Origin of the sequence: Halomonas sp. C22 (genome assembly GCF_007655045.1) — a bacterium.
GTDB lineage: Bacteria > Pseudomonadota > Gammaproteobacteria > Pseudomonadales > Halomonadaceae > Vreelandella > Vreelandella hamiltonii.
The window spans coordinates 228,925-285,839 of the sequence record NZ_VBVC01000002.1 but is presented as its reverse complement, the minus strand read 5'-3'; the positions used below and the strand labels follow the sequence as shown (position 1 = coordinate 285,839).

The following is a 56,915-nucleotide window of genomic DNA, read 5'->3' as shown; positions in this document are numbered from 1 at the left end:
CCATATGTTCAGGAACAGCATCAATACCGCGAGGGAGAGAAAGCCTTGGGCAATGAGAACATCGACGATATCTGCCTGCTGGTAAATCATCGTGCCCAAGGCACCGGTCAGCACCATCAATCCATTGCCAATGAAAAAAGCGGCCAGCGTTGCGATCACCGCAACTTTCGGCGTCCTGGCAAAGCGACTCCAGTTGGTCGCCTGGGTGCCACCGCTGATGAAGGTACCGATAATCACGGTGATCGCCGCTGCGACACTCATACTTTCCGTTGGCGTTTGCTGGCTTAATCCTGCAAAGCCGCGCACATCGACCAGCCCGGTGAACAGGCTGATCAAGATGAAGAGCATCATGGCGGGTACGGCGAAGCGCGACAGCCAGTCCATGCCTCGATAGCCGATCATGGCGGTCACGCAGAATCCAAAGCCAAACAGCACCATCAAGGGGATTTCCAGCCATTCAGGCATCCCCGTGGTGCGTACCAGTACCAGAGCTATCGTGGCGGTTCCCCAGGCGTACCAGCCAATCTGCGTGAAGCCGAGGATAATGTCAGAGAGTTTGCTGCCTTTTTCGCCGAAGCAGAACCGTCCCATCAGGACGGCATTCAGGCCGCTCTGGCAGGCGATATAAGCCAGCGTTGCTGCGTAGATACCCAGTAGCAGGTTGCCTGCCACGATAATCCACAGTAACTGGCCAATCGGGAAGGCTTGGCCCAGGGAGCCACCCGCCCACATGGTGGCGGTGAAAAAGGTAAAGCCAAGCAGTACCGCTGAGGTAGAGAGTAGCCCTTTCCGAGCCTGGAGGGGTACTTCGCTAAGTGGGTAGTCTGAATGGTGCATCTTTTTCCCCTTCGATACGTCGTCGCGTGTCATGGTCAAGAAAGATGCAGCAAGCCGCATGCCAATCAGGCGTGGTCAGGTAACAAGAAACGTTTAAATTTTTAGCTACTCGTGCGCGTCTTTAATGGTAGTTTGCGAAAAGAAGACAGGAATAACGAGCGCGCACGCGCACCACAAGGTAACGAGCGCTCTGAATGGCGTGGCGCTAACGTGCCATTGACAGGATCGATGATCAGCAATGGGCGATGTGGCAAGACGTGGCTGAGGGGGAGTCGGCCAATATGAAACCATCAAGCTCGGAAGAGCCACCGTCGCCAGCCGTCCGGTTGCCCTGGTACCGGACGCTGGTCGGTAAAGTGGCGGTATTCATGGTGCTGGGGGTAGTCTTTGCCTACTCCATGGGGGCCTTGCTGGGCTTTGCCATCGTGGAGCGCAGTGCACGCGAACAGTGGGCCCGGGAAGCGCTGGTGAATGCCCAGATCGTGAGCGCCACGATTCGGCGTATCTACACGAATGTCGCGGTACGCACGGACCTCTCAGGCCAAGTGACGCACCTGGTGTCCGAACAGCCCATTGGGGATGAAGACTCGGTGCTCAGTACGGGGTTCAGCCCTGTGGATGTGTTGGCGCTGGCGAGTGCGCAAACGCGCCACAACGTCTGGCTGTTTTCACGTTTGCCAGATGGCGGCTTCGCCATGGTCGCCGATGCCCACCACGGTGAAGAGACCACGCTCGAACTCCCCCACGTCCCAGAGCTGTCGCTGGCTGCTTCTGGCAGTGAGCTGTACGTGGGCTTTGCCCGGCTTGGCGAGCAGGAGCACTTCATCAGCGCATTGCCCATTGTGTCTCCTCAGGGGGAGTTATGGGGGGTGTCGGTTGCCACCATTGGCACCAAGGCGACGCTGTATCAGGTGCACCGCGAGCTACTGCTGAAAGTCGTCGCCTCACTGGGCATCGTGCTGTTGGCCACGCCCTTGCTGCTGAGCCTGCTGATGCATCAGCTGTTCAAGCCCGTGCCGCGTCTGATCAAGGCGTTGACGCATATTTCTCATAATCGAACCGAGCAGACAACGCCCTACACACAGCGCCAGGATGAGATTGGCTGTATGGCCCAGGCCATTGAAGCGTTACGCAAAAAAGTCGTCGAGCGCGAGCTGCTGCTGGAGGTCAAGGAGGAGGCGCTCAAGTTCCAGCACCTGGCGCACCACGATGCGCTGACCAAGCTGCCTAACCGTGTTCAGTTCAACGAGGCCTTGCAGGTCGCCGTCGCGCAGCTGTCGGGAGGCGAGCGCTTCAATGTGATGATTTTTGACCTGGATCGCTTCAAGGCCGTCAACGATACGTTAGGGCATGCCGCCGGGGATGAACTGCTGATCCAGGCCAGCCGACGGGTACAGCGGCTGTTGGCCGAGCGTGAGATGGTGGCGCGCCTGGGGGGCGATGAGTTCGCGATTCTCCAGCCTGTTCACCACCATGCGCTGGACGAAGCCAGTGTACGGGCAGGGCGGCTGGTCGCTGCGCTGCGCGAACCCTTTGACCTGCAGGGAGAGCGCGTCCAGATCGGGGTCAGCATCGGGATTGCCCTGGCCCCACGGGATGGCGAAAGCAGCCATACGCTGTTGCGCAGTGCCGATGTGGCGCTTTACGCTGCCAAGGCCATGGGGCGAGGGCGTTATCAGGTGTTCAGTAGCGGCATGACCATGGGAACCAGCCATGATGTGTAGCGTGATCGGGCGGTATATCGCGTTGATGGGCTTGCTGCTGCTGGCCATGGGCATGGCCAGCGCCCAGACAGGCTCGACGCTTGCGCGCATTCAGCAGGATCACACCATTCTGATTGGGCACCGAGAACACGAGGAGCCGTTCTCCTACGTGGTGGAAGGGCGGCCCATCGGCTACTCCATCGATATTTGCCAAGCAGTGGTCGACAGCATCAGCGCTCGGCTGGGTGGGCCTGCGCTGGCAGTTACCTTCGTGCCGGTGACGCCCGCCAACCGCTTCATCCTGCTGAGCAAGGGCGATATCGACCTTGAGTGTGGGGTGACGACCAATACCGCAGAGCGGCGTCGGCAGGCAGCATTTTCCTACCCCCATTACTTCAGTACTACCCGCTATGTGTCGCTGACGAAGAATGCGCTGGATCGCATCGAAGACCTGACAGGACGCAGCGTCGTATCGACCACAGGGACGCTCAATATCGAGCAGCTCAATGCCATGAACCGGGAGCAAGGCCTCAATATCTCGGTCATGCTGAGTCGCTCCCACGACGAAGCGTTCACCATGGTAGCTGCCGAGCAGGCGTCTGCGTTCGTGATGGACGATATCTTGCTGGCGGGCCTGGTGGCGTCCGATGCCTCTCCCGAGCGCTTTCATATCTCGTCGGAAGCGCTGAGTGACCCCGAACCGTATGGCCTGATGTTGCGCCGTGACGACCCCGAGTTTTTAGCCTGGGTCAATGAAGCGTTACGCGCGCTCTATCAGAGTGGCGACATGCTGGCGCTTTATGAGAAGTGGTTCTTGTCTCCCATTCCGCCCGACCAGCAGGTGGTGGGGCTGCCCATGAGCCCTCAGCTGGAGGCCGTTCTGACACACCCGGAAGCATTCGCTGAGTAAGGAGTGAGTCATGTCACGAAGATACAGGCGCTGGTGGGTGGGGTTGATGGCCTCCTTGGGCGCCAGTGCGTTGGCGTTCGCTGCCGAGATCGACACCTTGGAACGCCTCCGGGAAACCGGCACGCTGCGAGTTGGCTATGGCGATACGGCGCCTTTTTCCTATGCGGATGATCAGGGCCGCGTGGTGGGGTATTCCATCGAGCTGTGTCAGCGGGTGGCCGAGCATTTACAGCAGCAACTGGCACTTCCCCACCTGGAGATCGAATACGTCTTCCGTACCCCGGGTAACCGAGTTCAATTATTGAACAGTGGTGTGATCGATATCGAATGCAATGCCAGTACGAATACGGCAGAGCGCCGCCGTAGTGCGGATTTTTCGCTGAGCCACTTTTTCGTCTCCGTGCGCTATGTTGCGCTGGCCAAACATGGGTTTGCCACGCTGCAGGATCTGGCGGGGCGCAGCGTCAGTGTGGCGCGGGGAACGGTGAACGTGGGGCAGATCAATCTGGCCAACCGCGAGCAGCGTTTGAACCTGTCGGTAGTGCCGGTGGAAACGCTTCAGGAGGCTTTTGACCTGGTCACCCATGAGCGGGTGGCGGCGTTTGCCATGGATGACATTCTGCTTAGCACGATGATGGCAGAAACCGGCAACCCCGCGGCCTATCGCCTGTCGGAAGAGGCGATAACGGCGGAGGAGCCGCTGGGGCTGCTGATGCGCCGAGGCGATGACGCTTTTGTCGAGCAGGTGAACCAGGCGCTGCGCCAGATCTATCAAAGCGATGAGATGCTGGCGCTTTACGAGCGGTGGTTCCTGCAGCCGTTGCCCGGCAAGGAACTTACTCTGAACGTGCCGCTGAGCGAAACGCTGAAAAACCACTTTGCCAATCCCCAGGCCTCCCCTCAGATCACCCCTCAGGCTGTTTTACAGGACTAGGCGCGGGCTTTTTTAGCCGTGGCAGTACTGGGGGCTTTCTCGCGTCGTTCGGCCAGGTGCTCTACCTTGCGCTGCTTTTCGTACAGGAAGCGCAGCACTTCCTGGCGGTAGCGGTTGTAGCGGGGGTCGTCGGCCAGCGTGATACGGTTGCGGGGGCGCGGCAGGTCGATGTCGAGAATTTCGCCAATGCGCGCCGAGGGGCCGTTGGTCAGCATCACGATACGATCAGACAGCAGCACGGCCTCATCCACATCGTGGGTGATCATGATGACGGTATTCCCCAGCTCGTCCTGAATGCGCATCACCTCTTCTTGCAGGTGGGCGCGTGTCAGCGCATCCAGGGCGCCAAACGGCTCATCCAGCAGCAGTACCTTGGGCTCCATGGCCAGAGCGCGGGCGATCCCTACCCGCTGCTTCATGCCGCCGGAAATCTCTGAAGGGCGTTTGTCGAGGGCATGGGACATACCGACCATGTCCAGATTCTTGAGGATCCAGGCGTGGCGTTCGGCCTTGGTCTTGCGGCGGGCAAAGGTCTTGTTCACTGCCAGCGCCACGTTTTCGTACACCGTGAGCCAGGGCAGTAACGAGTGGTTTTGGAAGACCACGCTGCGGTCGGGGCCTGGCGCATTGACCTCCTTGCCATCCAGGATGACCGCGCCAGAGGTCGAGGAGGTGAGCCCGGCGATGATGTTGAGCAGGGTCGACTTGCCGCAGCCCGAATGGCCAATGATCGAGATGTACTCACCCTTGGCGACGCCCAGGTCGATCTCCTTGAGCACGTTGGTAGTGGCACCTTTGGTGGCAAAGGTCATGTCCACCTGCTCGACGCTTAAATAGTGTGAAGCCATGATCCAATCTCCTGGGTTAGCTTTGGGTGGTGCCACGGGTCACGCACTGGCCGATGAAGGCCACGATGCGGTCAAGAATGAAGCCCACGATGCCCACATAGATGAGTGCCAGCACGATGTCGCTGAGCATGGAGGCATTCCAGGCGTCCCAGATGAAAAAGCCGATGCCCACGCCGCCAATCAGCATCTCGGCGGCCACGATGGCCAGCCAGGAAAGCCCTACCCCAATGCGCAGGCCCGAGAAAATATAGGGTGCGGCGGCGGGCAGCATGATGCGGGTGAAATACTCCATGCCGTTGAGGCGAATCACGCGGGCCACGTTGCGGTAATCCTCGGGGATATTACGCACCCCCACTGAGGTGTTGATGATGATGGGCCAGATGGCGGTGATGAAGATCACGAAGATGGCCGAAGGGGTGCTGTCCTGAAACCCGGCCAGTGAAATCGGCAGCCAGGCCAGCGGAGGCACGGTGCGCAGCACCTGAAACACGGGGTCGAGGCCACGCAGGGCCCAGGTCGATTGGCCCACCAGCACGCCCAGGCTGATACCTACCACCACCGCCAGCAGGTAGCCATAGGCCACGCGTTCCAGGCTGGCCAGAATCTGCCAGCCCATGCCCTTGTCGTTGCCGCCGTAGTCGTAGAAGGGATGAATGATCAGCTCCCAGGTATCGTTGAGCACCTGCGAGGGCGGCGGCAGCGCCGCGCCAGGATGGGAGCACAGCGCTTCCCACAGGCCGATCAGAATGGCCAGCACGACCACCGGCGGCAGCACGTTCTTGACCAGGGTATCGCGCAGGCGTAGCAGTACAGGGTGCACGCCTGGCATGGGGGTAGACAGCGTATTGGCTCTTGATGAAGTCGTCATGAGGCTCTCCCAGGCTGCCTGGCTCAGGCCAGCGCCTTGATCTCCAGGCTATCGAGGTAGGCTTGCGGGTTTTCCGGATCGAAGACCTTGCCGTCGAACAGCGTTTCGACGCCGCGAGAGGTGGAGTCCGGAATGTCTGCCGAGGCCACGCCGAGGGCGTGAGCGGCTTCTCGCCACAGGTCTTCGCGGTTGACCTGCTCGATCAAGGCCGCGCTGTCGAAGTCCTGCGGCAAGTAGCCCCAGCGCTTGTTCTCGGTCAGGAACCACAGGTCGTGGCTCTTGAAGGGGTAGGAGGCGTGCTTGTCCCAGTAGCGCATCATGTGCGGATGGTTTTCCACGACGCGCCCGGTGCCGTAATCGAAGTTGCCCTGAATACGGTCGATGAGGTCGGCATAAGGCGCATGAATCCAGCGGCGGCGTGAGCAGATCTGGGCCATCTCCTCGTGGTTGGCCGGGTCTTCGCACCACATTTGCGCTTCCATGATGGCCATTAGCAGCGCTTTGGTGGCGTTGGGGTGGGCTTCGACGTAGTCGCTGCGCATGGCGAAGGCTTTTTCCGGGTGATCGTTCCACAGCTCGCCGGTGGTATTGGCGGTGTAGCCGATGCCCTGGTTGATCAACTGCTGGTTCCAGGGCTCGCACACGCAGAAGGTGTCCATACTGCCCACCCGCATGTTGGCCACCATCTGGGCCGGCGGGATGGTAATGGTGGAGATGTCGCGGTTGGGGTCGATGCCCCCGGCGGCCATCCAGTAGCGAATCCACATGTCGTGGGTGCCGCCGGGGAAGGTCATGGCAGCGCTGACTTCGCTGCCTCCACTGCGCTTTTCCGCCAGGGCCTGGGCAAACTCACGGGTATCCAACGCGACCTTGAGGTCGGCGTACTCATCGCCCACCGAGATGCACTGCCCGTTGAGATTGAGGCGCGCCAGAATGCTCATCGGCACGGGAATGTTGTTGGGGGTCATGGCACCGCTGGCGATCAGGTAAGGCATGGGCGTCAGGATGTGTGCGCCATCGATCCCGTTACGCTGTGAACCCAGCACCAGGTTGTCTCGGGTGGTACCCCAGGAAGACTGCTTGAGGACCTCCACATCGGTCATGCCGTGCTTGGCAAAAAATCCTTTTTCATCGGCCACGAACAGCGGCGCTGCATCCGTCAGCGCAATGAAGCCGAGTTTGGCCGACGTGGTTTCCAAAGCGCCGTTGGCAAAAGCCCAGCTCATGGGCAGGCTGCTGAGCACGGCAGAGCCTCCCACCACGGCAGCGGAGCTTTTGAGAAAGTGGCGACGTTCCGGTGAGTGGGACGAAGAGATTTTTTTGCGCATGACACGGTTCCTGCCCTTTGGAGACAAAAACGGCGCCTGCAATCAGCCCCGTTGAGGAGCTGTTGCAGACGCCGTTGTCTGTTGATCATCTTTTTTTATCGCCGGGCCCACGTTGACCCAGTTTGCTATCCCCTTGTCTTGTGCAGCTAACATGCCAAATGGCGGAGTCGTTTTTGCGAAACATCAGCTTTTCAAAAGGTTAGTCATAATAGTCGAAGAGCTGTCTGGTTATCGAAGGAGGCAGGGATGGTGCGGTGCAGCGTAGAAATGGTGCAGTTTTGGCGAAGTTGCACGAAAAAGAAGCAAGATTGTTAGCAAGTTATCAATAACGTCAAATAATGTGAACTCTATTGTCTCATCGGTTACCTTCCATAGAATGCCAGCCACACATTGAGGCTTGCGTAGCGAGCACTATATTAAAGAAAAGACGTTTCTCTAATTGACTGGCAAACGACGCTTTGTCGGCAGGGGGTGGCATGAAGCGATTACTGGCAAATATCTCGATAAAAACAAGTCTGACGTTCACGTTGGTCATTTTTGCTTTGTTGATCATGACTATTGCTGCTCTTGGTCATTGGGCGGGGACGAAAGGCGGGAACTCATTAGAAGCCATGGACGAGCTGTCGATGCATCAGATGTTGCCCCTGGCGCGTACTCAGCGCTCAGTAGGTTTTGCCCAGTTGGCGTATTTGAACAGTGTCGTGGCTTCGGAAGATGGTCAGCATCAGCAGGCGCAAACCTATCTGGCCGAGGCTGAAACGTTTCAGCAATCTGCTCAGAGTTACTTCTCCGAATTTGAAGCCTCCGACCCACGTGGTATGAACAACGAGTTGGCCGAGGCCGTGATTACCGCCTTTTATGCGGTGATGCAGGAAGGCTTGATTCCCATGGAGGCGGCGGTAAAGTCGGGTGATAGTGCTCAGTTAAACGCGGTGCGTTTAGCCATTATTCCACTTAATCAATCGTTTGTTACGACTAGCATGGCCTTTAACGGCTATCTGGCCGAGTATGCGGATCAGTTGGTCGACCGCTACGATCGCGATATGCAAGTATTTGGTTACATCGATATTGCCGTGATCGTGGCTGCGCTGTTCATTATTGTGCTGGTGCGCATGGCGATGGTGAGGTCCATCGTCAAGCCCCTGGATGAAGCCGTGGTGCATTTCGAGCGCATTGCCGAAAACGATCTGTCATCCCGCGTGGACCTGCGCGGAAGCAATGAAATTGGCAAGCTGTTCAGCGCCATGCAGCGCATGCAGAGTGGCCTGGCGGCCACGGTAGCGACCGTGCGCGACAGCAGCGGCTCGATCTACATCGGCGCACGAGAAATTGCCGGGGGCAACGCGGATTTATCGTCGCGCACCGAGCAGCAGGCAGCCTCCCTGCAGGAAACCGCCGCCAGCATGGAGCAGTTGACCCAAACCGTGAAGCAGAACGCCGATAACGCACGTCAGGCCAGCACGCTGGCCAACGATGCTTCGGGTAAGGCGGTAGAGGGCGGCGACGTGGTCGAGCAGGTCATCTCGACCATGCACGGGATTTCCTCGAGCTCCCAGCAGGTGGCCGATATCATCAACGTGATCGACTCGATTGCCTTCCAGACCAATATTCTGGCGCTCAATGCCTCGGTCGAGGCTGCCCGGGCAGGCGAGCAGGGACGCGGTTTCGCGGTTGTCGCCAGCGAAGTACGCAACCTGGCCAGCCGCAGTGCCGAGGCGGCCAAGGAGATCAAGCGATTGATCGATGCTTCCACGGCGCAGGTCAATGAAGGCTCTCAACTGGTAGAAAAAGCCGGTGCCACCATGCGGGAAGTCGTCGGATCGGTACGCCGGGTCACCGACATCATGGATGAAATATCGGCAGCCTCCCAGGAGCAGAGCGCGGGCATCGAGCAGGTCAATCAGGCCGTCGCTCAGATGGATGAGGTCACCCAACAGAACGCGGCGCTGGTGCAAGAGGCGTCTGCGGCGGCCAGCTCTCTGGAGGAGCAGGCCGAGCGGTTGGAGGGCGTGGTGGCGGCATTCCGCCTGGAGCAGGGGGCTGAAAGTCGTCAGCCCGCGCTGGCTACCCCGCCGCCCCGCGGCGAGCTGCTGCGCCCCCAGCTTACGAGTAAGCCAAAGTCCAAAGCGGCCGCCAGTGCCGAGCAGGAGTGGGAAGCGTTTTGATAAGCTGAGGTTATCTCTATGAGCCACAGAGCCCCGCCACCGTAAACCGGTGGCGGGGCTCTGTGTTTTGCGCCTGTATGGTCAAGCAGCAAGCCGACTTTTCAGACAGCGCCTAGTTGAGCGCGCTGGCCACTTCCTCGATTTGCAAGGTCAGGCTCTGCAGGCCGCCGCCAGAGAGGTACCAAAGCGCAGGGGTGAGCATCACCAGCTGGGCGTCCGTGCCCGCTTCTGCCCACTGCTGGCGAAGCTGCTCGGCGTCTGCGGGCTCGTCGCCAATGGCCGCACTGCGGTCGATCACCAGCACGATCTCAGGGTCGATCTCGGCAATGGCGTCAGCGGAAAGCGGCGTAAAGGTGCGTTCGCCGCGTACTTCGGGGGTCACGCTCTCGGGCATCTCCAGGGCAGCAATGCCCAATACTTCATGAACCACCGGGTGCTGATTGAGCATCAGGTTGCCACCATTATGGGTGACCACCAGCGTCGTCGGGGCATCCTGCAGGGCTTCCCGCTGGCGCTCGATTTCGCTATTCAGCATCTGCAGGGCCTCTTCGGCCGCGTTTTCCACATCCAGCTGGCTGGCCAGTTCACGCACGTTGCGCTCGACGGAGTCAAGATACGCCTCACCGGTCACGCTGGCATCGAACAGCGGGGCGATCTCGCCCAGCGCGTCGGCCCACTCTGCCTGGCGGCCGGTGTGTACGATCAGCGTTGGGTTGGCCTCTGCCAGTGCCTCCATGTCGGGGGAGCGCAGGCCCCCAATGTCGGTGTAGCGGTCGGCGGCATACTGCTCAAGGTAGTTCGGCAAGTTGGCTTTGGGCACGCCCACCACCTGCTCACTCACCCCCAGGGCGTCCAGCGTATCCAGGCTGCCTAGATCAAACGTGGCAATGCGCTGGTCGGCGCTCGCGGCGGCGCTGGTCAGCAGTAGTGCAGTGGTGATGGCGGTGACTTTCATGAGAGGCCCTTTTTTGAGGAACACAGCTTTGAGAAACACAGCTGTTCTTTGAGAAATATAGCTATATGCAATAATTTCTCATCATCGCAGCAAGCAGCGGCGTTGTAGCGTGTTGAAAAGGGAACGGCACGTTGCAGAAAATGCGACCGCCTCCGTAGAGGCGGTCGTGGTGGCGCATAGTGATCAAGCAACCAGGCGACTAAGAGGCGACGCGGAAGGGGTTGCGCGGGTCGTCATCCCAGGCGAGGAAGGGCTTGCCGGTTTCCTGAGGCACCATGGTGATGCAGTTTTCCACCGGGCAGGTGATCTGGCACAGGTTGCAGCCCACGCACTCGTCTTCGATGACCTCGTAGCGGCGCGCGCCGTCCTGCTCGGTGAGCTTGGCAATCGACTGGTGAGAGGTGTCCTCGCAGGCGATATAGCAGCGGCCACACTCGATGCACAGATCCTGGTCGATATGGGCGATGGTCTTGAAGTTGATGTCCAGGTGCTTCCAGTCGGTGGTTTGTGGCACCGCCTTGCGGGAAAACGCTTCGATGGAGTCGTGGCCTTTTTCCGCCATCCAGCGGGAGAGGCCATCTTTCATCTCTTCAACAATACGAAAACCGTTGAGCATGGCAGCGGTGCAGACCTGCACGCTGCCCGCGCCCAGGGCGATGAATTCCGCCGCATCCCGCCAGGTGGAAATCCCGCCAATACCGGAAATGGGCAGCGTGGGCGTGGCTGGGTCACGGGCAATTTCCGCCACCATGTTCAGGGCGATGGGTTTCACCGCGCTGCCGCAGTAGCCGCCGTGGGTGCTCTGATGGCCCACGGTGGGTTTGGCGACCATGTTGTCCAGGTCGATGCTGGTAATGGAGTTGATGGTGTTGATCAACGAGACTGCATCCGCGCCGCCTCGCAGTGCCGCCTGGGCGCCCACGCGAATATCGGTGATGTTGGGGGTGAGCTTGACGATGACCGGCTTGGAGTAGTGCTTTTTACACCAGTAGGTGACTTTTTCGATCAAATCCGGGTTTTGGCCCACCGCCGCGCCCATGCCGCGTTCCGGCATGCCGTGGGGGCAGCCCAGGTTGAGCTCGATGCCGTCTGCGCCGGTGGCTTCCACCCGCGGCAGGATATACGCCCAGGCCTCCTCGTTGCAGGGCACCATGATGGAGACGATCAGCGCCCGGTCCGGCCAATCCTTCTTCACCTGGGTGATCTCTTGAAGGTTGATCTCCAGTGAACGGTCGGTAATCAGCTCGATATTGTTGAAACCGATCACCTCGCGGTTTTTGCCGTAGTGGGCCGAGTAGCGGGAGGAGACGTTCACGGCTGGCGGCTCTTCGCCAAGGGTTTTCCATACCACGCCGCCCCAGCCCGCCTCATAGGCGCGCACCACGTTGTAGGCTTTGTCGGTGGGCGGGGCCGAGGCCAGCCAGAAGGGGTTGGGGGCTTTGATGCCGGCAAAGTTCACCGATAGATCGACGCCGTTCACCACGCTGTCGCCGCTGTGTTTCTTGCCTGGAAAAGAGAGGGTGTTGAAAGGTGTGGTGTTCATGCGGCCTCCTGCTGGGCGGCGAGCGCTTGATGGATGGCGTGGGCGGCCAGCTTGCCGTGCTGCACGGCCTGCACGGTGAGGTCCTGGCCGGGTTTGACGCAGTCGCCGCCGGCATAAACGTTGGGCAATGAGGTCTGGAACAGCTCATTGACGTGGATGCGCTCCCCATCCCGGGCCAGTTCGGAGGCGGTGGCATCGCGTAGGCTGTCGCCCTCGAAGCCCTGGCCGATGGCGGTGAAAATGGCATCCGCCGCGATCTCGAAGGTCTCACCCGTGGTGGAGAGGCTGCCTTGCTGCTCTGCGGTGTGGGCAAAACGCATGCCTGCCACTCGTCCTTGGGCGTCCAGCAGAATCTCGTCCGGCTGGGCCCAGGTCACCATGCGCACGCCGTTGGCCTTGGCAATCTCCTGTTCGTGGTCGGTGGCGGACATCGCCTCAGTGCCACGGCGATACACCAGAGTGACCTCTTTGGCCCCCAAACGCGCCATTTGCGTGGCCATGTCGATGGCGGTATTGCCTGCGCCAATCACGATGCAGCGCTTGGCCACGGCCAGGCTGCCCAGGTCATCGGCTTGGCGCAGGGTATTGATGTAGTCCACTGCGGGCATCAGGCCCGGTGCATCTTCGCCGGTCAGCCCTAGCGTGCGGCTGGCTCCCAGCCCCAAACCCAGAAACACGCTGTCGTACTGCTGGCGCAGGGTGTCGAGAGTGAGGTTGTCGCCCAGGCGTTGGCCGTATTGGAGGTCGATGCCGCCAATGTCCAGCAGGAACTCGACTTCCTTGCGGGCAAAATCGTCGGTCATCTTGTAGCGGGCAATGCCGTACTCGTTGAGCCCGCCAGGCTTTTGCTCGGCCTCGAAGATGGTGACCTGATGGCCCAGCATGGCCAAGCGATGAGCGCAGGAGAGGCCCGCAGGCCCGGCACCTACCACGGCAACATGGCGGCCAGTGCTGGCGGCCCGCTTGAAGGGGTGGCTGTCGAACTGCATGTGATCGGTAGCGTGACGCTGGAGCAAACCGATCAGCACCGGCTGGCACTCGGCGTCGTGGTTACGCACGCAGCTGCGTTCGCAAAGGATTTCCGTGGGGCACACCCGTGCGCAGCTGCCGCCGAGGATATTGGCTTCCAGAATGGTTTCTGCTGCGCCATTAATGTTGTTATCACTGATTTGGCGGATGAAGCTGGGAATGTCGATGTCCGACGGGCAGGCCTCGACGCAGGGCGCGTCATAGCAGTACAGGCAGCGCTGGCTTTCGATGATGGCCTGGCGCGGCGTCAGCGGCGGATGCAGGTCGCTGAAGTTGCTTGCCAGCGTCGCTGGGTCGTAGGTGCCGACCTCTTTTGCGCTGGGCAGATGATCAAGTGAATGGGTCACGGTCGTTTCTCCCTGGTCCTTCTGGATCGTTCTGTTCTTCGTGGGGCGTCTGTTCTTTGTGGGGCTAGGCTCAGCGAGTGACCGCCACGGGGGCATTCAGCTCGGCACGCTTGGCCAGCAGTTCGAACACACCGGGGTAGGCGGGGCGCTTCAGGTAACGGCCCGCACCGCGCTCGGCGTGCAGCTCGCCATCCCGCCAGGTCCATTTGCCCTGGCTGATGGTGTGGCGGGCAATGCCGCGCACCGTCTTGCCCTCGAAAATATTGAAATCGACGTTCTGATGATGGGTCTTGGCGGAAATCGTGCGGGTGCCGTTGGGGTCCCAGACCACGAGGTCGGCATCGGCACCCACCTGAATCGCCCCTTTGCGCGGGTAGAGGTTGAAGATCTTGGCGGTGTTGGTGGAGGTGACCGCCACGAACTCCTGGGGCGAGAGCTTGCCGGTATTGACCCCTTCGTCCCACAGCACGGCCAGGCGGTCTTCCACACCCGCAGTGCCGTTGGGGATCTTGGTGAAGTCATCTTTACCGGCGGCTTTCTGCTCTTCGCAGAAACAGCAGTGGTCGGTGGCGGTGGTTTGCAGATTGCCAGATTGCAGGCCGTGCCAGAGCGCTTCCTGGTGGCCTTTGGGCCGGAATGGCGGGCTCATCACGTGGGCGGCGGCAGTGGCCCAGTCGGGGTGCTGGTAAACACTGTCATCGATTACCAGGTGGCCCGCCAGGCACTCGCCAAACACCGGGTAACCCTGTTGGCGGGCGTAGGCGATTTCATCCACCGCGTCTTTGGTGGAGACGTGCACCAGGTAGACCGGAGCGCCCAGGGTGGAAGCAATGCGAATGGCACGGCTGGCGGCTTCGCCTTCCACCTGCGGTGGGCGGGAAAGCGGGTGGGCTTCCGGCCCGGTGATGCCCTGGGCCAGCAGCTTCTGCTGCATGTGGTAGACCAGTTCGCCGTTTTCGGCATGCACGGTGGGCACCGCGCCCAGCTCCAGGCAGCGGGAAAAGCTCTCCACCAGAATGTCATCGGTGGCCATGATGGCGCCCTTGTAGGCCATGAAGTGCTTGAAGCTGTTGACCCCGTGGTCGCGTACCAGGGTGCCCATTTCCTCTTTGACGCTCTCATCCCACCAGGTGATCGCCACGTGGAAGGCGAAGTCGGTGGCGGCTTTTTCCGCCCAGCCCTGCCAGGTCTCGAAGGCCTCCAGCAGCGATTGGCCGGGGCTGGGGATCACGAAATCGATAATGGTGGTGGTGCCGCCCGCCATGGCGGCGGCGGTGCCGGTGTAGAAGTCTTCGCTGGCCACCGCGCCCATGAAGGGCATCTGCATGTGGGTGTGTGGGTCGATGCCGCCAGGCATCACCAATTGGTTGCTGGCATCGACGATCTCGCAGCCTTCCGGCACGCCCAGGTCGGTGCCAATGGCGTGGATTTTGCCATCGACACACAGCACATCGGCGCGGTAAGTATCGGCGTGGGTGACCACCGTGCCGCCCTTGATCAATAAGCTCATGGTTCGCTCCTGTCGTTGTGTTTAGCCAGCAGAATCATTCACCGTCGGTGAGGCGGGTGTAGGTCTCGGGGCGTCGGTCGCGGAAGAACTGCCAGTTGTTGCGCACCTCGCGCACCATATCCAGGTCGATCTCATGCACCAGCAGCTCGTCTTCCGTGGCGCTGGCCTGGGCTTCGATCTTGCCGCGTGGGTTGACGATGTAGCTGGAGCCGTAGAAGTCGCCGATATTCCAGGGCGCCTCGGTGCCAACCCGGTTGATAGCGGCGATGAAGCAGCCGTTGGCAGCCGCAGAGGCGGGTTGCTCAAGCTCCCAGAGGTATTGGGAAAGACCGGCCACCGTGGCCGAAGGGTTGAAAATCACGTCGGCGCCGTTGAGCGCCAATGCCCGCCAGCCTTCCGGGAAGTGGCGGTCGTAGCAGATATACACGCCGATCTTGCCGTAGGCGGTATCGAAAACCGGCCAGTTGGATTTGCCTGGTTTGAAGAAGAATTTCTCCCAAAAGCCAGCCACCTGGGGAATGTGTGTCTTGTGGTATTTGCCCAGGTAGCTGCCGTCGGCATCGAACACGGCGGCGGTGTTGTAGTAAACGCCGGTCTCGGTCTCTTCATAGATAGGGACGATGATCACCATGCGGTGCTCGGCCGCGAGCTTTTGCATCATCTGGCAGGTGGGGCCCTCCGGCACTCGCTCGGCGGCGGCGTACCATTTGCTGTCCTGGCTGGGGCAAAAATAGGGCTGATTGAACACTTCCTGGAAGCACAGCACCTGCACGCCTTGCTCGGCGGCTTGCTGAATCATGGGCAGGTGCGCTTCGTTCATCGCGTCACGAATGACGCCGGGTTCCTGATCGGTGCTGGTATTCAGGGCCATCTGGATCAGGCCAATCTTCATTTTCTGCATGGACTACCCCTCTTTTGTCATAACGCGCCGACCTCCGAATGGATGGGAGGCCAGCTATGGGTGGCTTTTCTGCCGGTATCGATGAGTGGCGGAAAAGATCGCTAGGCGTGTCATGACATCGACTCATGGTCGAAACTTATAATTGTTAGCAAAGCTGTCAAGATAGACAGCTTTTTGAACATAGCGCTGGTTGAAGACGTTTTGCAAGAAGTTTTTATGAAAATCCTGGTTGTCTTTCAAGTGACTGTTTTTGCTGTTTTTTAGGTTTTTTATTGTCCGTTTTTATCAATTTGGTGAGGTGCTGCACTATTATGGCGTTTCATTTTTATTTTTTTAAATCAATGATTTGTGTTTTATTTTTTGGTTTTTATATTGGTTTTTTGCATTCTTGTGGTGCGTTTTATGAATATGTCGCTACCCTGTTTAGGAGGATTTAATACCCGTGACTATAACAACAATGATACAGAGGGCTTCGTCTTTATATATGTCTGCTTAGTCAGCTTTGTGTTCAATGAGTTAGCGGTGAGCGCGTGGTTTTGGGCACGCTTATTGCTGCGCAACCTGTTGAACCTTTGAAGATAAAAAGGCAATGGCGAGGCTGAGGAGACAACGATGACGGCAGCTAAATCTCGAATGATCGATCAGCAGGGGTTGGTCGAACTGGCAGTGGAAGACGATGTGCGTGAAAGCCCACGCTTCAACGACGATATTGCGCCTACCGAAGCAAAAGAGCGTACCTGGAGCAAATGGAACATTGCGGCGCTGTGGGTCGGTATGTCGATCTGCGTGCCCACCTACACCCTGGGCGGCGTGCTCACGGCCTACTTTGGGCTGAGCGTTGGCGAGGCGCTGCTGGCCATTCTGCTGGCCAACGTGATCGTGCTGATTCCGCTGACGCTGAACGCTTTTCCCGGCACCAAATTCGGCATTCCCTTTCCGGTGGTGCTGCGCTCTTCGTTTGGCATCCTGGGTTCCAACGTGCCCTGCCTGGTCAGGGCGCTGGTGGGCTGCGGCTGGTTTGGCATTCAAACCATGTTTGGCGGGCTGGCCATTCACCTGCTGCTGTCGGCGCTGTTTCCCGCCTGGGCGGCGCTGGGAGGCGTCGGCGAGGTGATTGGTTTCTTCGTGTTTGGCGCCATGAACCTGTACGTGGTGATTCGCGGGGCCGAGTCGATCAAGTGGCTGGAAACCCTGGCGGCACCGCTGCTGTTGGCCGTGGGGATCGGGCTGATGATTTGGGCGTGGCCGCACATGTCGATGACCGAACTGCTGGCCCAGCCGCCGTCGCGCCCGGAAGGGGCTTCGGTATATGGCTATTTTTTTGCTGGCCTGACGGCCATGGTGGGCTTCTGGGCGACGCTGTCACTGAACATTCCTGATTTCAGCCGCTTCGCCAAGAGCCAGAAGGACCAGATCGTCGGGCAGATCCTGGGCTTGCCGTTGACCATGTTCTTCTTTGCTGCCTTGGGCGTGGTATTGACCGCCGCCTCGGAAACGCTGGTAGGCCAAACCGTGGCCGACCCGGTGCGCCTGATCGGCTATATCGACAGCCCTTTCTGGGTCATCATGGCCATGCTGCTGATCATCGTGGCGACCATCTCGACCAACACCGCTTCCAATATCGTCTCACCCACCAATGACTTTCAGAACATTGCCCCCAAGCTGATCAATCAAACCCGTGGCGTGCTGATGACCGGCGCCGTGGGGGTGCTGCTGATGGGCTACGACCTGCTGCAAAAGGCGGGGGTGGTGAGCCAGGGCGTTTCACTGGAGCAGATGTACTCCAACTGGCTGCTGGGCTACTCCAGCCTGCTGGGCCCGATTGCAGGCATCATGGCGGTGGATTATTTCCTGATCAAACGCCAGCGCCTGGATGTGCCTAGCCTGTACATGGACCACCAGGCTTACCCCGCGGTCAATATCGCCGGATTCATTGCCTTCGGCATTCCGGTGAGCCTGACCCTGCTGTCGCTGCTGACCGGTACCATGAACTGGTTCTATGACTACGGCTGGTTCACGGGCTCGGCGCTGGGGGCGGTGGTGTACTACGTCGCCAGCCGTACCCTGGCGTCGTCTCCCCAGGCAGGCCCTGTGCCGCTGATGGCCAGCGAGGCGGCTCGCCAGCCTTGATGCGGTAGCGCATGGCGCAGCCAGCTGTCGGGCAGAGCCTGGCGGGCTGCGCCGCTGGGCTTTGTACGAAAATTGCCTATGCTCGCCCATACGGCGTTAAAAATCGGCTCAAAGTACTCATTTACACCTTGTAAACTCCGTCTTTTCGCCGATTTTTGCCTTGTCTGGCCATCGCTCGCCGACTTTTCGTACAAAGCCTAGTTGGCTTCCTTCACCAGCCCCAGGAAGGCATCCACCACGCGGTTGGGGCGGCGGTCGTGGCGGGTAATCAGCACGAACGGGATGCGATACGCGTAGTGCTGGGGCAGCAGGGCGCGCATCTTGCCTGCGCTGACCCACTGGGCGGCCACGTGTTCGGGTAGAAAGCCAATGAAGCGCCCGGTCAGGATCAGGAAGGCGCCGCCTTCCCGGTCTGACGCAGAGGCTCGACGGTTGAGTGCTTCGTGGGCCTGGCGGGCTTTTTCCGGTAGCGGGTAGCGGGGCTGTATGGCGGGGTACTGGGCAATGTCGCCTGCTTCGAGCCTCTCATCGGCCTGTGGAAACAAGGGGTGCTCTGCCGAGCAGTACAGGTATGACGGCTCGTCGTAAAGCCAGCGCGTCTCCAGGCTGGTCGGCAGGTTCACGGCAGGCACCACCCCGACGTGCAGGTGCCCATCCATGACGCCCCGGATCACCGCGTCAGAGGGTTCCATATGAATATTCACGGTCACCGCATGGTTGGGTGCCGTCAGCGCCGCCAGGGCGTGGGTAACGTTCATGGCGGGTAGCGTCACCAGGTTATCGGTGATGCCGATATTCAGCTCGCCCTTGATGGTGTGATGCAGTGCATTGACATCGCTTTTGAAGGTTTCGAGGGCGGACAGCAGGGTCAGGCCTGCCTGATAAATCTCCTTGCCTTCTTCGGTCAGGCTGAACCCACCGCGACCTCGCTGGCAAAGCGAAAACCCCAGGCGGCTCTCCAGGTCGCTCATGTGCTGGCTGATGGCCGAGCGGCTGATGCCCAGCGTCGTTTCTGCTGCGGTGAAGCCACCGCACTCCACCACGGTCTTGAAGATACGCACCAGGCGTATTTCGTAATCGCTCATTTGTCCCAGAGATGCCATGGCTGCCTCGTTGCCCTGCCGGTCATACCGATATGAGGATTTTGATGACGGTTTTTGCCAAAAATTGATATACATCAAAAAAACATCGCGCCACACTTCAACAGTCCCACCCATGTCTCGGGCTGGTGTATCTTCCTCTGTCTTTTTTCACTCTATCAGGTGCGCCCACGGGATGCCTGACTAAGGTATGCATGATGTCGCTCCCGCCGAGTGATGGACTCTCCCGACACCTTGATACGCTGCCTCGCCATCGTCGTTACCGCCATCGCGTCATTGCCATTTACATCGTGTCGCTGTGCGTGATGCTGGCACTGTTTGGCTGGCTGTTGAAAGGGCAGTACGAGCAAGAGCTGCAGGCCGCAGAAGCGCGGGCTGCTGCCCGCGCCAGCGTGGTGGCTGAATGGGCGAATGGCGTACTGGGGCAGAGCGCGCAGGCGCTGTTTGGGCTCGAAGAGCTGCTCGAACGTCAGACGGCAGGCGTGCCTGACCGTGAGGTGCAGGTTCAGGTAGCGCTAGAGAACCTGACGCGCTATCTGCCGTTGATCGATGAGCTTGGCGTGTTGAATACAGACGGGCGCGCCTGGGTAAGCAGTGGCGACAACCGTCATGCGGGCAGGGACCTGAGCCAGACGGCACTGTTTCGAGGTTTCAGCCAGTCAGCGTATGACGAAGTGGTCACGCCGCTTTATTGGTCGGCCCTGGATCAGCGCTTCTATCTGTACCATGCGCGGCGGCTAGGCCCTGCCGAGGGGGCGTTCAATGGTGTGGTGGTTGCTCGGCTGTTGCCCGAGATGTTCAGCGCTGCGTTGAGCCACATGGGGGTCGAGGAGGGCGAGAGTGTTGCGCTGGTCGATGCCAGCCTGAAACTGATTGCGCGCCATCCGGAGCCTGCCCAAGGCGTGGCGCTGGGGCGTGAGATCGATGCAACGGCCTATCGGGACTGGCTGGTCAGCGATGATCGTCTGCACGTCTTCACCATGCAGTCACCGCTGGATGACAAAGAGCGCTTGTTTCACGTCAAACGTGTGGCCGACTACCCTGTTATGGTAGTGGTGGGGGTCGATGTTCAGCGCCTGTTGGCCAGCTGGCGCCAGCGTGCCTGGTTGCTGTCGGGTGTCATGGCTTTGCTGGGGGCGTTGGGGGCGTGGGTGGCTCGGCATTACCTGCACCGCTTGGCGCTGGGCTATCAGCTTCAGGCTCGACAGGTTCGCCTGGATGCGTTGATTCATTCCGTCCAGGATATGATTTTCGTCTTCGATGGCCAGGGGCGGTTTACCTATATCCACGCCCTGGATGCCGATAAGCTGCTGCTGGACAGTGCCCAGGCCTTGGGTAAATCCTACGCCGAGGTACTGCCCATGCCGTTGGCACAGGCCTTTGATGATGTGTTCCAGCAGGTGCAGCGCACTCGTCAGGTGGCCACGTTCGAGTATTCGCTGCCATTGGGCCAGCAGTCGCGCGATTTTCATGCCACCTTGAGCCCTCTGGTGAGCAGTACCCAACAACCGGACGAATTGGAAGGAGTGCTTTCCGTGACCCGTGAGGTAACTGACGCAAAACGCGCCGAAGTGGAGCTGCAAATTGCTGCCGCTGCATTTCAGGCACATTTGGGCATCATGGTGACCGATGCGCGGGGCACGATCCTGAAAGTGAACGACACTTTCAAGCGCATCACCGGCTACAGTGATGCGGAAGTCGTGGGCAGGAACCCACGCATGTTCAGCTCTGGGCACCACAATGCCGCCTTCTACCGACGCTTATGGCGCAGCGTACTCTCCACGGGAAGCTGGGAGGGAGAAATCTGGAACCAGCGCAAGAACGGCGAGCTGTTTCCCGAGTGGCTGACCATCAGTGCCGTGTATGACCGCAACGGCAGCTTGACCCACTATGTGGCTACCATGAGTGACATCAGCGAACGCAAGGCGGCCGAGCAGGAAATTCATCAGCTGGCGTTCTACGATCCGCTGACCGGCTTTGCCAACCGTCGCCTGTTCATCGACCGAATCGGCGTGGCCCTCAAGGAGCTGAATCGCCACCAGCGCTGCGGAGCGCTGATTCTGCTGGACCTGGATAGCTTCAATCATGTCAACGATACCCTGGGGCATCATATCGGTGATCGGCTGTTGCAGAACGTGGCACGCCGTTTTGGCCAGATGCTGCGCGACACGGACACTCTGGCGCGACTGGGCGGCGACGAGTTTGCCGTGTTGGTCGAGGGAGTGGACGGCAGCCCGCGTAAAACGCAGGCGCTGGCCGAGCACATTGCCAACAAGCTGATGGCAGCGCTGGATATCCCGATCCAGGTGGGGGATGAGCAGGCGTCGGTCACGGCCAGCGTGGGCATCACCGTCATGGCCGACAGCCAGCGCAGTGCCGATGATTATCTGCAGCAGGCGGACATGGCGCTTTCCCAGGCCAAGGCCAGTGGTCGACGCACGTTACGCTTTTTCGACCCCTCCATGCAGGCCGCGCTGCTGGCACGGGTCAAACTGGAGTCTGACCTGCGTCTGGCGCTGGATCATCAGCAGTGGCTGTTGCACTATCAGCCCCAGGTGGATGGACAGGGGCGCATCGTGGGCGTCGAAGCGCTGTTACGCTGGCACCATCCTGAACGCGGGCTGGTGTCGCCCGGTGAGTTCATTCCGCTACTGGAAAGCACCGGCTTGATCAACGACGTAGGCGAGTGGGTGCTGGCGGCGGCCTGCCATCAGTTGGCTGCGTGGCAGCGCCAGCCGGGGTTCGAGCAGCTGACCATTTCAGTCAACATCAGCCCTCTGCAGTTCCGCGAGAGCGATTTTCTACATCGAGTGGAGCAAGTGTTCCAGCGCACCCGAGCCCCGCTCGAGCGGTTGAAGCTGGAAGTCACCGAAACGCTGTTCGTCGACGCCCGAGACGATGCCCGTGACAAGATGCTAAGCCTGAAGGCGCGCGGCGTTCGCTTCTCGCTGGACGACTTCGGCACCGGCTACTCGTCGCTGGCGTATCTGGCACAGCTCCCGCTGGATCAGTTGAAGATCGACCAGTCCTTCGTCCAGCAGGTGCTCGAGAGCAGTGCCAATGCCGCCATCGTCGAAAGTACCATTGCCCTGGCCAAGAGCCTGAATCTGGATGTCATCGCCGAGGGGGTCGAAACCCCGGCGCATCAGGCATGGCTCATGGCCCACGGGTGCCATGCGTTTCAGGGGTACTTGTTCGGGCGACCCATGCCGGTGGAGGAAATGGAGCAGGCCGTACGCGCGCAACGTCCCTTACCGCCAGGCCCCCAAAGCGCGTAGCTGATCAGGAAGCGTCTTATCAGCCAGGGGCAGCGTGCCCTCAGGGATAATCACCTCCAGCCGGGAGTCTTGTCGCCAGGCACTGGCGGCCACGCTCTGGGTGCCTTCGGCGCGGTTGAGCTGCTTCCAGCCATCGTCTGTATGAAAGACGCCCTTCACCCTGGCGGTGGCGGGTAGCTCGCTCATCCATAGCGCCAAACGGTCCAGGTCGAAACGTTCGGCGGGGTGCCAGCGCACCCCAGTGCTGGTGTAGCCCAGGGCGCTGGCGGCCTGCTGCTGCGCTTTGCCTGGGGGCGGTGGGAAGTCGAAGAACGCCCCTTCGAGGCTGGGCCCCTGAGCAACCAGTGCCTGGTGCGCGGCAGGCATGGCGGCTGGCGCCGCAGACCGAGGGGCCGAGGGGCTCAGCAGGCGGGCGATGGGCAAGGGGCCTTGCTGAGTGCTATGCACCCATTTGCGCGGCGGCCAGAGCGTGCCGATGAACTGCTCGGCCCGTGCATGCTGTTCGTCGCTGGCCATGTCGGCCAGAGTGATGACCACGGCATCGGCCATGGTCAACTGGTCTTGAAAAGTCTCATGCGCTCGCACGCGGGCTTCGTCCAGCCGACGCGGGTCGAGGGTGGCGATGATGTCCTGCACCGCCACCACGTCCTGAAAAGCCTCACCCTGCAGCAAATCCATCAGCCCGGCGGGGTGCCCAAGCCCCGAGGGCTCGATGATCACCCGGTCGGGTCTCTGGCGTGCCAGCAGATTGACCAGCGCCGCCTGCAGCACGAATGCCAACTGGCAGCACAGGCAGCCGCCAGGCAGGCCCTTGACCACCACGTCATCACGGGCAGCGAACATCGTCTGGTCGATGCCGATCTGACCGAACTCGTTGACCAGAATGGCCCATTTTTCATGGGCGGGTTTCTGCTCGATCAGCTGATGAATCAGCGTGGTTTTCCCGCTGCCCAAAAAGCCGGTCACGATATGCACGGGTACGAGTGCCTCAAGCGCCAACGGCTCAACCTCCGGTCATGTTCATGAAGCGCACCACCTGAATATCACCATCGGTGGTGAAGTGGTGGCGCTCGGGCTTCAATGGCAGAGCGTCGATGATGGCCTGCTTGAGCGGTGCGATCTCGCCGGGATGACGGCGCAGCACCGCACGCAGGTCCACCGAGTGTTCATTGCCCAGGCACAGCAGCAGGCGGCCCTCCACGGTGACGCGTACCCGGTTGCAGCTGTCGCAGAAGTTATGGCTGTGGGGGGAGATGAAGCCCACGCGGCTGTCGCTGTCGGCCATCCTGAAGTAGCGCGAGGGCCCCGGCGTGCTTTCGGTGGTGGGGGTCAGCGGGTAGCGGGTTTCGATCAGCGCCTGCACGTCATCGCTGGAGTAGAAGGTCTCTGCTCGAGAGTGGTCCGATACATCCCCCAGCGGCATCTCCTCGATGAAGCTGATGTCCAGCTGCTCGCGGCGGGCAAAGCTCACCAGGTCGAGCACCTCGTCTTCGTTGCGCCCTTTCAGGATCACCGCGTTGAGCTTGATCCGAGTGAAACCAGCCTCTTTGGCTGCCTGAATGCCGTCCAGCACGCGGGCCAGCTCGCCCGTGCGGGTCAACTGCTTGAAGCGTTCGGGGTGCAGCGAGTCGAGGCTGATGTTGAGCCTGCGCAAGCCGCCCGCGTAAAGCCGCTTGGCATGCTTGCGCAGGCTCGCGCCGTTGGTGGTCATGGTGAAGTCATCCAGACCCGGCAGCGCGCCAATGTCGTCCACCAGCTGTTCGATGCCCTTGCGCACCAGCGGCTCACCGCCTGTCAGGCGAATTTTCTCCACGCCCAGTTCGGTAAACGCACGGGCCACCAGGGCCAGCTCCTCCAGAGTGAGCACCTGGGCGCGAGGCAGAAAGGTCATCTCTTCGCTCATGCAGTAGACACAGCGAAAATCACAGCGGTCGGTCACCGATAGCCGCACGTAGCGAACTCGGCGGCCAAAATCGTCGATCAGTTGTTCGGTCATTGCCAGCTCGTTATCGGTTGTATGCAGACCACCTCGCCTGGCTGGGCGCCTGCCTGGTCATCGCCAAGTTCGATCAGGCAGTTGGCGGCCACCATGGAGGTCAGAATCCCCGAGCCCTGGGCTCCGGTACTGCGCACATGCAGCGTACCCTGGTCATCGCAGTGGTAAACGCCGCGAATGAAATCAGTGCGCTGCAAGCGGCTTTTCAACGTGGTTTGGGCAATTGCCTTGAGCCGGGGCGGCGGCGCTGGGGGCAGGCCCTGCAACTGCCGCAGCAGCGGTACCACGAATTGCAGGAATGTCACCATGACCGCTACCGGGTTGCCCGGCAGGCCGATCAGGGGCGTTTGTGTAGCGCCCAGCTGTCCGCAGGCCATGGGCCGTCCGGGGCGTAGCGCTACCCGCCAGAAGGCCAGGCGGCCAAGCTTTTCCAGCGCCGCCCGAGTGTAGTCGGCATTGCCCACGGAAACCCCACCGCTGGTGATCACCAGATCGCTCTGGGTGGCGGCGCTGGCCAGTGCGGTTTCGATGGCGTCGAGGTCGTCGGGGAGAATGCCCAGATCCAGCACCTCGGCCCCCTGCTCGGCGAGCAGGCCCATCAGGGTAAATCGGTTGGTGTCGTAGACGCCTGCGCTGGGGAGTGGGTCGCCTGGTGGCGTCACCTCGTTACCGGTGGAAAAAATCGCCACCCGAGGGCGCCGATACACCGTGACGACGGCATGGCCCAGCGAGGCCACCAGCCCCATGCGAGCGGCGTCCAGTCGCGCGCCTGCGGCAAGGGCTACGCTGCCTTTGGCAATGTCTTCCCCGGCCTGTCGCACGTGCTGCCCGGCCGTCACCCGTTCGGGCGCATCGACGGTGGCACTGGCGCCATCGTCGATCAGCTGTTCACGCATGATCACCGTATCGGTACCCCGGGGGATCGGCGCACCGGTGGTGATGCGCACGCACTGGCCCGCAGGCACCTCGCCGGCAAACGCCTGCCCGGCGAAGGCGTCTCCCACGATAGGGAAATGGGTGGCGTAGGGAGGCGCTTTGGGCCATGCCAGGGCCACGCCATCCATGGCGGCGTTGGTGTTTTGCGGTACATCGATGGGCGCAATGATGTCCTCTGCCAGCCGACGGCCAAAAGCGCTGCTCAAGGCGACCTGCTCGGTGGCCACCGGCGACGCCACCAGCGTCATCAGCGCCTCGCGGGCGGCATCGACGCTGAGCATCTGCTCGCCTAGCTCAAAACACGACAGGCTCATGGGGTCTCCCGTGAGGACGTTACCAGCGCCTGTTCCAGACGGGCTTTCTCCTCTTCGGTATTGAGGTTGGCAAACGCCTCAGGGCAGTCGGACATATCCACTTGGCACCAGGCGTGGCGCGCGTACCAGCGGTCGATTTTGCGTTCGCCTTCGGCCAGGGTGGCCGCTAAGTCGTCAGCCAGCGACGTACGCAGCAGCGCCACCACGGGGTGCAGGCGCTCGCCGTCGAAGGCCACGGCGATATCGTGCTCGACACCCGCCTGGGTAATACCGGCGACCATGCGCGCCACCAGGTCATGGGGCAGCGCAGGGGAGTCGCAGGGGGCGACCAGCAGCCACGGCGTTTGAGCCGCCCGCAGGCCGCTGTAAATACCCATCAGCGGGCCCTTGAAGCCGCCTTCGGCATCTTCAATCACACGGTCGGCAAACAGCGCATACGCATCGCTATTACGGTTGGCGTTGATCATCAGCTCATGGACGTGGCCGTCGAAGCGCTTGACGGTATGCGCCACCAGCGGCAGGCCTGCGAAGGGCTCAAGGCCCTTGTCACGGCCGCCCATGCGGCGGCCTTCACCCCCCGCGAGAATCATGCCAGTCAGATCATGCTTGGCGATCATATGCCTGCCTCCTTGGACGAGCGAGCGCTCGGCGGTTTGGGGGGAATGTCATCCAGCGTCAAGCGCCCCTCGGCGTTGATGGCCTGGAAGCTTTTGCCCTTGGCGCGGGCAATCAGCATCACGCCGAAGCGTTCGGCCAGCTCGACACCCTTCTGGGTCACCCCCGAGCGTGAGACCAGCACGCTGATGCCCATTTGTGCCACTTTCAGCACCATCTCGGAGGTCAGCCTGCCGGTGGTGTAGAAGATGTCGGCCTGCTGGCTGTTGGCCTGGTTCAACCACTGGCGACCTGCCAGGGTATCCACGGCGTTGTGCCGCCCTACGTCCTCGACGAAATCGAGCACTTGGGCCTGCTGGCACAGCGCGCAGCCGTGCACGGCGCCTGCGCTACGATACGTCTCGTTATAGTGGTTCAGGTTGGTCAGCAACTGATAGAGGGTCGACTGGGCCAGCGGCGTGGCGGGCAGTGCCGTGAGCGATGTCTGCTCCAGCAGCTTGCCAAACACCGTGCCCTGCCCGCATCCCGTGGTCACCGTGCGGGTCCCCAGGCGTGCTTCCAGGTCGTCGGGCAGGTGGCGCGTGACCACGGCGGCAGCCTCTACCTCCCAATCCACCTGCACCGCTGTGAGGTCTTCTGCCCGGTACAACAGCCCCTGGTTACGCAGGTAGCCGACCACCAGCGCTTCGGGGTCGTCGCCCAGGGTCATCAGCGTCACGATTTCACGCTTGTTGAGGTAGACCGTCAGGGCGCGTTCGGCGGCAATGGCCTGTTGGCAGGTCGCCCCGTAGGCATCCATCACGCTGATGGTGGTGGTGGCTGGCAGCCGGGCACGGCTTAACTGAAGGGCGGGCATGCGCAATCCTCACTGCTCCGCGTCACTGCCTCGCCCGATGGGCGCGGCGTTTAACGTAATAGTTGAGTAAAATAGTCTGAGTTGACGATGATGGCGCTCAAAAGGCTTACTTGTCTACCCGTTCAAGGTCTAAAGGGGCAACTCATGAGTGATAATCTGCGTGCCATTAGTGCCACCCTGGTGGCCGAACGAAAGACCATGGGGGCGTTTACCGTCACCCAGTGGCGTATCACCGAGCTGGTGCCCGGTGATCAGGGCGACCATGTGCTGCGTCTGCAGCTCTCCATGACCGAACGCGCGGCTTACCGCTTCAATCTGACCTCCGCTACCCCGCGGCTCTTCGTGCGCGCCGGGTTTACCGGGCAGCCAGCCAGGCCGGATGCCATTACCGCGAGCCAGGATGTGGCGGCGGGCTGGCTGGATGGCGAACAGCAAGTGCTGGAGGCGCCCATGCCGCTGGCCATTCAGGTATGGATCGAACGCTATCTGGCCCGTCATGGAGAAGCCCCCGTGGAGCAGCGCAAGAAAAAACGCAAAGGGGCAGGCCGCGCCCAGACGCTGCCCGACAAGGAGTGATCCAATGAGCCGATTAGAGCGTTGGTCGCGCAAAAAGCGTGGCCTCGAGAGCGATGCCGTCATGGCACCCGAGCCTGCCCAGGCAAGCGAGGAAACGTCTGTGCTGCCTGAAGCACACCAGCAGCAGGAAGCCCCGGCCGACCCCGCTGAGCCCCCGGTACCTGCGCCCGGCAGCCTGGACGATACGCTCCCCGACCCTGATACCTTGCCCGCAGGAAGCGACTTCAGTGTCTTCATGGCGGCGGGGGTCAGTTCGACGCTGCGCCGCCGTGCCCTGCGCCGACTATGGGCCACCGGCAACTACAACGTGCGTGACGGGCTGGATGATTACGATGCCGACTACACGCAGCAGTTGAAACCCATGGCCAGCGAGTTGGCAGGCAAGCTCAGGCGGTGGGCTCACCAGGCGGAAGAGGCTATCGAGGCGCCCCAGGAAGACGAGGCGCGCGCAGCAGGACCGCAAGAAACGCAGGCGACGTCCCTTGCCCAGGAGGAGACGACTTGCACAAGTGATGACAGTTTTGTACAAAGACCCGATCTAGACGACCAGTCTGATTTGCCTCATCACGCTCACAGTGAGCGTCCTGAACGATAGTTGTCTTGTTTATCATTGAGTTAGCGTTGGTCTGGCGGGCCACCGTTGACAGTGATACGACCAATGAAAGTGGCAAAAGGCGGCATAGCACCATACGCTGAAGGCATAAGGGAGGTGGCGTTACACCGCACTTGTGTCAAAATGCCCATTAAAACGACCATTCAAATAATAAGAACGACCCATTGACCGTGAGCGTGCATGAATCAACGAATCCAACTGGCGTCGATTGACGACCAGCGCAACGCGGCCGCTCGTGAAGCGGTGCGTCGGCGTATCTCTTGGCCAGTCAATCTGACCCCCGCCAACGTTACCTACCATAGTCGTGGACACGTGGTGCTGATCGGTGCCGTTCAACCTGTGATAGCCGCCGCTCGCGCGCTGCAGCATCAGGGGCTGGCATCGCTGACGCTACTGACCCTGAACGACGCCGCCGAGCTGCCGGCGGGCAGTGAGCCCGTCATCGAGCAGCCCTTGAGTGCCGAGCAGCTGGCGCAGCTCACTATCACCGGGCATCTGGGCGCGTTTCATCTTCAGGTGCCGTTTTCACAGGGTGAAACGCTGGATCTGGCACAAGTGCTGGTCGAGCGTGACGCCTTCGATGTCGTGCTGGACCTGACGGCCCCCGGCATGCTGCCCGCGATGCCATGGGAACTGCCGCCGCCTGGCTATTTACGACTCGCTCCCGAGGCTGCCGATGAGCAGCGCCAGCAAGTGCTGGAGAGTGCCGTCGAGCTGGTAGGCGAGTTCGACAAGCCCCGTTACTTCCAGGTCAATACCGACCTGTGCGCGCATTCGGCCAGTGGCAACGTCGGGTGTACCCGCTGCCTGGACGTCTGCCCGGCGGATGCCATCACCAGCATCAAGGGGCGTATCGAGTCCCGCATCGAGATAGATCCCTTTCTGTGCCAGGGCGTCGGTAGTTGCACCAGCGCCTGCCCCACCGGTGCCATCGAGTTCAGGCTGCCCGAAACGCGCCGTCAGCAGGATACGCTGGCAGCGTGGCTCGAGGCCTACCGCGAAGCGGGGGGCGAAGTGCCCGTGCTGCGCTTCGTTACTCACGATACTCTGGAGCAAGAGCGCCAGGCGGGCGTGGTCACGCCAGGCCATCTCATCGATGTGCCGCTGGAAGAGTTGGGCGCGGCTGGCCACGACCAGTGGCTGACGGCCTTGGCCAGCGGCGCCTCTGAAGTACGTATTCAGCTTCACGAGGGCATGCCGCCCCGTTTGAGCACCTTTCTGAACCATCAGGTAGCGCTGGCCCATGGGTTGCTGGCAGCGCTTGGCCACGCCGTCGAACGTATCCAGCTGGTGGCGGCCAACGCCACTGACGCGCGCGATGCTCTGCCCAGCCTGCTGCCGTTGAGTGACACTGCCGTCAGCTTCCGCGAGCCCAACAAGCGCACGCGATTGAATCAGGTACTGGCACGCCTGGCCGCGCTGGGAACCCCCAGCGGCGAGCGTCAAGCGCTGCCGGAGGGCGCGGCCTACGGCGGCATTGATGTGGATAGCAGCGCCTGCACGTTGTGCTATGCCTGCGTCAGCAACTGCCCGACACCCGCGTTGCAGGCAGGCGGCGATACGCCGGTGCTCAGCTTCCTGGAAGCCGACTGCGTGCAGTGTGGCCTGTGCGAACAGGCGTGCCCGGAAAATGCCATCACGCTGGTGCCTGGTTTTCTGGCCGCGCCTGCCCGTGAAACGCGCCACGTGTGCCATGAAGAGCCTGCCTTTGAGTGTATCGGCTGTGGCAAACCGTTCGCGACGGTCAGCACGGTGGCCGCCATGAAAACCAAGCTGGCCAATCACCCCTATTTTGCCGGCGAGGCGCTGGCGCGTCTGGAAATGTGTGAAGACTGCCGCGTGAAAGACGTCTGGAAAACCATGATGCGCGACCCTGACGCGCAGTTGAAGGTGTAACGCCATGAGTGAAACCGAGGCGATGCTCAGCGAGGTCGATGCGCTGCGCGGGGATATCTACCAGCTGCTGGCACGGCTGTTGCGCCAGTCGCCCGACGTCGAGCTCCTGGCTTGGCTGGCCGAGCTGGAAATCGAACAGGACGGCACTCGCTTGGCCGAGTGCTGGGCCGACCTTGCCAAGGCAGCCGCCCAGGCCGACCCCGAGCGACTGCAGCGCGCCCACTTTCGCCATCTGGTGGGCGTCATTCAGGGCGATATCGTGCCCTATGCCTCCTGGTATCAGCAGGGTGAGCTCATGGAAGCCGCGCTGGTGGCGCTGCGCCGTGACCTGAGGGTGCTGGGCTTCGAGCGCAGTGAACGCACCCATGAGCCCGAGGATCACCTTGCCGCCGTGTGTGAAGTCATGGGCATGCTGGTAGAAGCCCAGGCACATGAGCAGGTAGCTTTTTTTCAGCAGCATCTTGCCCCCTGGGCAAAGCGCTGCTTCGACGATGTGGCTGACGTGGAGACTGCCTTCTATGCCGCGCTGGGCGCGCTAGGCAGTGCCTTCATGGAGAGCGAGCAGGCGCGTATCAGCGACCGAGCCGCCCATCAGCCAGTACGACTCGTGACCTGACCCTGGTTCGCGGTCAGTGAATAGCCGGGCCAGCGGCCCACGCATAACAAGCATGACAGTGGAGAACCCTATGCACACGTCACATAACCCTGAACGGCGTCGGTTCATGAAGACCGTTGGCCTGGGCACCGCAGCAGCAGGCGCGGCAGCGGCGGTCGGTCACGTTACCCTCGTACAGGCGAGCGACAAGACGCCCAGCCAACGTGAAGCCAAGTCGGTGAATTACCGCGAGACGGATCACGTTCGTGCCTACTACGCCTCGCTGCGTGACTGACGGCGACCATCAGGAGATTTGCCATGCGCTTAACTCGTAAAACTCAAGCTCCGGCCGCGTCTGGGCTGGGTATCTCTCGTCGTCAGTTCCTCAAGCGTACCGGCGCGGGTACGGCCGGTGTTGCGGCGGTCGGCTTCATGGGCGCGCCCATGATGCAGCGCACCGAAGCGGCGAACAAGACCCCGGTGCTCGACTCCCCCGTCGAAACCAAACGCACCATCTGCTCCCACTGTTCAGTGGGTTGTGGCGTGTATGCAGAAGTGCAGGAGGGCATCTGGACCAAGCAGGAGCCAGCCTTCGACCACCCGATCAACCGTGGCGCCCACTGTGCGAAAGGCGCCTCTCTGCGCCAGCACGGCCACTCCACGCGCCGCCTGAAGTACCCGATGAAGCTGGTCGCGGGTGAATGGCAGCGCCTGAGCTGGGACGACGCCGTCAATGAGATCGGCGACAAGCTGCTGGAGCTGCGGGAAGCCTACGGCCCCGATAGCGTCTACTGGCTGGGGTCGGCCAAGTTCAACAACGAGCAGGCGTATCTGATGCGCAAGCTCGCCTCCATGTGGGGCACCAACAACACCGACCACCAGGCGCGTATCTGCCACTCCACCACGGTAGCGGGTGTGGCCAATACCTGGGGCTACGGGGCGATGACCAACTCGCTCAACGATATGCACAACAGCCGCTCCATGCTGTTCATCGGCTCCAACCCCAGTGAAGCCCACCCGGTGGCGATGCAGCACATCCTGATTGCCAAAGAGCGCAACAACTGCGACATCATCGTTGCCGATCCGCGCTTCACGCGTACGGCCGCCAAGGCCAACAAGTACGTGCGCATCCGCCCTGGCTCCGATGTGGCCTACATCTGGGGTCTGTTGTGGCACATTTTCGAAAACGGCTGGGAAGACCGCGAATACATCAACCAACGTGTTTACGGCATGGATGAAGTGCGTGCCGAAGTCGCCCAGTTCCCGCCCAGCGTCGTGGAAGACATCACCGGCGTCTCGGAAGCCGACATGTTCGAGGTGGCCAAGCGGCTTTCCGACAACCGTCCGGGCTGTGTGGTCTGGTGCATGGGCGGTACTCAGCACACCACCGGCAACAACAACACCCGCGCCTACTGCATTCTGGAGCTGGCACTGGGCAACATCGGCAAGTCTGGCGGCGGTGCCAACATCCTGCGTGGTCACGACAACGTACAGGGTGCCACCGATTTGGGCCTGGGGTCTGATTCACTGCCGGGTTATTACGGTTTGGCCGAAGAAGCATGGCAGCATTGGGCCACCGTATGGGATGTAGAGTACGAGTGGCTGAAAGGGCGTTTCGACGATACCGAGTACGCCGACGGCAAACCCATGTACACCAACGGCATCACCGTGTCGCGCTGGGTGGATGGCGTACTGGAAGAGGACGAGAACATCTCCCAGCGCACCGCGCTGAAAGCGATGTTCTACTGGGGCCACGCGGTCAACTCGCAAACTCGCGGCGTTGAAATGCAAAAGGCCATGCAGAAGCTCGAGATGATGGTCATCGTCGACCCGTATCCCACCGTCGCGGCCGTCATGCACGACCGCACCGACGGCGTCTACCTGCTGCCTGCCGCCACCCAGTTCGAAACCACCGGTAGCGTTACCGCCACCAATCGCTCGATTCAGTGGCGTGACCAGGTCATCGAGCCGCTGTTCGAGTCCAAGCCCGATCATGAAATCATGTACCTGTTTGCCCGCAAGCTGGGCTTCGGTAATGAGCTGGTCAAGAACTATGAAATGAACGGCGACGAGCCGCTGATCGAAGATATTCTGCGTGAAATCAACAGCGGCATGTGGACGGTGGGTTACACCGGCCAAAGCCCGGAGCGCCTGAAAGAGCACCAGCAAAACTGGCATACCTTCAGCTTTGAAAATCTGCGTGCTCAGGGTGGCCCCTCGGATGGCGACTACTACGGTTTGCCGTGGCCCTGCTGGGGCACCCCGGAATTCCGTCACCCGGGTTCACCGAACCTCTACGACACCAGTATTCCGGTCATGGAAGGCGGCATGGGCTTCCGCGCCCGTTTTGGCATCGAGCGTAACGGCGTCAACCTGCTGGCCGAAGGCTCGGCCCCGGTAGGCGGCGACATCGACGACGGCTATCCGGAGTTCAACGACCAGTTGCTGAAAGACCTGGGCTGGTGGGATGACCTGACGGCCGAAGAGAAAGAGGCTGCTGAAGGTAAAAACTGGAAAACCGACTTCTCCGGCGGTATCCAGCGCGTTGCTATCGAACACGGCTGTGCCCCCTACGGTAACGCCAAGGCCCGGGCCGTGGTGTGGACGTTCCCGGATGCCGTGCCCAAGCACCGCGAGCCGCTCTACACCACGCGGCGTGATCTGGTCGAGCGTTATCCCACCTGGGACGACTTCGACTCCATCATGCGCCTGCCCACGCTCTACAAGACCATTCAGGATCGTGACAACAGCGCGGACTACCCGATCATTCTGACGTCTGGCCGCCTGGTCGAGTATGAAGGTGGGGGTGAAGAAACCCGCTCGATGTCCTGGCTGGCGGAGCTGCAGCAGGAAATGTTCGTCGAGATGAACCCTGCCGATGCCAACGATATCGGCGTACGTGACGGAGACGATGTCTGGGTCGAAGGCGCCGAGGGCGGCCGCGTCAAGGTGAAAGCCCTGGTCACCCCCAGGGTGGATCGCAAGGTGGCCTTCATGCCGTTCCACTTTGGCGGCATCTTCCAGGGCGAGAACCTGCATGATCGCTACCCGGAAGGCACGGCGCCCTATGTTCAGGGCGAGGCAGCCAACACGGCGACCACTTACGGCTACGACCCGGTGACACTGATGCAAGAGACCAAGTGCACCATTTGTCGTATTGAGCGCGCTTGATCGATCACGCGCGACCCGACCAGATAGCAGGCCGATGCGGCAACGTCCGCATCGGCAAGAGGAGAACACCATGGCTCAAATGAAATTCATGTGTGACGCCGAGCGCTGCATCGAATGCAACGGCTGCGTCACCGCCTGTAAAAATGCCAACGACGTCGAGTGGGGCATTCAGCGCCGCCGCGTGGTCACGCTGAACGACGGTGAAGCCAGCGAAATGTCGATTTCGGTGGCCTGCATGCACTGTGACGACGCCCCTTGCATGGCTGTCTGTCCCACCGACTGCTTCTACAAGACTGACGACGGTATCGTGCTGCACGACAAGGACCTGTGCATCGGCTGCGGCTACTGCCTGTATGCCTGCCCCTTCGGCGCACCCCAGTTCCCCAAGCAGAACGCCTTTGGCGAGCGCGGCAAGATGGACAAGTGCACCTTCTGCGCAGGCGGCCCGGCAGAAAGCAAGGAAGAGGAGTACCAGAAGTACGGTTCCAACCGTATTGCCGAAGGCAAGCTGCCGCTGTGCGCCGAGATGTGCTCGACCAAAGCGCTGCTGGCAGGTGATGCGCAGGACGTTGCCGACATCTTCCGTCAGCGTGTCGTCCATCGTGGCCACCCAGATGGAGCGTGGTCGAACAATCCCCAGGCCAGCACCGACAACCTTGCCTACGATGCTGCCCGTAAAGGCTAAGGAGGCGTGTCATGACCACAATGACCATGACCACCGTTGAAATGCCTGCATCGGCCAACGGGCATGCCGCCCGTGGGTTGAAGCGTATCTGGCACCTGTGCCTGATGCTGCTACTGCTGGTGGCCAGCCTCGGTGTGAGCCAGCTGGCCGTGGCCCAGGCGGACCCGCAACGGGAAATGTCCACCGCCGCCCCTGGCATTACGGCCGAGCAGTGGCGCCAGGTACGCAGCGGTGAAACCGGCCCGAACTATCGTGATTCGCGTCACGACAGCAACTACAATCTGATCAACGCCAGCGGTGAAACGTGGCGGATTCTGCGCAATCGCTGGGTCTCGCCATTTGGCCTGATTGCCATTCTGGGCATGGCCAGCGTGATCACGCTGTTCTACCTGGTGATTGGCCGCAAGCATCTGGACGAGCCGCGTACCGGCCGCAAGCTGCTGCGCTGGCCGCTGTTCATGCGCGCGCTGCACTGGACGGTGGCGACGCTGTTCATCACCCTGGCGCTGACCGGTCTCAACCTGCTGTATGGCAAGTTCGTCTTCCGCTCGCTGTTTGGCGACGCGGTATGGGCCTGGATGATTGCGGCCTCCAAGGTGCTCCACAACTACCTGGGGCCACTGTTCGGCATCCTGCTGATCGTGCTGCTGGTCAAGCTGCTGAAGGACAATATCCCCAAGAAGCATGACCTGCAGTGGTTCAAGCAGGGCGGCGGCCTGGTCGGTAAAGGCCACCCGGATGCAGGCTTTGCCAACGGCGGTGAAAAAGCCTGGTACTGGCTGCTGGCTACCGCAGGGCTGTTGGTCGTGGCCAGTGGCTTCGTGCTCGACTTCCCGAACTACGGGCAGAGCCGCGATACCATGCAGTGGGCCAACATCATCCATGCCGTGGGCGCGCTGGGCTTGACTGCCGTGGCGCTGGGGCACATCTACATCGGTACGGTAGGGACCGAAGGGTCGCTGGAGGGCATGACCACCGGCTACGTGGACGAAACCTGGGCCAAGGAGCACCACAACTTGTGGTACGAAGAGGTCAAGGGACAGTCGCTGAGCGAGGAAGAGGTGGCTGCTCAGAAGGCGGGCGACAGCAGCGAGCCATCGACAAGGCCGAGCTGACACCTCTGCCTGTCATGGCAAGAGAACGCCCCATGACACCGCCCTCGGGCGGTGTCTTTTGTTATGCTGCATATCAACCCTGTTTTGAAAAAGGAGTCCGCATGGCTACGTTCGATGAACTGGATACCGCAACCCGCACGGAGCTGGAAGCCGCTGCATTTCGTCGCTTGCTCAAGCACCTGGATGACAACAAGGACGTGCAGAACATCGACCTGATGATTCTGGCTGATTTCTGCCGTAACTGTCTCTCCAAGTGGCTGGTCAACGCAGCCGATGAGCGCGGCACGCCTCTGGAAATGGACGCTGCCCGGGAGTATGTCTATGGCATGCCCTACAGTGAATGGAAAGCCAACCACCAGGGTGAGGCCACCCCGGAGCAGTTGGCGGCACTCGAAGCTCGCCAGGCGCGCAAGAAGGCCCCTTCACAGGACGAGCCCCCTTCACAGAACGAGCCAAAGGAGTAGCGCCAATGGAGGCCATGGAAGCCCTGAATATTGCGGTGCTCACCGTCTCGGACACCCGTACCGAAGAGACCGACCGCTCGGGTCAGTCGCTGGTTCAGCGGCTGACCGAGGCCGGGCATACGCTGGCCGACAAGCGTATCGTGCCGGACGACGTGTACCAGATTCGTGCCGTAGTGGCCCAGTGGATCGCCGACCCCGGCGTGCAGGTGGTGCTGACCACCGGTGGCACCGGCTTCACCGGTCGTGACTCCACTCCAGAAGCGGTCTCGGTGCTGTTGGACAAGCGCATCGAGGGATTCGGCGAGCGCTTTCGCCAGCTGAGTGGCGACGAAATCGGCAGCTCAACCATTCAAAGCCGCGCCTTGGGCGGTTTTGCCAACGCCACGGTGGTGTTTTGTCTGCCGGGCTCCACCGGTGCCTGCCGCACCGGGTGGGACAGCATTCTGGCCGAGCAGCTGGATAGCCGCCACAAGCCCTGCAACTTTGCCAACCTGGTCATTCCCGGCCGGGGGCAGCATGGCTGAGCAACGCGCAGAACATCAGCCACCGCCACTGCAACCCATCAGCGCCGCTCTCGATGCGCTACTGGCGGGGCTGGTACCGCTGACCGCCGAGCAGGTGCCGCTTGAAGAGGCGGCGGGTCGGGTGCTGGCCGAGCCGGTGATGGCAACGCTGGACGTGCCGCCCTTCGATAACAGCGCCATGGATGGTTACGCGCTGCGCGCCAGCGACGCGGGCAAGCGGCTGCCGGTCAGTCAGCGGATTGCTGCCGGAAGCCTGGCCCAACCGCTGGCAGAAGGCAGCTGCGCGCGGATCTTTACCGGGGGCCAGATCCCGGCAGGCGCGGATTGCGTGGTCATGCAAGAGCGCGTCACCCTGGACGACGGCCACGCGGTGATTCCCCATGACGTACCCGCGGGTGACAACGTCAGGCTCAAGGGGCGTGACGTGCAGCGTGGAGACGTGCTGCTCAAGGCGGGGCAGCGCCTGGAAGCGGCTGCGCTAGGGCACTTGGCGGGGCAAGGGGTGACCGAGGTCAGCGTGCGCCGTCGTCCCCGGGTGGCGCTGCTCTCCACCGGCGACGAGATCGTCGACCCGGGCACGCCCTTGCAGCCTGGCCAGCTCTATAACTCCAATCGCCCGATGCTGACGCGTTTGCTGGAGCGCTTTGGTGCCGAGGTAGTGCAGCGGGTCAGCGTTCCCGACGACTATGCCCGCACCGTCGAGATTCTCGAACAGGCAGCCGCCGTGGCCGATGTGGTGGTCAGCACCGGTGGTGTCAGCGTGGGGGAAGAGGATCACGTCAAGGCAGCGCTGGAGTCGCTGGGGCAGCTGGATATGTGGAAGCTGGCCATCCGCCCCGGCAAGCCGCTGGCGCTGGGACGCCTGCCGGCCGAGGCAGGGCGCGAGGCGCGCTTTGTCGGCCTGCCGGGCAACCCGGTGTCGGGGTTCGTCGGCGCCTGGCTCTTTTTACGCCCGCTGATGGGAGCGTTGTCGGGGTGCCCTGCGCTTGCGTCACTGCCAGAGATCACCGCGAAGGCGCAGTTCACCACCGAGACGGGGCCACGGCAACACTACATGCGCGTGGCGCTGCACTTTGGCGTTCAGGGAATCGAGGCGGTGGCGTTTGAAGACCAGAACTCGGCGGTGCTCTCCTCGTGTATCGAGGCCGATGCGCTGGCCGTCATCGATGCTCACCAGCAGATAGCCCCAGGGGAGGCCGTGCGCTGCCTATGGCTGGAGCACTGACGGCGACAGCCGTTGGCCATCCAGCAGCAAGGTCAGACGTTGCTGTTCCAGCATCAGCCCGCACAGCGCGGGCATGCGCGTGCGGGCCGCCACCAGCGCGGGCAGTGGATGCAGCTGGACGACCGGCAGGCGTGCCAGCCGACTCTCCGAGCCAATGCCCAGTTGCCATGGGCCTGCGGCGTCGCGCAGGGTCAGCCAGCGGCTTGGGGAGCTGGCAAGCTGGAATAACAGCATGTCGGCATTGGCGTGGCGCGGCTGACAACAGTGGCTATCGATGCGCTGAACGTAGCGCGCGTCGATGGCCACCTGATAACCGCCTGCCTGAAAGACCACGCAGGTCACGGTTCGAGTGCCATCGTGGCCTGTTTGCTCGCTGTCCACGGCTCAGCCCAGCCCCTGCTGGTAGGCTTTCAGCAGGGCATCGGGGTCGAGCAGGGCCGTGGCCACACGGGCCTCTTCGGGCTGCCAAAGCGCGCTGACGAAAGGGCGCAGTGCGTCAGGCAGCGTTTCGGGGGGCGCTTTGAAGGCGCTGAGGGGCAAGTCGCACACGTCGTTCAACTGGTCGATACGCACGGCGGTGCGTATTCCTGCACTGCGTACCATCAGCAGCATGCCTTCGGCGTTGCTCTCGGTCAGCCCCAGGAGCGGCTGTAGCCGAACCAGCGACTCGATGGTGCCACGCAGATGAATGACGCCTTCGGTAGAGGAGGGCAGGCCAGGCACGAAATAGACCGGCGTGTCGCCTTTGAGGATCTCCGTCACGGCCGTGCCCGGCAACGCATAGGGTTGGCCGGACAGCGTGAACAGCACCACCTGCTGGCAGGGCTCTTCCACATCGACGATACCGCCATCCTCGGCATGGATGGCATCTTCAAGGGATATGCTTGCTTCGTCATGCCCCGCGGGGCGCGAATCCGTCATGATCCTGCTCCGTGCTGATGACCACCTGGTTGCGCCCTTGGTGCTTGGCACGGTACAGCGCCTGGTCGGCGCTGAGGCGCAACGATTCGGTAGAAGGGTGTTCGGGGAAGCTGCTGATGCCCGCGCTGAAAGTGCAGCGGAAGCGTTTGCCACCCGCGTGAAAGTCCACCTGTTCGAAGTCACGGCGCAGCTCGTCGATCAGTTCTCCTGCCCGCTGGTCGTCGACCCCTTTGAGCAGTACCACGAACTCCTCGCCGCCATAACGGCCAATGATGTCCGACATGCGCAAGCGTGTTTTCAGCAGCCGTGCCAGGGTGATGATGACTTGGTCCCCCGCCAGATGGCCGTGGGTATCGTTGACCGCCTTGAAGTGATCGATGTCGATCATGGCCATGGCATGCTGGGTCTTTTCTCGGTAAGCCTGAGCCAGTGCCTTGCTGATCATCTCGGTGGTGGTGCTGTGATTGTAGAGGCCGGTCATGCTGTCCCGGGTCATCAGAGAGCGTAGCAGCCGCAGGCGTTCGGCGCGCAGTTTCACCGCCGAGACCAGCTCGTCGGGCACCACGGGCTTGGTGATGAACGCCTCGACGCCAGCCGTCATGGCGGACAGCTGTTTCTGGCTGTCGGTCTCGCTGGAGAGGTAGATGATCGGCAGGCCGACGTACTCGGGCTGCTGGCGGATGATGTTGGCCAGCTCTTCACCGGAGCACACCGGCATATAGACATCCACCAGCAGCAGGTCGGGGCTGAAGCGTTCGAGCGCGCTCAGTGCGTCGGCGGGGTGGTTCACCTGTTGCACCACCATGCCCGCTTCTTCCAGCAGCAGCGCATGATACGCGGCAACCTCCGGCTCGTCGTCTACCACCATGACACGTAGCGGCTCGTCTTCGGTGGGGGTGGTCAGCTCGTCCACGGCCAGCATCAGGTCAAGGGGCTTCACGGGCTTGGTGAAATAGCCGTTACAACCGGCGCGCACGGCGCTCAGACGCGACAGAAAATCGCCATGAGCCGACAGCACGATGGAGGGTAGCCGTTCGCCGGTGAGCTTGTTCAAGCTGGTGAGCGTTTCCGTGCCTGCCGTGTGGCCCTGGGGAAACTGCACATCCATGATGATGGCATCAGGACGACGCGTGATCACGGCGTTGAAGAACGCATCGGTCGTCTCGAAGTGCACCACTTCGTGGCCGAAGCAGCGCAAATGATGCAGCAGTTGACTGACCTGGTCAGGCTCGTCGTCACACAGGTAAATCAGCCGTTGGCGTTTGCTGCGGGTTTGCGCTGGCGTAGGGGAGAACTCCACGCTCTGCTGCGCGGCCAGCGCTCGCTGCTGCCCCGGCAGTGACTGCAAACGCTGCTGCTCTTCGGCCAGCTGTTCGAGTATCTGGACGATCAGCTCTTCCTGCGGTGACGCCTCGCTGAGTGCGGCTTCACCCTGATCGGCCAGTACTGCAATACGCTCGAACCCCAGTGAACGCCCGGTCCCTTTCAAACTATGGAAGAAACGGTGCAGCTCGGGGGCCAGGCGTGCTTCCGCTTCTGCCGAGATGCGGCTTTGCTGCCACTGTTCGGCGGTTTGCTGAAGGCGACCAGGCAGCTGGGCAATGAACCGTTGGCGCAACTGGTTGAGCTTGTCGTGCAGCGAAGAAGACATTGGGCTACCTGTTGAAGGCCTGGGCAACGGCCTGCCCTAGCGTCGTCTCTAGCTCGGCGTCCTTCTGCAGACAGGCGCTCAGGCCAGGTGTCTGCATCAGGGCCGCCGTCGGAGTATCGCCGGTGAGCAGGATGAACGGCAGGTCCACCTGCTGCTCGCGAAGCATGTCCAGGAGCTCGACGCCGCTCACCAGCGGCATGTGCATGTCGCTGACGATCAGTGCCATGTCCTCATGCGCTTCCAACTGACGAATGGCCTCCATGGCGTCCTCGGCCAGCACCGTCTCATGGCCTTGAAACTCCAGCAGTGCAGCGGTCATTTCCCCAGCTAGTGGGTCGTCGTCTACGACCAGTATTCGCATGATCACTCTCTGTCTTGTGGGGAAACCTAGCCCAACAGGGCTCGCAGGGTTTCCACTAAATTGTTTTGGTCAAAGCTGCCCTTGACGATATAGGCATCAGCGCCCACTTCGATTCCGCGCCGCCGGTCGGCCTCTTTTTCGCGGGACGTGATGATGATGATCGGCTTGTGACGATAAAGCTCATTTTCGCGCAGACTGGCAGTCAGCGCAAAGCCGTCCATGACGGGCATTTCAACGTCCGTCAAGACTGCGTCGAAGGAGTCGGCCAGCGCCTTGTTCAAGCCATCGCGCCCGTTTTCGGCCAGGGTGACCTGATACCCCCAGGCTTCCAGCACGTCCTTTTCGATTTCACGGGTGTTCAGCGAGTCATCGACCACCAGGATACGGTGACGTGGTGCATCCGTGGGTATCGGTGCCGTCTGGCGCAGCCCTGTCTGGCGGGAGCGCTCCAGCAGCGCAGGCACATGCAGAAGGCTGGCCAAGGTGTTGCGCCCCAGCGACACCATTCCCGACACCAGCGGCAGGTAGCGCAGGTGGTTGGGCAGCGGCTTGATGACCATGTCTCGCTCGTCCACCAGCACGTCGATGATCAGTGCCAGCTTCTGCTGACGCTGATGTACCACCAGCAGCAGAACCTTGTCTGCGGCAGGCGGCACGACGGGCAGGTCGAGCAACGTGGCCAGGGCAACCACCGGTACGAACTCATTGCGTAGAATCAACGTGGTCTGGCCCGCCGCGTCGATGAACTCCTCGGGAGAGCGCTCCACCAGTTCGGCCACGTGAGGGGCTGTCACGCCTAGCGTCACGCCGCTGACTTCCACCAGCAACACCCGCATCAGCGCCAATGAAAGGGGCAGGCGCAGCGAAAAGTGAGTGCCCTTGCCGGGCGAGCTGGTGAGGTGAAGGTCGCCGCTCAGCTCATCCACCACCGTGCGCTTGACCACGTCCATGCCGACGCCCCGGCCAGAAAAGTCGGTGATCAGGCTCTTGGTGGAAAAGCCGGGCAGCAGGATCAGCTCCAGCGTTTCCTGCTCGCTCAGCAAGGCCAGCTGGCCTTCATCGAGCAGCTGCCGGGATAACGCTTTCTGGCGAACGGCTGCCAGGTCGATACCGGCGCCGTCGTCGCGCATCTCCACCACGACCCAGCCGCCATCCTGCCATGCTTCCAGCGTGAGCTGCCCTCTGGGGGCTTTACCTGCCGCCTGACGCTGTGCCGGGGCCTCCAGTCCGTGATCCAGAGCGTTGCGCAGCAGATGAATCAACGGGTCGGAGAGACGGTCGATCATCTGTCGATCCAGCTCGATCTCGCTCCCACGGACACGGCAGTCCACCTGCTTGCCCAGCGACTGGGCCAACTCACGTGTCATCTGCGCCAAGGGGTCGAACACGACGCTCAGTGGCAGCATGCGCATTTGCAGGGCGCGGTCATGAAGATCGCTCATCAGGGCGTCGTGACTCAGCACGCTGTCTTTGAACTCGCGCTGAAAATCGTGAAACTCGGCCTGATGCTGGGCGGGCAGCGACAGGCCGAGCTGGCGCGCCTGTTCGACCAGACCATGCAGGTGGTGATGGCCCGACAGCACTTCGCCCATCAGGCGAATCACATCGTCCAGCCGGTCGAGGCGAACCCGCACCGTATCGCTCAAGGCCAAGGCTGATGCCGGTGATGCCGATGATGGCGCGGCGGGTGGCGCCTTCGTGGACGATGGGGAAGGCACAGCCGTGGGCCCAGTGGAGGCGTCAGAAAGCGGGGGAGCAGAAAGTGGGGCGTCAGAAAGAGGGGCTTCCGGTAACGAGCCCGCCGCCGACTCCAGCGCCTTGCACAGCGCGGGGTCAGCGGCCGCCAGCGCCTCGGGGGCTGCCCCTTGGGCCAATTGGCCGACATAGTCGTCCAGCGCGTCGATGGCCTGATTCAACAGCCCCAAGGACGCGGCGGAAGGTAGCGTGCTGCCTTCGCGAAAAGCGCTCAGCAGCTCTTCCATGCTATGGGCGAGCGCCGTGATCGGCGCCAGCTTGAGCATTCGGGATGAGCCCTTGAGCGTGTGCGCCGACCGAAACAGCTCATTGATATGCTCTTTGCTGGCCGTGCCAGCAGCGCTGCCGGTAGCGTCTTGCTCCAGGGTATGGACGCCCTCACGCAATCGCGGCAGGTGGTCGGCGGCTTCTTCCACGAAGCGCTGTATGAAACGACGAATATCCAGTGCCATTAGCCCACTCCCTGTATGGCGATCGGCTCATCCAGATAGCGCTTGGCCAGGAAACAGGCATCTCCTGGGGGCAGCGGCGGTTGGATGGCCTGCAGTGCACCACTGGCCTGTGGCGTGGTTTCCAGCAGGCGTACCACGGCGGCATAGCCTCGCTGGCGCTGAACGGGGTTGTCCGGCAGTTCACCCTGGCGCAGCAGCTCTGCCTGGTAGAAGTGCGCAGGCCAGCACTCCGGGGCGACGTAGACGGCCCGTTTGAAGAACTCGTAGGCCTGCTGTGGTTGCTGCAGCCAGCGTACCGCCAGCCCGGCAAGCAGCAAGGCATCCACGCACCATGGGGCTTGCTCCAGGAGCGGGCTGATGAGCTGAAGGGCCGCGTCGAAGTGATTGTTGTCGAGCAGTTCATGTGCTTGCTTCAGCACTTTCTCACGCGGGATAGGCGGTGGAGGTGCCGACGGCTCGGGTGGCGCTTCAGGCAAAGGCCGTACCTCGGCGGCTTCCCATGGCGCTGTTTCCAGCATGGTGGGTGCCGTGACGGTGGCAGCAGGAAGAGGCAGAGGGTGGCGAGAGGGCTCGGGGGCCGCATGCTGAAAGTAAAACACCCCTTGCTCTTCTTGCAGCGACAGAACCCCCAGATCATTGCCCAGCGTTTCCGTGACGCCACACAGCAGTATGCCCTGTGGCGCCAACAGCGGCTTCAAGCGCTGCTGTATGTCTCGGCGTGTGGCTTCATCGAAATAGATCGATACGTTACGGAACAGGATCACGTCGAAAGGACCGCCCAGCGCCGGGTGGTCCGTGGCGAGCAAGTTGAAGGGGCAGAACCTGACCCATTCGGTCAATGCGGGCACCAGTTGATGGGCGCGCCCCACCGGAGTGAAGTAGCGGGCCTTGAGGGCGGGATGCAGCGCGCGAAATGCCATGCCGCTGTAAATCCCGGCTCTGGCCTTGTGCAGCACCTGTTGATCCACGTCGCCACCGGTGATGCGGAACAGTGACTTGGCGCGTTCGCCATACGTTTCCATCAACAGCATGGCCAGGCTGTAGGGTTCTTCTCCCGAGGAGCATCCCGCACTCAGTAGCCGCAGTGGCCCTCCCTGCTTGGCCAACTGGCGGGGCAGGTGTTCATCGGCAAGCCACTGCAGGGCTTCTACCTCACGGAAGAAGTAAGTTTCATTGACGGTGAGCTGGCTGATGAACTGATCGAACAGCGCTGCATCTTTGGCCAGCTTGTCGAGTAGCGTTGCATGATTCTGGGTGGCCTGGGCGTGGCAAAGCTGTTCGATGGCACGCTCCAGGCGCGCTTCTGCCATGCCTTCCAGAGAGAGCCCGCAGCGTTGGTGTACCAGCTGTTTGAATGGAGTGAGGACGGTCATGGAGAAAGATGCCGTGGTGCCGCCATGCCCACCAAGCGCATCAAGCGCGGGGGCAGATCGTCGAGGCTGATGATGTGTTGTACGACGCCAGTATTGATGGCTTCCTGGTTCATGCCGTAAATCACGGAACTGGCTTCGTCCTGAGCCAAGGTGGTGCCACCTGCTTGCTGGATGGCGCGCATACCGCTGACGCCGTCTCTGCCCATGCCCGTCATGATCACACCGATGGCATCCGCGCCGTAGACTTCCGCGGCGCTGTGCATCAGCACGTCGCAGCTTGGGTGATACAAGGCATCGGGTGGGCTCTGCACCAGTCGCACGCAGTGCTCAGGCGTCACGCACAGGTTGCGCTCCGAGGGCGACAGGTAAACATGGCCGGGTTCGAGACGCTCACCTTGTGTGGCCACGCTCACGGGCAGGGGGCACAGCGAGCCAAGCCAGGTGGCCATGCCTTCGATAAACCCATGGCTGATATGCTGCGCAATCAGGATTGGGGCAGGAAAGCCGCTGGGCAGCTTGCTGAGCAGGCGTGCCAATGCCTGGGGGCCACCCGTGGAACAGGCGATGACGATGACACGTTGAAAGACTCGTGGCGAGAAGGTGGGCGCGGCCGTCGGTGCGAGAACAGGGGGCTGCTCCGGGAGTGGTGCAATGAGACGGCGGCGTAGCCGCGTAATGACCGCCACCCCCGCCAACAAGCGTACCCTGGCGCGTAGCCACTCCCCGGTCTCTTCGTCCAGGGTGGGCTTGGGCAATACTTCCAGCGCGCCCACTTCCAGTGCCTTGTAGGCGCTCTGGGCATCGGCGCGGTCACTGATGACGAGGATCGGCACGCCCTTGGTGTGCATGATCTCTTCGATGGCGCTCAAGCCATCCATGACCGGCATGTTGAGATCCATGGTGATAAGCTGAGGGGCCAGCCGCTTGGCCAGCTCGACGGCCTCCTTGCCGTTGCTGGCTTCGCCCACGATGTCGATATCGCCCTCACAGGTGAGAAGGTCGCGCAGTATCTCCCTGGCGAGCGGGCTGTCGTCGGCCATGACCACCCGGATTACACTCATGAAGCGCCTCCCATGCCGGTGATCATGGTTGCGTCTGGCGGCGGCTGTCGGGTTGCGCTGCCAGCGTGAACTCCTGCACCAGACTGTTCAGCTCGGCGGACATCTGAATCATGTCCTGGCTGATCTCGGTGATGCTGCGCACGGACTGCGCATTGCGTGCGCTGGCGGTATCGATATCGCGCAGGGCAATGACCACCTGATTGCTGGCGGTTTTCTGTTGCTGTGTCGACAGCGAGATCTGCTGGGCGGCACTGCTGGTCTGGCTGGCTGCCTTGAGCAGGGCTTCGAGGTCCTGAGCGGTACTCTGGCTGGCTTCGACACCCTGTTCGATAGACGTGGCCCCTTTCTCCGAGGCGACCACCAGCCGGTTGATGGCCTGCTGAATGTCGTCGGTGTGGCCTTCTATTTCATGGGTGGAGTCGGTGACGCTATCGGCCAGACGGCGTATCTCGTTGGCAACCACGGAAAACCGGCGGCCAGACTCCCCTGCGCTGGAGGCTTCCAGGGCCGCATTGAACGCGATCAGCTTGGTTTGCGCGGCCAGCGTGTTGATCAGCTCCATGACCTTGCTGATCTGCTTCGATTTGGCGCCCAACGCCATGATTTCTGCCAAGCTCTGCTCGCTATCGCTGCGGATATCGTACATGCGCGCCTGCAGGAGTTGCATGGCCGTGCTGCCTTTGCGGCTGCGCTCCAGCGTCTGGTTGGCCACGTCCACCACCGACTGCGAATGGTCGGCGATCTGGGTCGAGGAAGTCGACAGCTCCTCCATGGTCGACGTGATTTCGGCCACGGACGACGCCATTTCCTCCACGGCGGCCGCCATGGTCTGATTGGCCTCATGGCGTATATCGCCCCCCTGAACGCCAGAAAGCCCGGCGGTTTGGGCCAAACGGTCTGCGACCTGGGTCAAGGCAAGGGCATTGTTCGACACGGCTTGAATCGCGCGGGATAGCCTGGCAAACAGTTCGTTGGTCTGAGCGGCCAGGTCGCCAAGCTCGGCACGGTCATCGGTTTCTACCCGCTTGGAGAGATCCAGGCTGTGGGTGATCTCCTTGAGCTGACGCTGAAAACGGGTCAATGGCCGAATCAGGCTACCGGTCAGGGGGTAAAGCAGCACCAGTCCCGCCAGTAGAATCAACAGGCCCAGCTTGATGGAGTTGAAGAAACGCTCCCTGACGGTAGTGGTGTACTCGTCCTTGGCGACTTCGACCATCAAGTAGCGCTGCACCTCGGGAAGCCAGCGGGTCACCACAAAAAAGGCGCGCCCATCGCGTTCGATTTCATGCACTCTGAGTTCGCTGTCGGTGTGCAGCAAACCTGCCGATTCCTGCTCGCGAAGCGCCGAAATCGTGGCCTCCTCGCTGCTCATCAGAAAATCGCCTTCCGCGCTGAGAATGGCCGCGCGGCCGGTTTCACCCAGGCGGTAGTCGTCGATGAACTTGGCCATGCGAGCAAGGTTGAGCCCCGCTCCGGCCACGATCACCGGCAGGCCGTTGGCTGCATTGGCTTGGCTGCGGAAGTTCAAGAAGACAAACGCATCGTCCGGATTGAACGTGTCGCTGTCGAGATTGAGGTTGTAATCGGCACCGCTCTGAGTGAACTCGTGGTACCAGGCGTCACTGCTGTCAGGGCCTTGCAGCGGGCGCTGCTGGAAAGTGCCATCACGATACTGAAAGTAGACCTGCCGGTTGGGTGTCTGCGCTGCGATGAAGAGCAGTTCGGTGTCCAGTTGCCCCATCAAGCGTGAAAGATAACGCTCGACTTCGATCTGCTGTTCGACGGGCAAGCCCTCTGTCATCCACTGCTCGATAAAATAGCTATTGGCCAGGCTTTCCGAAACGGCAAGGGCTGGGCTCAAGCCCAAGGTGATGCGAGTGGCCAAGCCTTCGACCTGGGCGGGCAGTTCGCTATCGAGCAAGTGCTCTAACCGCGCTTCGCTATGGGTGCGAGCCTGCAGGTACAGGGCAAGCAGCATGGACAGTGCCAGCACCGTTCCGAACGAGACAAACAGTCGAAGCCGTAACGGCAAGGATTTCCAGCGCGCAGTCATGGGCAGGCTTGCTCCAGGTGAACCCAAAGGCCTCATGATGAGGATAAATCGTCTATGGTATGAATATCGCACGACGCGTACGTCGCTCATCAGCATGATAGCAACGATTAATAGAGCTTTTTGTGATATTTGCGCAGCGCTGAGAAGCCTGACCAACGGTTCGATGTAGCTTACCTGCCCCAGATGGCGTTTTTTCTATACAAAGATTATTTTTTGTATAAGTAGCAAGTGTTTTTTTTTGACAAAAGTGATACATGCAGGTAGCCTGTTAACGAAATGGATACGACAAATTGCTAAGGAAGCATCATGTTGTCACTCACCTCTTCAACCGTGCTCGCGGTGCTTCAGGGCATCATGTCTCGCCACGGCATCACGCACTCAGAGATGCTGCCATCGGCAGGCACTGCTGAGCGTGACAGTTTGGTACAGGCTGTTACGCGTTTTTTTGGTCTCTCTGATGGAGAGCTGCTGTCACCTACTTGCATCACGCTTGAAGAGTGGGCCACGGCGCTGAGTGAACAGGGTGATTTTTCTCATCTCCAGCTTTTCGATACCGCTATTGGTGGTGCGTTCAGCCATCAGCTGCAGCGTCAGCATCGTTACGAAGCTGCGTTCTTGCAGCAGGAAGCCATCGCGCTGCAAACGCTGCTGACCGTCGACATCCAACCTCAGCGCTCGCTGGTGAGCTGGCTTTCCAAGCAAACGGCGCCAGGGTTCGTGCTGGGTGCTTTGTTGCCTCAGCAGGCAGGGTGGCAGCCTCGTTCGCTGTTCGACCATGCCAACGCTCTGTGGGAGCTCAAGGCAGGTGATATCATGGTGACCAGCGAAGACCGCTGGCGCCAGCTGGCCCAGCGCCTCCCTTCGTTGCCCATGAGCATTACTGCCGTATCGACCGCACCATTGGACAAGAAAACCTATCGCGCGCTGTTGGCCAAAGGCGTGGCTCACATCATCGAGCTGCACTGCCAGCCGGGGCTGGGTGTGCTGGCAGCACGCCGTTCCCAGAATGCGCCGTTCGAGCTGATGCCGCATTGGCACCCCACCGAAAGCGACAATTTTCTGCTCAAGCTGATCAAGGGCGGCGTACCCGAAGAAGTGAAACTGGCGCAGCCGCTGCGTTGGGTCGGGGCGCGCCACTTTCGCCCGCAAGAGAATGCCTGGGTCGAAACGGTCCGTGTGGATCGCGCAGCTCTTCGAGTGGCGCCCGCGTGGCAGCCTGCAGCCGAGCATCACCAAGGCAGCAGCGCCGCCTGAGCGCGACGTGCGCTCACAAACGCACGCTTACACGATCGCGTGAGGTACAAAGCAGGACGTGTCCTTGGTAATTCTGCCCACGTCTTCGCGAATGCCGATACCACAGGCGCGGTCGCCCACCACCCAGCTGCCGACCAAGGCATGCCGCTCCCCAAACCTGGGGAGCGGATGGTACGCCTGACGAATCCACGGGCTATCGGTGTAAGGCCCACCGACGTTTTCCGACACTCCATCCGGGGTGGTCAGGCTGACGTTGCTGCCTTCCCGAGAGAAAAACGGTTTGCGAACCCAGCCCGGCGCAGGCGAGGCGTGCTCGGTTGGCTCGAAATAGGCGGGCAGCAGATTGGGGTGGCCTTCGAACTGTTCCCACAGCAGCGGCAGGATACCTTTGTTGGACAGAATCGCCTTCCAGGGCGGCTCGAACCAGTGGGTGTCCAGCTGGGTGATCTGCTGGCTGAACGTTTCCACCGCCATTTCTTCCCACGGGTACAGCTTGAAAATCGCCGCCATCGGCTGGTCTTCCAGGTCCACGAAGTGGGACTGCCCCGGCGTCACGCCAATATCCTCGATGTAGACGAACGGCGCGTGAAGCCCCGCTTGCAGCGCGATGTCCTGCAGGTAGCGGACGGTAGCCCGCTCCTCGTCGCTGCCTTTCACACAAGAGAAATGCAGCGTGCGGTCGGGGAGCCGGTCGCCCAGGTGTGCCAGGGCGTTCAGCAGGCGCTCCTGGATGGAGTTGTACTGGTCGGCATGGCGAGGCAGGATGCCCTGGGCAATGGCCTGTTCCAGCCATACCCATTGGAAGAACCCCGCCTCGTAAAGCGAGGTGGGCGTATCGTAATTCAGCTCCAGCAGTTTGGCCGGGCCGTCCCCTGAGTAGGCAAAATCCATGCGCCCATACAGCGGCGGTTGGCCGGAGGTCCAGGAGCGATGGATGGTCTCCCACATATGTGCGGGGATCGCCAGCCGCTGCAGCAGGGCTTCCGAGCGGCATACGCGGTCGACCAGCGCCATGCACATCTCGTGCAGCGTTTCGGTGGGTGTTTCTATGTCGCGCTCGACCTGCTCCAGAGTGAACTGGTAGTAAGCGCTCTCTTTCCAGTAGGGCTCGCCGTCGATGGTGTGAAAGTGGAAGCCCAGCTGCTGTGCCAGGGCTTGCCACTGGGGTCGTTCAGGAACGGTGATCCTTAGCATGAGGGCTCCGGGTGTGGGTCAGGAGCCCCAGGAGGCAGAGCGCGTGCCCAGGCCACGGCGCGTGGTGGTTTGACGGCTTTGGACCACCGAGTTGCGCATGGCGTCGTTGCGTTGATTGACCCGCTGGGTCGCCTGGCTGGCGGCGGCATTCCAGTTGCCCTGGTTGTCACGGTTGCGATAGACCGGCTCCTGGTAAACCCGCTCGAAGGAACGCCCACGGTTGGTGTTCGACAGCATGCTCCCCATCATGTAGCCCATCATGGCGGGCATGAACCAGCTACCACCGCCACTGGCCTGAGCCTGCTCTTCATTGGGCGCGGCACAGGCGCCTTCGCCGTGCTCGGCCTCGCAGGCTTCCAGCGTATTGAAGCGCGGTACCGACTCCAGCGCCGCCGTATGGGCTTCCTCACAGGCGCTGCGGGTATAGATATTGGCGGCCACACAGTCTTCGACGCTCTGGAAGCTGCGCGGTTCGTCAAAATTCACGTCGGTAATGTGTTCGTCCTGGGCGGGTTCGGTACAGGCGGTCAGGCCAAAGGCGCCGGTACCCATCATGGCCAGCGACAGCCGTGCACTGCGCTTGCGGCGAGGAAGATGTTGATCTGCCATGTCGAACTCCTTACCAGGTCATGGAAGCGGCGTTGATGAGGCCGACCGCGATGGAAACGCTGCCCACCAGCGTGCCATAAGCCTGGTGCCCCTCGGTAATGTGCTGGGAAAGGCTCTCGCCCTGGCGGCGCAGCATCAGCTTCAAGCCGAAGAACGTGGCGATCTGCACCCCGAAGGCCACGATGCCCCACAGAATGAAATCGAGGTAGCTGATGGAGTTGGCCATGGCGCTGTAGAGCGGCAGCGTGAAGCCGAGGATGGAACCGCCGTAGGCCCGTGCGGCAGCGGCATTGCCTTCACGGATCAGTGTCCATTCGTGATGCGGCGTGAGTCGGCTGTAGCAATACATGAACGCGACCAGCATCCCCAGCGCGCTGAGCAGATAGGCAAAGAAGTGCGGTAATCCCTGCAGGTAGTGCAACATGGTGATGTGCTTCCCTTGTGATCCTTGAGGGTCGGTATTGTGACATAGCTGGGCGTGGCTGCGTTACCCGCGACGTGATTTCCCGATCGAGGGGCAGGCAGTACGTAGAATGACGTAAATAAACAGCGTTTGCGCCACTTGAGTAAGACTAAAGACTAATAGATGAATCGTGTCACCTCCTTAGAATCCCGCGAAGCCTGGTATTTTTACCAACATCCACCGTGTCGTATCGTGTAGAGACTGCGCCTCGTGCCCGCACAGGGTACTGCCCAAGACGCGACCGCTTCGAAGGACCTCCCTCATGCATGCCCTTACCCTGGCATCGTTTCTATTTTTTACGGGCCTGGTGGCCTTCGTCACCTGGCGTATTACACGCCGCGATGACCATCGCAGCACCAACGGCTATTTTCTGGCGGGGCGCACCCTGACGTTTCCGTTGATTGCCGCATCGATGCTGATGACCAACCTCTCTACCGAGCAGATGGTTGGGTTGAACGGCTCGGCGTTTACCGACGGCCTGAGCGTCATGGCCTGGGAAGTCATCGCCGTGATTGCGCTGGTTGCTCTGGCGCTGTTTTTCCTGCCGCGCTTCTTGAAAAGCGGGATTGCCACGCTGCCGCAGCTGCTGGCGATTCGCTTCGATGCCGGTACCCAGCTCATTGCCAACGTCATCTTCCTGATTGCCTACGCGGTGGTGCTGCTGCCCATCATTCTCTATTCCGGCGCCATTGGCTTGCAGGGCATGCTGGACTTGCAGGGCTTGACCGGCATCGAGTCCAGCACGGCTCTGCTGTGGGCAACCGTCTGGGTCGTGGGCCTGATTGGCGCCGTCTATGCGCTGTTCGGTGGCCTGCGCACGGTGGCGGTGTCCGATACCCTCAACGGCGTGGGGCTACTGATTGGCGGGTTCGTGATCGTTTACTTCGGCCTTCAGGCGGTGAGTGGCGGCACAGGCGTCATGGAAGGCTGGAGCATCCTGAAGGAGAGCGACCCCAGCAAGTTCAACTCCATGGGTGGCCCCGACCAGCAGGTGCCGTTCTCGACCATCTTTACCGGCGTACTGCTGCTGCACCTTTTCTACTGGACCACCAACCAGCAAATCATCCAGCGCACCTTCGCAGCGAAAAATCTGGCGGAAGGCCAAAAAGGGGTGCTGTTGACCGGCTTCTTCAAGCTGCTGGGGCCGCTCTATCTGGTGCTTCCGGGCATCATTGCCTACCACTTGTATGCCGACCAGGGCGTGCGCGCCGATGAAGCCTATGGGCACCTGGTATTCAACGTGCTGCCGCCGTATCTGACGGGCTTTTTTGCGGCGGTGATGGTGGGGGCGATTCTCTCCTCGTTCAATTCGGCGCTGAACAGCACCACCACGATCTTCAGCCTGGGGATCTATAAAGGCGTGCTGAAAAAGGACGCCACGGAAGAGCAGGTGGTGAAATCCGGCAAGGTGTTTGGCTGGATCATGGCCATCAGTACCATGATCATCGCGCCGCTGCTGGCGGGGCAGGATAGCCTGTTCGGCTACCTGCAGCGCATGAACGCCATCTATTTCATTCCGATTCTGGCCGTGGTGCTGGTGGGGCTGTTGACCAAGCGCGTGCCGCCCATGGCCGCAAAGGTGGCCTTGGTGGGTGGCTGTTTGCTGATTGCGGCAGGCTATTTCGTGCCGCCGTTCAACAAGCTGCCGCTGGTCATGCACGAGTTCCACTTCGTCGCCGCGGTGTTCGTGCTGCTGGTCGCGGTGATGCTGGTGATCGGCAAGCTTCGCCCCCGCGCCACGGACTGGGTCCAGGAAGCCTCGGGCGATGTCGACCTCACCCCGTGGAAAGGTGCCGTGCCCACCGGCATCGTGCTGGTGGTGCTGGTGGTGATCATGTACGCCTCGTTTGCAGGCGGTTGATCATCGGCCACGTGTGGTAACGCCAACGCCCCGCTTTGCGGGGCGTTGGCGTTTGTCAGCGGTGGTTTTAAGAGTCGCAGCGATATAGCGTGATGGGTGATGTCTCGCGATCCAGATAGCGCAAGGTCAGCGTCTCCTGAGCGTTCAGGGTGAGCTGGAGCTGTTCTTCGCTGGTCATTCCTTCTCCATGGCAGTGCAGTGTCGCCTCCCATGCGTTCGGCGTGCTGCTCGCTTCTAGCCCCATTTCGCAGTGATTTTCCAGCCCTTCGAAGCGGCCAGCTGCCAGGCGGATTGGAGCGCCTTCCTGCCCTGCGTGACACCACTCGGGCTCTGCTGCCCAATCGCCATAAAGCGTTTCCTGGGACATGGGCTCGGCCACGGGGGCTTGGTCATCGCTACAGGCAGCCAGCAGCATCACCACGGCAGGTAACAGCAAACGGTGTAATGGCATAGGTCACTTCCTTGTGTGGTCAGACTCACCATGCGTCAGCTTAGAGCAGCTCGTTGAGAGCTGCTACAGGCTAGGCTAAAAATCCCCCGGTGCGCACTGCAGGCAGGTAAGCCCCAAGGCGCGCCACTGAGCGACCACGGCGTCGCGGTCGTCCAGTACCAGCCAGGGCGCAAAGCCGTCGTTGCGCATTTGATCGAGTAGCGCGGCTTTTACCTCTTCATCGTCCACATGGTCATCGCCCTCGGGGCGCAGGTACATGGCATCGAAGGGGATGGCATGGCGGTCTAGCCAGGCCTGGGTATGCTCGCGGTGGCTGTCCGGGCGGCCGCTGCAAATGACGATTTGCTGGCCCTGGGCCTTCAGCAGCTTGACCAGTTTGGCCACGGGTTCGATGACCGGCGCTTGGGCCATATGGGCAAAGAAGGGGTCCCACTGTTTGGCGGGGCCCAGCACCCACTCGTGGACTTGCTGGGGGTGAAATTCGGCAAGCGTGCCGTCGACGTCAACGATGACTGCGGTCATGACATGGATTCCTGAGATGCAAAGAGTGAAACGGCCGAACCTTGAGAACGGCTGCTGAGGGCAAGCCGTGCCTGGGTCGTCAGCCGCGTGCCCAGACGTTCGCGCCAGTGGTCAATGGCTTCATCGTCCAGTCGCGTAAACAGAGGCACGACCTGAGCAGCCTGGAGCTGATGGGCCAGTGCCACCAGATGCGAGGCGCGCAGGTGGACGTTCCAGCGTTGCCAAAGCACCTCGTTGGCGGCCAGCTGCGCACAGCGCTGTGGCGTCAGGTAGCCGGTGTGCAGCAGACGGTGGTCGGGCCAGTCGGCGGGCTGGTCGTCACGGTCGCTGACCAGCCAGAGTGTCGGATGGCTGGCGTTGGGCCGCTGGAGCAGGGTGCCGATGGCGTCGTCCAGCCCGTCACGCCGCAAACCGCGTGGCAGCGCCAGCAGAGCGGCAAGGTTGTCGCCGATGATGGGGTCGATGGCCAGGGGGAGCTGTCGGCGATCTGCTTCCTCTGCCAACCATAGCGCCATTTCCAGCGCCCGTCCCGTTTCCGGTACCGGCAGCACCAGTGGCGTGTCCAGAGCGCTGCTCAGGGTATCGAGGCAGTGTGCCTGGGGCTGGTCGTAGCTGCCGTAGGAGGCGTCCAGCAGCGCCGTACGGGCAGGTGGCGGCATATCGAAGGGAAACAGCCGCGACTCGAAACAGGCATCGCCGCTATAGAAAAGTCCGCCTGCCACGTCGAGGTGCAGCCAGACACCTCCCAGCGAGTGGCCCGCCTGGCCGGTGGTGACGGTAATGCCTTCCACTTCTAGACGGCCGCGATAAGGCAGTGGCTGCCACGCTCTGTGGGGCGGCAGCGCCTTGGCGACCAGCGGCGTGCAGTAGAGCGGCAGCTGCTCGGGCAGCTCGGCCACCCCGCCAATATGATCGATATGATCGTGGCTGATCAGCACGGCGTCTACCGCGAGCCCCGCCGCCCAGGTGATCGCCTCACCGGGATGCAGTGCGCCGCCCGCATCCAGCAGCAGGCGCTTGCCTTGGGCCTCGACCACGATGGCGGCCGGGCCCTTGTCGCCCAGCCCGCTGAGGATCTCCACCAAGGCGCTCATTGGTCGGGCTCCAGGCACCAGCCTTCCAGCAGGCGCACCGCGACCTGCTGGCCTTCGCCAAGGGCGTGGGGATGATACGCCAGTAGGGCATCGCCGGTGCTCAGGCGCAGGTGTAGCTCGTAGCGCTCACCGCGGAACGTCAGCCGTTCAACGCGGGCGGTCAGGTCGTGGGGGTTGGGGGCCGTGGCATCCAGATGCACGTGCTCTGGGCGCACCAGCACGGGCTGCGAACGCGCGGTGAGCGGCGCGGCCAGCCCGCTCATCAAAGCGCTTTCGGTGAGACGCTGGCCAGGCGCGCCGCGGGCAATGTGAAGCAGGCTACCCTGGCCGATAAACCTCGCGACCCATTCGCTGCGCGGCGCTCGGTAGAGCGTTTCGGGCGTGGCCCACTGCACCAGCTCGCCCTCCCGCATGACGGCAATGCGGTCTGCCATGGCCATGGCTTCGCTTTGGTCATGGGTGACGTAGACCATGGTGGCCTGGGTCCGCCGGTGGAAATCCACGAAGCTGTGCTCCATGGCGGCCCGCAGGTTGCGGTCCAGGTTGGCGAGCGGTTCGTCCAGCAGCACCACGTCGGGGTTGGTGACCAGGCAGCGGGCCAATGCCACCCGCTGGCGCTGGCCGCCGCTGAGGGCCTGGGGCGAGCGCTGGGCATAGGGGGTCAACGCCACCTGCTCCAGCGCCTGGGCGACTCGGCGCTGGTAGTCGCTGCCTTGAATGCGGCGCAGCTTCAGCGGGTAGCCCACGTTGTCGGCCACGCTCATATGGGGCCATAGCGCGTAGGACTGAAACACCATGGCCATGTTGCGCTGCTCGGGGGGCAGATGGTGGTGGGCGCTGGCCAGCAGCGTCTCACCGAGCGTCATGGTGCCGCTACTCACCTGCTCGAACCCTGCCAGCATGCGGAGCATGGTGGTTTTGCCGCAGCCGCTGGGGCCCAGCAGCGCCACGAATTCGCCGGGAGAGATATCGAGGGTGACGCCATTGACCGCAGCGTGTTGGCCAAACTGTTTGGTGACGCGGTCGAGCATTAGCCTTGCCATGGCACGACTCCTTTGGGTAAGCGATGGGCCATCAGGCTCAGCAGCAGCATCAAGGTGGCCACCATGGCCACGACCAGCACGGCCACCGCCGACGCCAGCACGCTTTCGCCCCCTTCGTCCAGGTTGAAGATCAATACGCCCAGGGTTTCGTTGCCTGCGCTCCAGAGCAGCGCCGACACGGTGAGCTCGTTGACGGCCAGCAGGAATACCAGCAGCCCACCGGCAAACAAGGAGGGCGCGATCAGCGGCATCACGATGGTGGCCAGCCGCCGCCAAGGGCCAGCACCGGCCAACTGGGCAGCCTCTTCCAGCGAGGGGTCGAGCTGCGCAAGGCTGGCGCTGACCGGCTTCAGGCAGACCACCAGAAAGCGCGCCAGGTAGGCCACGAAAATCAGCCCAAGGGTGCCGTACAGCGCCAGATTGATCAGTGGCAGCGGCCGCACGAACAGCAGAATGCAGGCAATCGCCAGCACCACGCCAGGCAGGGCATAGGGCAGCTCGATGACGCTGAGAGTGAGCTGCTGTAGCCGAGGCGGCAGGCGCTGAAGACGGTACGCCAGGGGCAGGCTGCACAGCATCAGCACCAGCGCGGCACCGCCTGCCAGCCAGACACTGTTGCGCACGGCCCGCCAGGTGGCGCCCTGTCGGCCGATGACCTCGTGGTAGGCGTTGAGGGTGATGGTATCCAGGCTCAGGGGAACGCCCATGGCCGGGACCAGCGAGCTCACCACCAGCGCGAGCAGCGGTGCCACCAGGATCAAGAGCAGCACCATGACCAGCAGTGTCGTCACGCCGGTACGCCAGCGCCCCAGTGAAAAATCGTGGGCGCG

Annotated in this window: 50 protein-coding genes (2 of these 50 only partly in view); 19 read left to right on the top strand and 31 right to left on the bottom strand. The window is 61.6% G+C overall.

Going from position 1 to position 56,915, the window contains the following annotated elements; all coding sequences use genetic code 11:
- Positions 1-837: the 5' portion of a cytosine permease gene (codB, locus tag FEU76_RS04565; protein WP_096922012.1), read on the bottom strand. It extends 429 nt beyond the left edge of the window; only the first 837 of its 1,266 coding nucleotides appear in the window; it begins with the start codon at positions 835-837; its stop codon lies off the left edge, out of view.
- A 281-nt stretch (positions 838-1,118) separates the two neighbouring features.
- Between codB and FEU76_RS04560 the strand changes: the two genes are divergently transcribed.
- The 3 genes from FEU76_RS04560 to FEU76_RS04550 are packed head-to-tail and all read left to right on the top strand — an operon-like array spanning position 1,119 to position 4,384.
- Positions 1,119-2,561, top strand: a complete 1,443-nt coding sequence (locus FEU76_RS04560; protein ID WP_144980755.1) for a GGDEF domain-containing protein — start codon at positions 1,119-1,121, stop codon at positions 2,559-2,561.
- Entirely contained in the window at positions 2,551-3,450 is a 900-nt protein-coding gene (locus FEU76_RS04555; RefSeq protein WP_260851352.1) for an amino acid ABC transporter substrate-binding protein, read from the top strand. Before FEU76_RS04560 ends, FEU76_RS04555 begins: the two co-directional genes overlap by 11 nt.
- A gap of 10 nt (positions 3,451-3,460) precedes the next feature.
- Positions 3,461-4,384, top strand: a complete 924-nt coding sequence (locus FEU76_RS04550; RefSeq protein WP_229800798.1) for an amino acid ABC transporter substrate-binding protein — start codon at positions 3,461-3,463, stop codon at positions 4,382-4,384.
- Here FEU76_RS04550 and FEU76_RS04545 read toward each other — a convergent pair.
- From FEU76_RS04545 to FEU76_RS04535, 3 genes are read right to left on the bottom strand one after another with little or no spacing between them, the layout of a single operon-like run.
- Positions 4,381-5,232, bottom strand: a complete 852-nt coding sequence (locus FEU76_RS04545) for an ABC transporter ATP-binding protein (protein WP_016915169.1) — start codon at positions 5,230-5,232, stop codon at positions 4,381-4,383. The two genes, FEU76_RS04550 and FEU76_RS04545, sit on opposite strands and share 4 nt — an antisense overlap.
- Before the next feature lie 16 nt (positions 5,233-5,248).
- Positions 5,249-6,100, bottom strand: coding sequence for a nitrate ABC transporter permease (gene ntrB, locus FEU76_RS04540; protein ID WP_039175127.1), 852 nt, complete (start codon positions 6,098-6,100; stop codon positions 5,249-5,251).
- A gap of 23 nt (positions 6,101-6,123) precedes the next feature.
- Positions 6,124-7,428, bottom strand: coding sequence for a CmpA/NrtA family ABC transporter substrate-binding protein (locus FEU76_RS04535; RefSeq protein ID WP_016915167.1), 1,305 nt, complete (start codon positions 7,426-7,428; stop codon positions 6,124-6,126).
- A 476-nt stretch (positions 7,429-7,904) separates the two neighbouring features.
- On the opposite strand from FEU76_RS04535, the gene FEU76_RS04530 reads away from it, so the two are divergent.
- Positions 7,905-9,593, top strand: a complete 1,689-nt coding sequence (locus tag FEU76_RS04530) for a methyl-accepting chemotaxis protein (RefSeq protein WP_144980752.1) — start codon at positions 7,905-7,907, stop codon at positions 9,591-9,593.
- 112 nt (positions 9,594-9,705) lie between these two features.
- Here the strand turns inward: FEU76_RS04530 and FEU76_RS04525 are convergent, their stop codons facing one another.
- From FEU76_RS04525 to FEU76_RS04505, 5 genes are all read right to left on the bottom strand, one after another.
- Complete coding sequence (locus FEU76_RS04525) at positions 9,706-10,548, bottom strand: ABC transporter substrate-binding protein (protein WP_144980749.1); 843 nt, start codon at positions 10,546-10,548, stop codon at positions 9,706-9,708.
- 199 nt (positions 10,549-10,747) lie between these two features.
- On the bottom strand, positions 10,748-12,091 hold the full coding sequence (preA, locus tag FEU76_RS04520) for an NAD-dependent dihydropyrimidine dehydrogenase subunit PreA (protein ID WP_096922015.1): 1,344 nt from the start codon (positions 12,089-12,091) through the stop codon (positions 10,748-10,750).
- The gene (locus FEU76_RS04515; protein ID WP_144980746.1) at positions 12,088-13,467 is read right to left on the bottom strand and encodes an NAD(P)-dependent oxidoreductase; all 1,380 of its coding nucleotides are present in this window, start codon (positions 13,465-13,467) and stop codon (positions 12,088-12,090) included. The genes preA and FEU76_RS04515 overlap by 4 nt, the downstream gene beginning before the upstream one ends.
- A gap of 70 nt (positions 13,468-13,537) precedes the next feature.
- Positions 13,538-14,977, bottom strand: coding sequence for a dihydropyrimidinase (gene hydA / locus FEU76_RS04510; RefSeq protein ID WP_144980743.1), 1,440 nt, complete (start codon positions 14,975-14,977; stop codon positions 13,538-13,540).
- A gap of 34 nt (positions 14,978-15,011) precedes the next feature.
- Positions 15,012-15,878 (bottom strand): nitrilase-related carbon-nitrogen hydrolase, encoded by an 867-nt coding sequence (locus tag FEU76_RS04505; RefSeq protein ID WP_144980740.1) that lies wholly within the window; start codon positions 15,876-15,878, stop codon positions 15,012-15,014.
- A gap of 612 nt (positions 15,879-16,490) precedes the next feature.
- Here FEU76_RS04505 and FEU76_RS04500 point away from each other — a divergent pair.
- On the top strand, positions 16,491-18,008 hold the full coding sequence (locus tag FEU76_RS04500; RefSeq protein WP_144980737.1) for an NCS1 family nucleobase:cation symporter-1: 1,518 nt from the start codon (positions 16,491-16,493) through the stop codon (positions 18,006-18,008).
- Positions 18,009-18,205: 197 nt separating this feature from the next.
- Here FEU76_RS04500 and FEU76_RS04490 read toward each other — a convergent pair whose 3' ends face one another.
- Complete coding sequence (locus FEU76_RS04490; RefSeq protein WP_144980730.1) at positions 18,206-19,111, bottom strand: LysR family transcriptional regulator; 906 nt, start codon at positions 19,109-19,111, stop codon at positions 18,206-18,208.
- A 194-nt stretch (positions 19,112-19,305) separates the two neighbouring features.
- Here FEU76_RS04490 and FEU76_RS04485 point away from each other — a divergent pair, with 194 nt between their 5' ends.
- Positions 19,306-22,386 carry an EAL domain-containing protein gene (locus FEU76_RS04485; protein WP_144980727.1) on the top strand — a complete coding sequence of 1,027 codons (3,081 nt, stop codon included), beginning with the start codon at positions 19,306-19,308 and terminating at the stop codon, positions 22,384-22,386.
- On the opposite strand, the gene FEU76_RS04480 is transcribed toward FEU76_RS04485, so the two are convergent.
- Genes FEU76_RS04480 through FEU76_RS04460 form a run of 5 tightly spaced genes read right to left on the bottom strand, consistent with a single transcriptional unit; the run spans position 22,360 to position 27,103 of the window.
- On the bottom strand, positions 22,360-23,361 hold the full coding sequence (locus FEU76_RS04480) for a CobW family GTP-binding protein (RefSeq protein WP_260851351.1): 1,002 nt from the start codon (positions 23,359-23,361) through the stop codon (positions 22,360-22,362). The genes FEU76_RS04485 and FEU76_RS04480 overlap by 27 nt on opposite strands.
- 28 nt (positions 23,362-23,389) lie before the next feature.
- A complete protein-coding gene (gene moaA, locus FEU76_RS04475) occupies positions 23,390-24,382 on the bottom strand; it encodes a GTP 3',8-cyclase MoaA (RefSeq protein ID WP_039175137.1) in 993 nt (330 codons plus the stop codon).
- The gene (gene moeA / locus FEU76_RS04470; RefSeq protein ID WP_144980722.1) at positions 24,379-25,632 is read right to left on the bottom strand and encodes a molybdopterin molybdotransferase MoeA; all 1,254 of its coding nucleotides are present in this window, start codon (positions 25,630-25,632) and stop codon (positions 24,379-24,381) included. The genes moaA and moeA overlap by 4 nt, the downstream gene beginning before the upstream one ends.
- Entirely contained in the window at positions 25,629-26,249 is a 621-nt protein-coding gene (gene mobA, locus FEU76_RS04465; RefSeq protein WP_144980719.1) for a molybdenum cofactor guanylyltransferase MobA, read from the bottom strand. The genes moeA and mobA overlap by 4 nt, the downstream gene beginning before the upstream one ends.
- Positions 26,246-27,103: a formate dehydrogenase accessory sulfurtransferase FdhD gene (locus FEU76_RS04460; RefSeq protein ID WP_096922023.1), complete on the bottom strand. Its 858-nt coding sequence runs from the start codon at positions 27,101-27,103 to the stop codon at positions 26,246-26,248. Before FEU76_RS04460 ends, mobA begins: the two co-directional genes overlap by 4 nt.
- A 144-nt stretch (positions 27,104-27,247) precedes the next feature.
- Between FEU76_RS04460 and FEU76_RS04455 the strand changes: the two genes are divergently transcribed.
- The 11 genes from FEU76_RS04455 (at position 27,248) to FEU76_RS04405 (ending at position 37,967) form a co-directional block, all read left to right on the top strand.
- Entirely contained in the window at positions 27,248-27,679 is a 432-nt protein-coding gene (locus tag FEU76_RS04455) for a DUF3305 domain-containing protein (RefSeq protein WP_039175141.1), read from the top strand.
- Positions 27,680-27,683: 4 nt separating this feature from the next.
- Positions 27,684-28,274, top strand: a complete 591-nt coding sequence (locus tag FEU76_RS04450) for a DUF3306 domain-containing protein (protein WP_039175142.1) — start codon at positions 27,684-27,686, stop codon at positions 28,272-28,274.
- Positions 28,275-28,472: 198 nt separating this feature from the next.
- Positions 28,473-30,188, top strand: a complete 1,716-nt coding sequence (locus FEU76_RS04445; protein WP_096922025.1) for a 4Fe-4S dicluster domain-containing protein — start codon at positions 28,473-28,475, stop codon at positions 30,186-30,188.
- Between the two features lie 4 nt (positions 30,189-30,192).
- Positions 30,193-30,804, top strand: coding sequence for a TorD/DmsD family molecular chaperone (locus FEU76_RS04440; RefSeq protein ID WP_039175144.1), 612 nt, complete (start codon positions 30,193-30,195; stop codon positions 30,802-30,804).
- A 70-nt stretch (positions 30,805-30,874) separates the two neighbouring features.
- Positions 30,875-31,078, top strand: a complete 204-nt coding sequence (locus tag FEU76_RS04435) for a twin-arginine translocation signal domain-containing protein (protein ID WP_052196293.1) — start codon at positions 30,875-30,877, stop codon at positions 31,076-31,078.
- A gap of 23 nt (positions 31,079-31,101) precedes the next feature.
- Positions 31,102-33,954 carry a molybdopterin-dependent oxidoreductase gene (locus FEU76_RS04430; RefSeq protein ID WP_039175146.1) on the top strand — a complete coding sequence of 951 codons (2,853 nt, stop codon included), beginning with the start codon at positions 31,102-31,104 and terminating at the stop codon, positions 33,952-33,954.
- Positions 33,955-34,024: 70 nt separating this feature from the next.
- The gene (gene fdh3B, locus FEU76_RS04425; RefSeq protein ID WP_016915147.1) at positions 34,025-34,639 is read left to right on the top strand and encodes a formate dehydrogenase FDH3 subunit beta; all 615 of its coding nucleotides are present in this window, start codon (positions 34,025-34,027) and stop codon (positions 34,637-34,639) included.
- A gap of 20 nt (positions 34,640-34,659) precedes the next feature.
- Positions 34,660-35,754, top strand: coding sequence for a formate dehydrogenase subunit gamma (locus tag FEU76_RS04420; RefSeq protein ID WP_039175321.1), 1,095 nt, complete (start codon positions 34,660-34,662; stop codon positions 35,752-35,754).
- A 101-nt stretch (positions 35,755-35,855) separates the two neighbouring features.
- Entirely contained in the window at positions 35,856-36,218 is a 363-nt protein-coding gene (locus tag FEU76_RS04415) for a DUF1244 domain-containing protein (RefSeq protein WP_144980714.1), read from the top strand.
- Between the two features lie 5 nt (positions 36,219-36,223).
- Entirely contained in the window at positions 36,224-36,742 is a 519-nt protein-coding gene (gene moaB, locus FEU76_RS04410; RefSeq protein WP_144980711.1) for a molybdenum cofactor biosynthesis protein B, read from the top strand.
- On the top strand, positions 36,735-37,967 hold the full coding sequence (locus tag FEU76_RS04405) for a molybdopterin molybdotransferase MoeA (protein ID WP_144980708.1): 1,233 nt from the start codon (positions 36,735-36,737) through the stop codon (positions 37,965-37,967). Before moaB ends, FEU76_RS04405 begins: the two co-directional genes overlap by 8 nt.
- On the opposite strand, the gene FEU76_RS04400 is transcribed toward FEU76_RS04405, so the two are convergent.
- The 8 genes from FEU76_RS04400 to FEU76_RS04365 are packed head-to-tail and all read right to left on the bottom strand — an operon-like array spanning position 37,950 to position 47,594.
- A complete protein-coding gene (locus FEU76_RS04400; RefSeq protein WP_096922030.1) occupies positions 37,950-38,348 on the bottom strand; it encodes a hypothetical protein in 399 nt (132 codons plus the stop codon). The two genes, FEU76_RS04405 and FEU76_RS04400, sit on opposite strands and share 18 nt — an antisense overlap.
- 3 nt (positions 38,349-38,351) lie before the next feature.
- Positions 38,352-38,888 (bottom strand): chemotaxis protein CheW, encoded by a 537-nt coding sequence (locus tag FEU76_RS04395; protein ID WP_144980705.1) that lies wholly within the window; start codon positions 38,886-38,888, stop codon positions 38,352-38,354.
- Positions 38,860-40,539, bottom strand: coding sequence for a diguanylate cyclase (locus tag FEU76_RS04390; protein WP_096922031.1), 1,680 nt, complete (start codon positions 40,537-40,539; stop codon positions 38,860-38,862). Before FEU76_RS04390 ends, FEU76_RS04395 begins: the two co-directional genes overlap by 29 nt.
- A gap of 4 nt (positions 40,540-40,543) precedes the next feature.
- The gene (locus FEU76_RS04385) at positions 40,544-40,900 is read right to left on the bottom strand and encodes a response regulator (RefSeq protein WP_039175151.1); all 357 of its coding nucleotides are present in this window, start codon (positions 40,898-40,900) and stop codon (positions 40,544-40,546) included.
- 26 nt (positions 40,901-40,926) lie between these two features.
- On the bottom strand, positions 40,927-43,107 hold the full coding sequence (locus FEU76_RS04380; protein WP_144980701.1) for a response regulator: 2,181 nt from the start codon (positions 43,105-43,107) through the stop codon (positions 40,927-40,929).
- Positions 43,107-44,480 carry a CheR family methyltransferase gene (locus tag FEU76_RS04375; protein WP_144980698.1) on the bottom strand — a complete coding sequence of 458 codons (1,374 nt, stop codon included), beginning with the start codon at positions 44,478-44,480 and terminating at the stop codon, positions 43,107-43,109. Before FEU76_RS04375 ends, FEU76_RS04380 begins: the two co-directional genes overlap by 1 nt.
- Positions 44,477-45,541 (bottom strand): chemotaxis-specific protein-glutamate methyltransferase CheB, encoded by a 1,065-nt coding sequence (gene cheB, locus FEU76_RS04370; protein ID WP_144980695.1) that lies wholly within the window; start codon positions 45,539-45,541, stop codon positions 44,477-44,479. The genes FEU76_RS04375 and cheB overlap by 4 nt, the downstream gene beginning before the upstream one ends.
- A gap of 22 nt (positions 45,542-45,563) precedes the next feature.
- Positions 45,564-47,594: a methyl-accepting chemotaxis protein gene (locus tag FEU76_RS04365; protein ID WP_144980691.1), complete on the bottom strand. Its 2,031-nt coding sequence runs from the start codon at positions 47,592-47,594 to the stop codon at positions 45,564-45,566.
- A gap of 306 nt (positions 47,595-47,900) precedes the next feature.
- Between FEU76_RS04365 and FEU76_RS04360 the strand changes: the two genes are divergently transcribed.
- Complete coding sequence (locus FEU76_RS04360) at positions 47,901-48,848, top strand: hypothetical protein (RefSeq protein WP_144980688.1); 948 nt, start codon at positions 47,901-47,903, stop codon at positions 48,846-48,848.
- Positions 48,849-48,875: 27 nt separating this feature from the next.
- On the opposite strand, the gene FEU76_RS04355 is transcribed toward FEU76_RS04360, so the two are convergent.
- The 3 genes from FEU76_RS04355 to FEU76_RS04345 are packed head-to-tail and all read right to left on the bottom strand — an operon-like array spanning position 48,876 to position 51,075.
- Positions 48,876-50,042: a glutathionylspermidine synthase family protein gene (locus FEU76_RS04355; RefSeq protein ID WP_144980685.1), complete on the bottom strand. Its 1,167-nt coding sequence runs from the start codon at positions 50,040-50,042 to the stop codon at positions 48,876-48,878.
- An 18-nt stretch (positions 50,043-50,060) separates the two neighbouring features.
- Positions 50,061-50,651, bottom strand: a complete 591-nt coding sequence (locus FEU76_RS04350; RefSeq protein WP_039175157.1) for a DUF1190 domain-containing protein — start codon at positions 50,649-50,651, stop codon at positions 50,061-50,063.
- A 10-nt stretch (positions 50,652-50,661) separates the two neighbouring features.
- Positions 50,662-51,075: a DUF350 domain-containing protein gene (locus FEU76_RS04345; protein ID WP_016915131.1), complete on the bottom strand. Its 414-nt coding sequence runs from the start codon at positions 51,073-51,075 to the stop codon at positions 50,662-50,664.
- Positions 51,076-51,376: 301 nt separating this feature from the next.
- On the opposite strand from FEU76_RS04345, the gene FEU76_RS04340 reads away from it, so the two are divergent.
- Positions 51,377-52,975, top strand: a complete 1,599-nt coding sequence (locus FEU76_RS04340) for a solute:sodium symporter family transporter (protein WP_039175158.1) — start codon at positions 51,377-51,379, stop codon at positions 52,973-52,975.
- Between the two features lie 67 nt (positions 52,976-53,042).
- Here the strand turns inward: FEU76_RS04340 and FEU76_RS04335 are convergent, their stop codons facing one another.
- From FEU76_RS04335 to FEU76_RS04315, 5 genes are all read right to left on the bottom strand, one after another.
- Positions 53,043-53,426, bottom strand: a complete 384-nt coding sequence (locus FEU76_RS04335) for a hypothetical protein (protein WP_144980682.1) — start codon at positions 53,424-53,426, stop codon at positions 53,043-53,045.
- Positions 53,427-53,501: 75 nt separating this feature from the next.
- Positions 53,502-53,948, bottom strand: coding sequence for a phosphatase domain-containing protein (locus FEU76_RS04330; RefSeq protein ID WP_144980679.1), 447 nt, complete (start codon positions 53,946-53,948; stop codon positions 53,502-53,504).
- Positions 53,945-55,042 (bottom strand): MBL fold metallo-hydrolase, encoded by a 1,098-nt coding sequence (locus FEU76_RS04325; RefSeq protein ID WP_144980676.1) that lies wholly within the window; start codon positions 55,040-55,042, stop codon positions 53,945-53,947. The genes FEU76_RS04330 and FEU76_RS04325 overlap by 4 nt, the downstream gene beginning before the upstream one ends.
- Positions 55,039-56,085: an ABC transporter ATP-binding protein gene (locus FEU76_RS04320; protein ID WP_144980673.1), complete on the bottom strand. Its 1,047-nt coding sequence runs from the start codon at positions 56,083-56,085 to the stop codon at positions 55,039-55,041. The genes FEU76_RS04325 and FEU76_RS04320 overlap by 4 nt, the downstream gene beginning before the upstream one ends.
- Positions 56,073-56,915, bottom strand: the 3' end of a protein-coding gene (locus FEU76_RS04315) for an ABC transporter permease (RefSeq protein ID WP_039175324.1). 858 nt of this gene lie beyond the right edge of the window; the window shows 843 of its 1,701 coding nt (coding positions 859-1,701); the start codon falls outside the window, past its right edge; it ends in the stop codon at positions 56,073-56,075. The genes FEU76_RS04320 and FEU76_RS04315 overlap by 13 nt, the downstream gene beginning before the upstream one ends.

Bases quoted from the DNA above. Each gene is read 5' to 3' on its own strand.
- FEU76_RS04415 (WP_144980714.1), top strand. From the start codon at position 35,856: ATGGCTACGTTCGATGAACTGGATACCGCAACCCGCACGGAGCTGGAA.
- FEU76_RS04440 (WP_039175144.1), top strand. From the start codon at position 30,193: ATGAGTGAAACCGAGGCGATGCTCAGCGAGGTCGATGCGCTGCGCGGG.
- FEU76_RS04555 (WP_260851352.1), top strand. From the start codon at position 2,551: ATGATGTGTAGCGTGATCGGGCGGTATATCGCGTTGATGGGCTTGCTG.
- FEU76_RS04330 (WP_144980679.1), bottom strand. From the start codon at position 53,948: ATGACCGCAGTCATCGTTGACGTCGACGGCACGCTTGCCGAATTTCAC.
- FEU76_RS04350 (WP_039175157.1), bottom strand. From the start codon at position 50,651: ATGGCAGATCAACATCTTCCTCGCCGCAAGCGCAGTGCACGGCTGTCG.
- FEU76_RS04550 (WP_229800798.1), top strand. From the start codon at position 3,461: ATGTCACGAAGATACAGGCGCTGGTGGGTGGGGTTGATGGCCTCCTTG.
- FEU76_RS04450 (WP_039175142.1), top strand. From the start codon at position 27,684: ATGAGCCGATTAGAGCGTTGGTCGCGCAAAAAGCGTGGCCTCGAGAGC.
- FEU76_RS04505 (WP_144980740.1), bottom strand. From the start codon at position 15,878: ATGCAGAAAATGAAGATTGGCCTGATCCAGATGGCCCTGAATACCAGC.
- FEU76_RS04490 (WP_144980730.1), bottom strand. From the start codon at position 19,111: ATGGCATCTCTGGGACAAATGAGCGATTACGAAATACGCCTGGTGCGT.
- FEU76_RS04435 (WP_052196293.1), top strand. From the start codon at position 30,875: ATGCACACGTCACATAACCCTGAACGGCGTCGGTTCATGAAGACCGTT.
- FEU76_RS04360 (WP_144980688.1), top strand. From the start codon at position 47,901: ATGTTGTCACTCACCTCTTCAACCGTGCTCGCGGTGCTTCAGGGCATC.
- FEU76_RS04395 (WP_144980705.1), bottom strand. From the start codon at position 38,888: ATGACGGATTCGCGCCCCGCGGGGCATGACGAAGCAAGCATATCCCTT.
- preA (WP_096922015.1), bottom strand. From the start codon at position 12,091: ATGAACACCACACCTTTCAACACCCTCTCTTTTCCAGGCAAGAAACAC.
- FEU76_RS04380 (WP_144980701.1), bottom strand. From the start codon at position 43,107: ATGGCACTGGATATTCGTCGTTTCATACAGCGCTTCGTGGAAGAAGCC.
- FEU76_RS04375 (WP_144980698.1), bottom strand. From the start codon at position 44,480: ATGACCGTCCTCACTCCATTCAAACAGCTGGTACACCAACGCTGCGGG.
- moaB (WP_144980711.1), top strand. From the start codon at position 36,224: ATGGAGGCCATGGAAGCCCTGAATATTGCGGTGCTCACCGTCTCGGAC.
- FEU76_RS04355 (WP_144980685.1), bottom strand. From the start codon at position 50,042: ATGCTAAGGATCACCGTTCCTGAACGACCCCAGTGGCAAGCCCTGGCA.
- FEU76_RS04430 (WP_039175146.1), top strand. From the start codon at position 31,102: ATGCGCTTAACTCGTAAAACTCAAGCTCCGGCCGCGTCTGGGCTGGGT.
- FEU76_RS04560 (WP_144980755.1), top strand. From the start codon at position 1,119: ATGAAACCATCAAGCTCGGAAGAGCCACCGTCGCCAGCCGTCCGGTTG.
- FEU76_RS04420 (WP_039175321.1), top strand. From the start codon at position 34,660: ATGACCATGACCACCGTTGAAATGCCTGCATCGGCCAACGGGCATGCC.
- FEU76_RS04500 (WP_144980737.1), top strand. From the start codon at position 16,491: ATGACGGCAGCTAAATCTCGAATGATCGATCAGCAGGGGTTGGTCGAA.
- FEU76_RS04535 (WP_016915167.1), bottom strand. From the start codon at position 7,428: ATGCGCAAAAAAATCTCTTCGTCCCACTCACCGGAACGTCGCCACTTT.
- FEU76_RS04525 (WP_144980749.1), bottom strand. From the start codon at position 10,548: ATGAAAGTCACCGCCATCACCACTGCACTACTGCTGACCAGCGCCGCC.
- FEU76_RS04385 (WP_039175151.1), bottom strand. From the start codon at position 40,900: ATGCGAATACTGGTCGTAGACGACGACCCACTAGCTGGGGAAATGACC.
- FEU76_RS04325 (WP_144980676.1), bottom strand. From the start codon at position 55,042: ATGAGCGCCTTGGTGGAGATCCTCAGCGGGCTGGGCGACAAGGGCCCG.
- FEU76_RS04445 (WP_096922025.1), top strand. From the start codon at position 28,473: ATGAATCAACGAATCCAACTGGCGTCGATTGACGACCAGCGCAACGCG.
- FEU76_RS04455 (WP_039175141.1), top strand. From the start codon at position 27,248: ATGAGTGATAATCTGCGTGCCATTAGTGCCACCCTGGTGGCCGAACGA.
- cheB (WP_144980695.1), bottom strand. From the start codon at position 45,541: ATGAGTGTAATCCGGGTGGTCATGGCCGACGACAGCCCGCTCGCCAGG.
- ntrB (WP_039175127.1), bottom strand. From the start codon at position 6,100: ATGACGACTTCATCAAGAGCCAATACGCTGTCTACCCCCATGCCAGGC.
- FEU76_RS04365 (WP_144980691.1), bottom strand. From the start codon at position 47,594: ATGACTGCGCGCTGGAAATCCTTGCCGTTACGGCTTCGACTGTTTGTC.
- FEU76_RS04320 (WP_144980673.1), bottom strand. From the start codon at position 56,085: ATGGCAAGGCTAATGCTCGACCGCGTCACCAAACAGTTTGGCCAACAC.
- moaA (WP_039175137.1), bottom strand. From the start codon at position 24,382: ATGACCGAACAACTGATCGACGATTTTGGCCGCCGAGTTCGCTACGTG.
- FEU76_RS04485 (WP_144980727.1), top strand. From the start codon at position 19,306: ATGTCGCTCCCGCCGAGTGATGGACTCTCCCGACACCTTGATACGCTG.
- FEU76_RS04405 (WP_144980708.1), top strand. From the start codon at position 36,735: ATGGCTGAGCAACGCGCAGAACATCAGCCACCGCCACTGCAACCCATC.
- fdh3B (WP_016915147.1), top strand. From the start codon at position 34,025: ATGGCTCAAATGAAATTCATGTGTGACGCCGAGCGCTGCATCGAATGC.
- mobA (WP_144980719.1), bottom strand. From the start codon at position 26,249: ATGATCGCCAAGCATGATCTGACTGGCATGATTCTCGCGGGGGGTGAA.
- FEU76_RS04345 (WP_016915131.1), bottom strand. From the start codon at position 51,075: ATGTTGCACTACCTGCAGGGATTACCGCACTTCTTTGCCTATCTGCTC.
- FEU76_RS04340 (WP_039175158.1), top strand. From the start codon at position 51,377: ATGCATGCCCTTACCCTGGCATCGTTTCTATTTTTTACGGGCCTGGTG.
- FEU76_RS04530 (WP_144980752.1), top strand. From the start codon at position 7,905: ATGAAGCGATTACTGGCAAATATCTCGATAAAAACAAGTCTGACGTTC.
- moeA (WP_144980722.1), bottom strand. From the start codon at position 25,632: ATGAGCCTGTCGTGTTTTGAGCTAGGCGAGCAGATGCTCAGCGTCGAT.
- FEU76_RS04460 (WP_096922023.1), bottom strand. From the start codon at position 27,103: ATGCCCGCCCTTCAGTTAAGCCGTGCCCGGCTGCCAGCCACCACCACC.
- hydA (WP_144980743.1), bottom strand. From the start codon at position 14,977: ATGAGCTTATTGATCAAGGGCGGCACGGTGGTCACCCACGCCGATACT.
- FEU76_RS04545 (WP_016915169.1), bottom strand. From the start codon at position 5,232: ATGGCTTCACACTATTTAAGCGTCGAGCAGGTGGACATGACCTTTGCC.
- FEU76_RS04335 (WP_144980682.1), bottom strand. From the start codon at position 53,426: ATGCCATTACACCGTTTGCTGTTACCTGCCGTGGTGATGCTGCTGGCT.
- FEU76_RS04390 (WP_096922031.1), bottom strand. From the start codon at position 40,539: ATGTCTTCTTCGCTGCACGACAAGCTCAACCAGTTGCGCCAACGGTTC.